Source organism: Nocardioides sp. Z43_10 (assembly GCF_059766615.1).
On the sequence record NZ_JCBAJY010000012.1, the window covers coordinates 1 to 55,868 of the forward strand.

Here is a 55,868-nt window from a genome sequence, read left to right on the forward strand (position 1 = left end):
TGTTTTTTGGTTTGTTTGGTTTTGTTTGTGTTTTTGTCTTGTTTTTTTTTTGTTTTTTCTTTCTCTTCTCTCCCCTTGATTCCCCGGCCGACCGGGGAAGCCTAATGTTGTCGGCCGAAACTTCGCCCGACAACATCAGTGGTTGACACCCGCGCACACCCCACCAGCACCAGAGGACAACTCCTGCCCCGGCCCCCAGGCCCGGGGCCTCACTCCTCCGGGTCGACCGGCGGCTCGGCTCCCTCGTGCTCGTCGCGCTCGGCCCACTCCAGCAGCGGGGCCAGGTCGAACACCTCGTCGTCGATGCCGGCGTGCAGGTCGCCGAGCTCGGCGTAGCGCTGCGGGACGGTGGCGATGGTGAAGTCGCGCGGGTCGGCGTCGTCGATCTCGTCCCAGCGGATCGGGGTGGAGACGCGGGCGTCGGGCAGCCCGCGCACGGAGTACGCCGCGGCGATGGTGTGGTCGCGGGCGTTCTGGTTGTAGTCCGGGAACACCGCGGCCGGGTCGCGGTCCTTGCGCCACCAGGTGGTGGTGACGTCGTCGGGGGCCCGGCGCTCCACCTCCCGGGCGAAGGCCAGCGCGGCGCGCCGTACGTCCTTGAAGCCGTGCGCGGGCGGGATCCGGACGTAGATGTGCAGGCCCTTGCTGCCGCTGGTCTTGGGGAAGCCGACCGCGCCCAGCTCGTCGAGCAGCTCATGGGCCACGTGCGCGACCCGGCGCACGGTGGCGTAGTCGCACGCCTCCCCCGGGTCGAGGTCGATGCGCCACTCGTCGGGCTTCTCGGTGTCGGCGCGCCTGCTGTTCCAGGGGTGGAACTCCACCGTCGACATCTGCACCGCCCAGATCACGTCCGCGAGCTCGGTGACACACAGCTCATCGGCGGTCCGGTTCCAGCGCGGGAAGTGCACCCGCACGGTCTTCACCCACGGCGGCGCCCCCTGCGGCAGCCGCTTCTGGTGCACCTTGTCGCCGGCCAGGCCCGTGGGGAAGCGGTGCAGCATGCACGGCCGCTCGCGCAGCGCGTTGACGATCCCGTCGCCCACCGCGAGGTAGTACTCGACCAGGTCCAGCTTGGTCGCCCCGGTCTCGGGGAAGTAGACGCGATCGGGGTTGCTGACGCGGACGACCTTGTCGTCCACCTCGATCTCGGTCGACGGCGACTTGGATGCGGCCATGGGCCCAACCTAGCCGCGCCGGCGCCCGGGCGCCGCCGATGAGGGCCTCGCCGCGCGTCGGTCTTCCTGCTCAGGAGCACCGAGCCGGTACGACGAGAGGAGCACGCGATGAGCCGGGTCCTGGCAGGCATCACCACCTCGGTCGACGGGTACGTCACCGGGCCGGACGACGGCCCCGAGCGCGGTCTGGGCCGCGGCGGGGAGCGGCTGCACTACTGGGTGATGGGCGGCCCGTGGACCTACGCCGGAGCGCACGACCCCACCGCGATGAGCGGGGCCGACAAGGAGTTCTTCGACGCGCTCACCGCCTCCTCCGGTGCGGCGCTCTGCGGACGCGGGATGTACGACGCGGCCGGCGCCTGGGGCGGCACCAACCCGTTCGGCGGCCCGCTGTTCGTGGTCACGCACCGCACCCGCGAGGCCCCACCGCCCGAGACCGGGTTCACCTTCGTGGACGGGCTGGACGCCGCACTCGAGCAGGCGACGCGGGCCGCGCACGGGCGCGACGTGTCCATCGGCGGGGGCGCGGACCTGATCCGCCAAGCGCTGGCGGCCGGGGTCCTCGACGAGCTGGCGATCTCGGTGGCCCCGGTGGTGCTCGGCGGCGGCAAGCGGCTCTTCGAGGGCTTCGCCCACGACCTCGACCTGGAGGTGCTCAGCGTGCACCACTCGCCGTACGCGGTGCACACGAGGTACGCCGTACGTCGGTGAGTGCCGCTACCTTCGGCGCATGGACTTCGACCAGCCTCCGGTCGTCCGGGTCTCGGCCCGCCCCGACCACCACCTGTCCGAGCGCGAGTGGCCGCTCACCGTGCCCGCCGTCGCCCAGGTGATGCGCGAGGGACTCGACCTGGCCAAGGGCGTGACGCTGCTCGTCGGGGAGAACGGCTCGGGCAAGTCCACGCTGGTCGAGGCCGTGGCGATGGCCTTCGGGCTGTCCCCCGAGGGCGGCTCCACCCAGGGCCGCCACGTCACCCGGCCGACCGAGTCGCCGCTGAGCCAGGCCCTGCAGCTCCAGCGCGGCATCGCCGCGAGCCGGTGGGGGTTCTTCCTGCGGGCGGAGACCATGCACGGCTGGTACACCTACATGGACGACCACTCCGGCCCCCGCGACCCGGTCTTCCACGAGCTCAGCCACGGCGAGTCGTTCCTCGCGGTGCTGCGCACCCGCTTCGACTCCTCGGGCTTCTACTGCCTCGACGAGCCGGAGGCGGCGCTGTCGTTCTCCTCGACGATGGGGCTGATCGCCGCGCTCAACGACGTGGTGGCGCGCCAGGGGCAGGTGCTCTGCGCCACCCACTCCCCCGTGCTGGCGGCGATGCCGGGCGCGCGCCTGCTCGAGGTCGGCGAGTGGGGCCTGCGCGAGACCACCTGGGAGGAGCTCGAGCTGGTCCAGCACTGGCGGCGCTACCTGGCCGAGCCGCAGCGCTACCTGCGCCACCTGCTCGCCGACTGAGCCGCCGGCCTCCCGCGGGCGGCGCTCAGCCTCGGCGCAGCAGCGCTCAGCGTCGGCGCAGCAGCGCTCAGCGTCGGCGCAGCAGCGCCAGGAACATCGCGTCGGTGCGGTGGCGGTGCGGCCACAGCTGCAGCGTGCCCCGCAGTGGGCCGGCGGCGTCGGCGACCCCGGCGAGCAGCCCGGAGGCGTCCTCCAGCACGACGTCGTCGCGGTCCGCCAGCACGCTCTGCACGACGCCCGCGGTCTCGGCGAGCACCGGCGAGCAGGTCGCGTAGAGCACGACGCCGCCGGGACGGACGCTGTCCAGGGCACCGCCCAGCAGCGCCCGCTGCAGCGGGACCAGCGCGTCGAGGTCTGCGGGCTTGCGCCGCCAGCGCGACTCCGGGCGCCGGCGCAAGGCGCCGAGTCCCGAGCACGGCGCGTCGACCAGCACCCGGTCGAAGGAGCCCGGCGCCCAGGCCGGGCGGGTGCCGTCGCCGGTCACCACGCCGACGACCCCGTCGGCGCCGGACAGCGAGCGGCGCACCAGCGCGGCCCGGTGCGGTGCCCGCTCGTTGGCCAACAGCGACGCGCCCGCGGCGGCCGCCAGCGCCGCCAGCAGCGCCGCCTTGCCGCCGGGGCCCGCGCACAGGTCGAGCCAGCGCTCGTCGCGCCCGGCGACGTCCGCCCGGGCCAGCGCGACCGCCACCAGTTGCGAGCCCTCGTCCTGCACACCGGCGCGCCCCTCGGCCACCGCCGGGACCGCCGACGGGTCACCGCCGGCGAGCTCCACGCCGTACGGCGAGAGCGGGGTGGGGGTGCCCGGCAGCTCGGCGACCTCCGCGCGACCGGGCCGCGCGACCAGCACCACCCGGGGCGCCTCGTTGTCGGCGGTCAGCAGCGCATCCAGCTCCTCGCCGCGCTCGCCGAGGGCGCGCTCGAGCTCCTCGACCACCCAGCGCGGGTGGCTGTGCGCGACCACGCCGAAGCCGACGGGGTCGGTGCCGGGGTCGGGGGCCAGCCGGCGCACCCAGCCGGCCAGGTCGTGCTCGGCGACCTTGCGGAGCACGGCGTTGCAGAACCCGGCCGGGCCCTGCCCGATCTTCGCCCGCACCAGGTCCACGGTGGTGCTGATCGCGGCGTGCGTGGGCACCCGCATCGACAGCAGCTGGTGCACGCCCAGGCGCAGCGCGTCGCGGACCTTGGCCTCGAGCTTGGGCCGGTCCAGGCAGGCGTCGATGATCGCGTCGTAGGTGCCCTGGCGGCGCAGGGTCCCGGAGACCAGCTCGGTGGCGAACGCGGCGTCGCGCCCGCTCAACCCGTGCCCGGCCAGGATCGGCGGCAGCGCCAGGTTCGCGTAGGCGTCCTCGAGGCGGACCGCCTTGAGCACGTCGTACGCCGCGGAGCGGGCCGGGTCGGCCGTGGGCTTGACGCGCGGGGGCTGTCCCCCGGCCGGGCGCCGCTGCGGCGGACGCCCGGCGCGTCGCCCGCGCGCACGAGGGTCGGCCATCAGGCGTCGGCCGCGGCGGCCTCGTCGCCGAAGCGCACGCCCGGCTCGAGCCGCACACCGCGCGCCCAGTCGGCGGCGTTCATCTGCTTCTTGCCGAACGCCTTGACCTCGCCGAGGCGGACCGGGACGGTGCCGGTGCCGACGAAGACGGCGTTCTTGGTGACGTCGAGGACCCCGGGCGCGAGCGGCTCGTGGTCGGCGGCCTCGGTGACCGGGCCGATCTTGATCCGCTCGCCCTCGTGCAGCGACCAGGCGCCGGGCCCAGGCGTGCAGGCGCGAATCCGGCGGTCGATCGCGGCGGCCGGCTCGGTCCAGTCCACGCGGGCGTCCTCGACCAGGATCTTGGGCGCGAAGCTCAGCCCGTCCTCGGGCTGCTCGCGCGCCATCAGCGAGCCGTCGGCGATGCCGTCCAGGGTGGCGACCAGCAGGCCGGCGCCGCCCTCGGCGAGCCGTCCGAGCAGGTCGCCGGCGGTGTCGGTGGGCCGGATCCGCTCGGTCATCACCCCGAAGGTGGGGCCGGCGTCGAGCGCCTTGACGATCCGGAAGGTGGTCGCGCCGGTCACCTCGTCGCCGGCCCAGATCGCGTGCTGGACCGGGGCGGCGCCGCGCCAGGCGGGCAGGCAGGAGAAGTGCAGGTTGATCCAGCCGTGGACCGGGATGTCGAGGGCCGACTGCGGCAGCAGCGCGCCGTAGGCGACGACCGGGCAGCAGTCGGGGCGCAGCTCGGTGAGCGCGGCCTGGAAGTCGGGGTCGCGGGGGTGTTCGGGCTTGAGCACCGGGACGCCGAGCTCCTCGCCGCGCACGGCGACCGGGCTGGGCACCAGCTTGCGGCCGCGCCCGGCGGGGGCGTCGGGGCGGGTGACGACGCCGACGAGCTCGTGCTCGGACGCGGCGATCGCGTCGAGGGCGGGAAGGGCGACCTCGGGGGTGCCTGCGAAGACGACGCGCATCAGAGTCCGAATCCGTTCGTGCGGTGGGGGGAGAGCTTGACGGTGGGCCGCTCGGCGCCGAACCAGTCCGACTCGCGGATCTGCTTCATGGCCTGCTTGCGGGACTGCTCGTCGAGGCGGTCGATGAAGAGCACGCCGTCGAGGTGGTCGGTCTCGTGCTGGATCGCGCGTGCCAACAGCTCGGAACCCTCGATGGTGACCGGCTCGCCGTGCATGTTGAACCCCTTGGCGACCACCGAGAGCGCCCGGCGGCAGTCGAAGGTCAGGTCGGGCAGCGACAGGCAGCCCTCGGGGCCGTCCTGGAGCTCCTCGGACAGGTCCAGGCTCGGGTTGACCAGGTGGCCGGCCTCGCCCTCGACGTACCAGGTGAAGACCCGCAGGCCGACGCCGATCTGGGGTGCGGCCAGTCCCGCGCCGGGGGCGTCGAGCATGGTGTCGTGCAGGTCGGCGACGAGCTTGCGCAGCTCGCGGTCGAAGTCGACGACCTCGACGGCGGGCTTGCGCAGGACCGGGTCGCCGAAGAGGCGGATGGGCTGGATGGCCACGGATCTCCTTGCGCGGGTGGACTGCCCCGACAGTCTAGTGAGCGGGCGGACGGGGCCGGACGCCCCGGGCGGTCACAGGGTGGGCGGGTCGACCTGGATGCGGACCGCGTCGAGCTTGCGACTGCTGCGCACCCGCTGCAGCTCGCCGAGGGCGCGGGACAGGGCACCGCCCTGCGCACGCGGGACCCGGATCACCGCGCGCACCTCCTCGTCGCCGCTGGGCACCGGGCCGAGGACCTCGGCGACCTCGGGCGCGGCGAGCAGGGTGAGCGCGTCGTCGACCGCCCCGGGGGTCCCGGTGATCGCGGCCAGCCGGCTGGCGGGAGGCAGGTGCGCCGAGACCCGCTCGCGGGTCTCCCGCTCGGCGAAGCCGCCCGGGTCCCAGCGCACCAGGGCCTGCAGCGCCGGGTGGGACGGGTCGCCCACCGCGACCACGTCGCCGCCCGGTGTGACCAGGGCGGCCGCGTTGCACCAGCGGCGCAGCGCCTCCTCGTCGGTGCGCAGGTCGGCGCGCGCCAGCACCAGCCAGGTGTCGAGCAGCACCACCGTCGCGTAGCCGCCCTCGGCGACCGGCTCGGCGCCGGGCGTGGCGACCACGATCGCGGGACGCTGCGGGACCTGGCTGAGCACGCTCTCGCCACCGGAGGTGCGCACCCGCACGGTGGGGAAGCTGCGCCCGAGCTCCTCGGCGGTGCGCGCCTCGCCGACGACCGGGGCGCGCAGCCCGTGGTGCCCGCAGTGCCCGCACGACCACCCCGGGTGCGCCGTACCGCACCAGCGGCAGGCCGGCGGCGCGGTCGCCGTGGTGAGCCACAGCGGACCCGAGCAGGCGCGGCAGCGAGCCGGGGTGCGGCAGCGCTCGCAGGCCAGGCTCGCGGCGTACCCGCTGCGCGGGGTCTGCACCAGCACCGGGCCACGCTCGAGCCCGGACCGGATCGCGTCGAAGGCGCGTCGCGGGAGCCGGGCGGCCCGGGCCAGGGGGTCGCGCTCCAGCTCGCGGTCGGTGGCCCCGGTGATCGCCACCGTCACCTGGCGCCGGACCGTGTCGCGGGCGGCGACGAGCTCGCGCGCCCACCCGGTGCGCAGCAGGTAGCCGGCCTCCACCGAGCGCGCGAACCCACCCACGACGGCGGCGGTGTGCTGGGACTCGGCGCGCATCAACAGCGTCTCGCGGGTGTGCGGGTACGGCGCACGGGGCTCGGCGTGCAGGTCGTCGCCGTCGTCCCAGACCACCACCAGGCCGAGGTCGTGGACCGGCGCGAGCGCGGCGGCGCGGGTGCCGACCACGATCCGTCGGGCGCCGCGGCTGACGGCGAGGAAGTCGCGGTAGCGCGCGGCGGGGCCGCTGTCGGCGCGCAGCGTGACGTGGTGTCCCTCCCCCAGCACCTGGCTCAGGGCGGCGTCGACCCGGTCGACGTCCTTGCCGTCGGGCACGCACACCAGCACGCCGCGCCCCGACGCGTACGTCGCGGCCGCCGCGTGCGCGAGCAGCAGCGGCCAGTCGGTGCCCGGCGGCGGGTTCCACACCGCGCGCGGGCTGGCGCCCTCGGCGAGATGGCCGAGGAACGCGCCCGCGTGCTCGTGGGTCGACCAGGCCTCCGCCGCGGCGGCGGCGTCGAAGTCGCCCGCGCCGGCGGCCGCGAGCGGCGGCTCCTTCTCCACCGTCGCGTGGCGCGGCGGGACCGCCAGGCGCAGCACGTCGGAGCGGGTCCCGGCGTAGCGCTCGGCCACCTGGGCGGTGAGCTCGGCGACCTCGGGCGCCAGGACCGGCTCGGGGCTGACCAGCCGGCGCAGCGGGAAGAGCCGGCCCGGGTGCTCGCTGGCGGCGGCGCGCGCCACGACGTACCCGTCGACGTCCTGGCCGGCGAAGCGGACCTTGACCCGCGCCCCCGGCACCGCGCCCTCGGCCATCGCGGCCGGCACGGTGTAGTCGAACGGCCGGTCCAGGTGGGCCAGCGGCACGTCGACCAGGACGCGGGCCACCGGATCGACCGCGGCCGGCTCGGCCTGCTTGGCCTTCGCCTTCTCGGTGACCGCCTTGCGCTGCCGCGAGCGGCGCACCGAGTCCCGGACCAGGCCCGGCAGCAGCTCGGGCTGGTCGAGGGTGGGGTCCTGGCCGGTGGAGTTCATCGCCGCATTCCTACCAGCCGGCGCGGACAGTGCCCGTCACCCGTCGTACTGAGCACACGAAACCCGCACTTCCCACGTGTTCCATCACGTGGGAAGTGCGGGTTTCACGAGTTAACTCGTGAATCCAGCAGGGGGGGCCGCTCAGACCCCGACCGCAGCCTTCAACGCCTCAGCCCGGTCGGTGCGCTCCCAGGTGAAGTCCGGCAGCTCGCGGCCGAAGTGGCCGTAGGCGGCGGTCTGGGCGTAGATCGGGCGCTTGAGGTCGAGGTCGCGGATGATCGCGGCCGGGCGCAGGTCGAAGACCTCGAGCACGGCGTCCTGGATCTTCTCGTCGGGGACCACGCCGGTGCCGAAGGTCTCCACGAAGACGCCGACCGGGCTGGCCTTGCCGATCGCATAGGCGACCTGGGCCTCGCAGCGGCGCGCCAGGCCGGCGGCGACGACGTTCTTGGCGACCCAGCGCATCGCGTACGCCGCGGAGCGGTCGACCTTCGACGGGTCCTTGCCGGAGAAGGCGCCGCCGCCGTGGCGGGCCATCCCGCCGTAGGTGTCGATGATGATCTTGCGCCCGGTCAGGCCGGCGTCGCCCATCGGGCCGCCGACCACGAAGCGCCCGGTCGGGTTGACCAGCAGCCGGTAGCCCTCGGAGGGGATGTCGAAGGTTGCCAGCACGGGGTCGATGACGTGCTTGCGGATGTCGGGCAGCAGCGTGGTCTCGAGGTCGATGTGCCCGGCGTGCTGGGTGGAGAGCACGACGGTGTCGACGCGCACCGGACGGTTCTCGGCGTCGTACTCGATGGTGACCTGGGTCTTGCCGTCGGGGCGCAGGTAGTCGAGCGTGCCGTCCTTGCGGACCGCGGTGAGCTTCTGCGAGAGCCGCTGGGCGATCATGATCGGCAGCGGCATCAGCTCGGGGGTGTCGTCGCAGGCGTAGCCGAACATCAGGCCCTGGTCGCCGGCGCCCTGCTGGTCGAGCTCGTCGATCGAGGACTCCACGCGGTGCTCGTGGCCGGCGTCGACGCCCTGGGCGATGTCGAGCGACTGCCCGCCGATCGCGACCTGGACTCCGCAGCTGTGGCCGTCGAAGCCCTTCTCGGAGCTGTCGTAGCCGATCTCCAGGATCCGCTTGCGCACCAGCTCGGCCACCGGCGCGTACGCCTTGGTGGTGACCTCGCCGGCGACGACGACGAGACCGGTCGTGAGCAGCGTCTCCACGGCGACCCGGCTGTCGGGGTCGTGCTCGAGGAGGAAGTCCAGAACCGTGTCGCTGATCTGGTCAGCGATCTTGTCGGGGTGACCCTCGGTCACTGACTCCGACGTGAAAAGGCGTCCAGCCACAGTCGTACTCACTCCCGTTCGATGGTGGTGTGCGACACCTTAGTCGTGCCGCGCCAGGATGGTTCTAAACGTCCAGGCGGGCCCGGACCTGGTCCCAGATCACCTGGGCCAGGGCGGACTTCGCGCCGTGCGCCACCTCCCGCGAGGTGCCGTCGGCGGAGAGGATGACCGCCTCGCTGTCGGGGCGGCCGAAGACGGCGCCGCCGCTGACGTCGTTGACCACGAGCAGGTCGCAGCCCTTGCGGGCGAGCTTGGCGTGGGCGTGCTCGAGCACCGTGCCACCGGCGTCCCCGGTCTCGGCGGCGAAGCCCACCACCACGCGGGCGCGGCGGGTCGGGTCCTCCTGGGCCAGCTCGCGCAGGATGTCGGGGTTCTGCGTCAGCGCGATCGGCTCGACGGTGCCGTCCTCGCGCTTCTTGATCTTGGACTCGCTGAGGTCGACCGGGCGGAAGTCCGCCGGCGCGGCCGCCATCACCACCGCGTCTGCCCCGGCGGCGGCGCCGACGACCGCCTCGCGCAGCTGGGCGGTGGTCTCCACCGCCACCACCTTCACGCCGGCCGGGTCGGCCAGGCTCACGTTGGCGGCGACGAGGGTGACCTCGGCGCCCCGGGACGCGGCGGCGCGGGCCAGCGCGTAGCCCATCAGCCCCGAGGAGCGGTTGCCCAGGAACCGGACCGGGTCCAGGTACTCGCGGGTGCCGCCGGCCGAGACGACGACGCGACGCCCCGCCAGGTCCGCTGCCTCGGCGCCCGCTCCCCCGGCGCCCCTGGCGAGCACGCCGGTGACGAGCTCGAAGATCTCGGCGGGCTCGGGCAGCCGGCCCTTGCCGGTGTCCTTGCCGGTCAGGCGGCCCTCGGCGGGCTCGACGACGATCGCCCCGCGCGCGCGCAGGGTCGCCACGTTGGCGGCGGTGGCCGGGTGCTCCCACATCTCGGTGTGCATGGCGGGCACGAACACGACCGGGCAGCGCGCGGTGAGCAGCGTGTTGGTGAGCAGGTCGTCGGCCAGCCCGTGCGCGGCCTTGGCCAGCAGGTCGGCGGTGGCCGGCGCGACCACGACCAGGTCGGCGTTCTGCCCGATCCGCACGTGCGGCACCTCGTGCACCGACGTCCACACGTCGGCGGCCACCGGCTTGCCCGACAGCGCCGACCAGGTGGGCGCGCCGACGAACTCCAGCGCGCTCGCCGTGGGCACCACCGTCACGTCGTGGCCGGACTCGCTCAGGCGGCGCAGCAGCTCGCAGGCCTTGTACGCCGCGATGCCGCCGGACACGCCGAGGACGACAGCGGGCCGTGCCCCGCTGGGGGGCACGGCCGCGTCGTCATGCAGGGAGGTCACCGGACCGATGAGATCACTCAGCCGGGGTGGCGAACGCGGCCTCGGCGGCGGCAGCCTTCGCGGCGGCCTCCTCGGCGGCGAGCTCGGCGGGGTCGACGTCCTCGCAGGTCAGCAGGTCCTCGTTGATCTCGCGCAGCGCGATCGAGAGGGGCTTCTCCTGGACGTGGGTGTCCACCAGCGGGCCGACGTACTCGAGCAGGCCCTCACCGAGCTGGGAGTAGTAGGCGTTGATCTGACGGGCGCGCTTGGCGCTGTAGAGCACCAGCTTGTACTTGCTGTCGGTCTTGGTCAGCAGGTCGTCGATCGGGGGGTTGGTCACGCCCTGGGCGTCGATGTTCGGGGCAGACACGCGTGAGCCTCACAGATTGTTTGGGGGGAGAGCATGGGTGGAGCGGCGACCGCGAAAGGTCACAGTGTCATCAAGGCTACCAACTCGTCGGCCGCAGCATGAACTTCCCGGTTCACGATGGTGACGTCGAACTCCTGCTCGGCCGCCAGTTCCAGGCGCGCGGTCTCCAGCCGGCGCACCCGTTCGGCCTCGCTCTCGGTGCCGCGCCCGACCAGGCGGCGCACCAGCTCGTCCCAGGACGGGGGCTTGAGGAAGACGAACAGCGCCTGCGGCATCGTCGTGCGCACCTGACGCGCGCCCTGCAGGTCGATCTCGAGCATCGCCGGGCGACCGGCCGCCAGCGCCTTCTCGACCGGGCCGCGCGGGGTGCCGTAGCGGGCCGACTTGTGGACCACGGCCCACTCCAGCAGGGCGTCCTCGGCGATCATCCGGTCGAACTCCTCGTCGGAGACGAACCAGTAGTGCACGCCGTCGACCTCGCCGGGGCGCGGCGCCCGGGTGGTGGCCGACACCGAGATCCAGACCTCGGGATGCTCCTCGCGGATCCGCGCGGCGACGGTGCCCTTGCCGACGGCCGTGGGGCCGGCCAGCACCACGAGCCGGGTGGGGCGGGCGGGCGCGTCAGTCACGCGCGGCGAACTCGCGCTCGAGGGCGGCGACCTGCTTGGCCCCCAGGCCGCGCACGCGCCGGCTCTCGGCGATGTTCAGGCGCTCCATCAGCTGCTTGGCGCGGACCTTGCCGACCCCGGGCATCGCCTGCAGCAGGTCGACCACGCGCATCTTGCCGATCACCTCGTTGTCCTGTCCCTGGTGCAGGACGTCGACGATCGAGGCACCGGCGTTCTTCAGCCGATTCTTCACCTCGGCACGCTCCCGGCGCGAGGCAGCCGCCTTCTGGAGCGCGGCCTGGCGCTGTTCGGGGGTGAGCGGGGGCAGAGCCACGTGTGTTCCTCGTCTTCGTGCGGGGCGGGTCGGTCGTCAATCTAGTCAGAAGCGAATTTGCTTGGCAACGCGGACCACGGTGGCGCCATGGTCCTGCGACCCGGGTCACAGGACCCCTCAGCCGTACAGCGACGCCGTGCACACGTCGAGGGCCTGCTGCTCGATCGAGCTCATCGCCTGGACCGTCTCGGGGTCCCCCAGCGCGGTCGCGGCGGCGGTGATGGCCTCCTGCTGCGCCTCGGTCACGCCCGGCGGCGGCTTCTTCGGGTCGAAGTCGTCCGGGTCCACCTCGGCGTCGTCGAGGGCCGCCTCCACGGCGGCGAGGCGCTTGACGACGAGGGTCCACTCGGCGCGGATGTCGCTGGGCGCCTTGCCGGCCAGGTCGCGGTAGGGCGGCAGCGCCTCGAGCAGGGCTCCACCGTCCTCGGACCCGGCGATCTCGGCCAGCTCCTTCTGGTGCTCGCGCACGGCGTCGCAGTAGCGCTCCTGCTCGTCGGCGCAACCGGTGGCGAGCAGACCGGTCGCGGCCAGCGCGAGCGCGGCCAGCCCCGGCGCCGCCGCGGCGCGCGGCCGCGGCCGGCGTGGTCCCCTCATCGGCCGAGCACGGCGCAGGCGTCGTTGACCCGCAGCGCCGCGTCGCGCAGCGCCGCCGGGTCCGGCCCGGCGCGCAGGATCTCGCGCGAGGAGCTGGGCAGCACGTGCCGCGAGGCGTCGCCGAAGACCCGCCGTACGTCGTCGAGGGTGGCGCCCTGGGCGCCCACCCCGGGTGCCAGCAGCGGGCCGTTGATCGCGAACGACTCCCCCGTCGCGTCGACGGTGGCGCCGACGACGGCGCCGAAGGAGCCCAGCGGGTCGGCGTCGGCGTTGAGCGCCGCCAGCTCGTCGAGGACCGTCGCGCCCACCCGGCGACCGGTGTCGGTCGTCGCGTGCTGGAACTGCGGGCCCTCGGGGTTGGAGGTGAGCGCGAGCACGAACAGCCCGGCGCCGTGCCGGGCGGCGGTCTCGATCATCGGCGTCAGCGAGCCGAAGCCGAGGTAGGGGCTGGCGGTGATCGCGTCCACCGCCAGCGGCGAGGCCGGGTCCAGGTAGGCGTCGGCGTAGGCCTGCGAGGTGGAGCCGATGTCGCCGCGCTTGACGTCGAGCAGCACCAGCGCACCGGCCTCGCGGGCGGTGGCGATGACGCGCTCGAGGACCGCGACGCCGCGGCTGCCGAAGCGCTCGAAGAAGGCCGACTGCGGCTTGAGCACCGAGACCACGGGGGCGATCGCCTCGGTCGCGGTGAGCGCGAAGCGCTCCAGCCCGGAGACGTCGTCGCCCAGCCCCCACGCGTCGAGCAGCGCGGCGTGCGGGTCGACGCCGGCGCACAGCGGGCCGCGGCGCGCCACGGCGGCGTGCAGCCGCGCACCGAAGGGGGTGGTGGAGGCGGTCATCGGGTCTCTCCTCGCAGTTCGGCCACGATCCTCGTGACGGCGGTGGGGTCGTGGAGCAGGGCGGTGCCGACCTGGACGGCGCCGGCGCCGGCGGCGAGGTAGCGACGCACGTCGGCGGCCGTGCTGGCCCCGCCGGCGGCGATCAGCGGTACGGCGGGCAGCGCGGCGCGGGCCTGCCCCAGGCAGCGCAGGACCACCGGGGCGATCGCGGGTCCGCTCAGCCCGCCGGGGCGCCCGTCCGGGAACGCCGCGGGCAGCGCGTGGCCGATCACCACGGCGTCGGCCCCCGCCTCGCTGACCCGGCGGGCCGCCTCCGTCACACCGGCGACGTCGGGCGAGAGCTTGGCCCACACCTGCAGGCCTCGGGGCAGGACGCCGCACACCGCCGCGACGACCTCGGCGGCCCGGGCCGGGTCGCGCACGTCGAGGACCCCGGCGCCGACCGGGTCCGGCTCGCCGAGGTTCACCTCGATGCCGGTCAGGCCCGGGGCCCGGCCCAGCCGGCGGGCCAGGTCGGCGTACTCCCCCACGCTGGCGCCGGCGATGGACACCACCACCCGCACGCCCTGCTGCACCAACCAGGGCAGCTCGCTGGCCAGGAACGGCTCCAGGCCGGGGTTCTGCAGCCCGACCTGGTGCACCAGCCCGGACGGGCTCTCCACGATCCGCGGCTGCGGCGCCCCGGCGCGCGGGTCGAGGGTGAGGGTGCGCGTGACGAAGGCGCCCACCGCGTCCAGGGCGTCGTACGCCGCGAGCTCGCGGCCGCTGCCCGCGCACCCGGCCGCGGTCAGCACCGGGCTGGTCAGCCGCAGCTCCCCGAGCATCGTCTCGCCCAGCATCTCGCCGGCGAGCGTCTCACCGGGCGTCGTCTGGCTCATCGCGGCTCCTCCAGCAGCTCGGCCCAGCGGACCCGGTCGCCGCGCAGCACCGGGCCCTCGACGCAGGCGCGCACCAGCCGGGCGACGCCGTCCTCGCCGACCACCGGCACCGTGCAGCCCTGGCACAGGCCGGTGGCGCAGCTCAGGGGGCGCTCCAGCGCGGTCTGGCTCCAGGCGCCGAACCGCTCGGCGGCCAGCGCACTGGCGTGCAGGGTGGCGCCGGTCCCGGCGGCGTAGACCACGTCGGCCTGGGCGCGGGCGATGACGTCGCCCACGGCGTCGGCCAGCGCACCGCGCTGCCCGACCGAGCCGTCGCCGGTGACCACGGTGACCGAGCGGGCGGTACGGCGCACCTCGAGGGCGGAGAGCAGGTGCGCCTCGTCCGTCGCCCCCAGCAGCAGGGTGACCGTGCACCCGCGGCCATGCAGCCGCTCGGCCAGGGAGAACAGCGGGGCCGCGCTGGCGCCCTCGCCCACCAGCACGCACGAGACCGGGTCCTTGGGCAGCGCGAACGGTCGCCCCAGCGGGCCGGTGACCGCCACCCGCGCGCCCACCGCGAGCCCGGCCAGCTGCGTCGAGCCTGGGCCGCGCGGCTCCACGACCAGGTCGACGGTGGCGCCGTACCCGCCGGTCGGCTTGACCCGGTGGATCCACATCGCGCGCCGCCCCAGCCGGACCGCGTCGGCCGCCGAGCCGTCCGCGGGCCCCAGCGACAGCGCCACGAAGGTGCCGGGGCGGAACCGCTCGGGGATGCCGGGCGCGGTCAGCGTCAGGTGCCGGTAGGCGCCGGCCTGCCTGGTCGCGACCACCTCGCCGACCACGTGCAGCGGGCCGGCGCCGGGGCGGGGGGTCTGGGTCATGCCGGGGCGGTGCCCAGTCCGCGCACGATCGTGGTGGGCCAGCGCGGGCCCTCGTAGACGAAGGCGCTGTAGGCCTGCAGCAGATCGGCGCCGGCCGCGAGCCGGGTCCGGGCGTCGTCGACGGTGCTGATGCCGCCGACCGAGACCAGCGTCATCGCCTCCCCCACCCGGCCACGCAGCAGCCGCAGCACCTCCAGCGAGCGCTCCGCGACCGGCCGCCCGGAGACGCCGCCGGCCCCGATCGCCTCCACCTGCGCGGCCGGGGAGACCAGCTGGTCGCGGCGGACGGTGGTGTTGGTCGCGATGATCCCGTGCAGCCCGACCGCCGTCGCCAGGTCGGCCACGGCCAGCACGTCCTCGTCGCTGAGATCAGGGGCGATCTTGACCAGCAGCGGCACCGGCGCGGCGCGGTCCGCGGTGACCCGGTCGGCCTGGCGGCGTACCGCGGTGAGCAGCGGCTCGAGCTTCTCCACGGCCTGCAGGTCGCGCAGCCCGGGGGTGTTCGGCGAGCTCACGTTGACCACCAGGTAGTCGGCGAACGGCGCCAGCAGCCGGGCGCTCTTCTCGTAGTCGCCGACCGCGTCCTGCTCGGCGACCAGCTTGGTCTTGCCGATGTTCACGCCGAGCACCGGCCCCGGGGCCTCGCGCCGGCGCGCGGCCCGCTCGGCGAGCCGGCGGGCGACCGCCTCGGCGCCGTCGTTGTTGAAGCCCATCCGGTTCACGATCGCCCGGTCCTCGGACAGCCGGAACAGCCGCGGGCGGGGGTTGCCCGGCTGCGCCTCCCCGGTGACCGTGCCGATCTCGACGTGGCCGAAGCCCAGCGCCGCCAGCGCGTCGATGCCGACGGCGTTCTTGTCGAAGCCGGCGGCCAGCCCGAGCACGTGCGGGAAGCGCAGCCCCATCGCCTCCACCGGCCGCGCCTGCGCGGTACGCCGGGCCAGGACCCGCGCGGTCGCCGGCCGGGCCGCGCGGATCGCCGTGAACGCCGCCTGGTGGGCGCGCTCGGGGTCGGTGCGGGTCAGCAGCCGGTCGAAGAGCAGCCGATAGGTCACCGGGCCGCCCCGGGCACCTCGGGCAGGCGCGCCCAGTCCTGCAGGCTGCGCACCTCGATGGTGCCGCGGCGCATCGCCTCGATGCCCTGCACGGCCGCGCCGAGCCCGGAGACGGTGGTGATGCACGGGATGTTGGCCATCACCGCCGCGGTGCGGATCTCGTAGCCGTCGACGCGGGCGTGTCCGCCGCCGGTGCCGTAGGGCGTGTTCACGATCAGGTCGATCCGACCGTCCAGGATCAGCTGCACCGTGGTGGGCTCGCCGTTCGGGCCGGGGCCCTCCCAGTGCTTGCGCACCACGGTGGTGACGATGCCGTTGCGGCGCAGCACGTCGGCGGTGCCCTGGGTGGCCAGGATCTCGAAGCCCTGCTCGGCGAGCACCTTGATCGGGAAGATCATCGAGCGCTTGTCGCGGTTGGCCATCGAGACGAAGATCCGCCCGCTGGTCGGCAGCGGACCGAACGCCGCGGTCTGGGCCTTGGCGAAGGCGGTGCCGAAGTCGGCGTCGAAGCCCATCACCTCCCCGGTGGACTTCATCTCCGGGCCGAGCACGGTGTCGACGTTCTGCCCGTCGGGGGTCTTGAAGCGGTTGAAGGGCATCACCGCCTCCTTGACCGCGATCGGGGCGGACGCCGGCAGGTCGCCGCCGTCCCCGGTGGCCGGCAGCACGCCGGCCTCGCGCAGCGCGGCGATGCTCTCCCCGAGCATCACCCGCGAGGCCGCCTTGGCCAGCGGCGTCGCGGTCGCCTTGGAGACGAACGGCACGGTGCGGCTGGCGCGCGGGTTGGCCTCGAGCACGTAGAGGATGTCGGAGCTGAGCGCGAACTGGATGTTCAGCAGGCCGCGCACCCCCACCCCGCGGGCGATCCCGAGGGTGGCCTCGCGGATCCGGCCGATCTCGCGGGCGCCCAGGGTGATCGGGGGCAGCGCGCACGAGGAGTCGCCGGAGTGGATCCCGGCCTCCTCGATGTGCTCCATCACGCCGCCGAGGTAGAGGCCCTCGCCGTCGAAGATCGCGTCCACGTCGATCTCGATCGCGTCGTCGAGGAAGCGGTCCACCAGCACCGGCTGCTCGGCGCTGATCAGCCCGTTGGCGACGTACTTCTCCAGGTAGCTCTCCAGCGACGCGTCGTCGTAGACGATCTCCATGCCGCGTCCGCCGAGCACGTAGGAGGGCCGGACCAGGACCGGGTAGCCGATCTCGGCGGCGATCTCCTGCGCCTCGGGGTACGACGTGGCGGTGCCGTGCTTGGGCGCGGTCAGCCCGGCCTGGTGCAGCACCCGGCCGAACGAGCCGCGGTCCTCGGCCAGGTGGATCGCGGCCGGCGAGGTGCCGACGATCGGCACCCCGGCGTCCTCCAGGCCCTGGGCCAGGCCGAGCGGGGTCTGCCCGCCGAGCTGGCAGATGACGCCGGCCAGCGGTCCGGCCTGCCGCTCGGCGTGCACGATCTCGAGCACGTCCTCCAGGGTCAGCGGCTCGAAGTAGAGCCGGTCGGAGGTGTCGTAGTCGGTGGAGACGGTCTCGGGGTTGCAGTTGACCATGATCGTCTCGTAGCCGGCCTCGGCGAGGGCCAGCGACGCGTGCACGCAGCTGTAGTCGAACTCGATGCCCTGCCCGATCCGGTTCGGCCCGGAGCCGAGGATGATCACCGCCTGCTTCTCGCGGGGGCGCACCTCGCTCTCCTCCTCGTAGGAGGAGTAGTGGTACGGCGTGGCGGCGGCGAACTCGGCGGCGCAGGTGTCGACGGTCTTGTAGACCGGGCGCACCCCCAGGGCCTGGCGCACCCCGCGGACCACGTCCTCGCGCAGCCCGCGGATCCGGCCGATCTGCGCGTCGGAGAAGCCGTGCCGCTTGGCCAGGCGCAGGGTGGGCTCATCGAGCCGCTCGGCGACGCCGACCTCGCCGGCGACCTCGTGGATCAGGAACAGCTGGTCGACGAACCACGGGTCGATCTTGGTGGCGTCGAAGACCTCTTCGGGGGTGGCGCCGGCGCGGATCGCGTCCATCACCTCGCGCAGCCGGCCGTCGTGCGGGACCTTCGCGGAGTCCAGCAGCGCCTCGCGGTCCAGCGCATCGTGGCCGACCGGGGCGAAGTCGAAGACCGCGCCCTTGCTCTCCAGGCTGCGCAGCGCCTTCTGCAGCGCCTCGGTGAAGTTGCGCCCGATCGCCATCGCCTCGCCCACCGACTTCATGTGCGTGGTCAGCGTCGGGTCGGCGCCGGGGAACTTCTCAAAGGCGAAGCGCGGCACCTTGACGACCACGTAGTCCAGGGTCGGCTCGAACGCGGCCGGGGTGCTGGAGCCGTCGGCGCGCACGGTGATGTCGTTGGGGATCTCGTCGAGGGTGTAGCCGATCGCGACCTTGGCGGCGATCTTGGCGATCGGGAAGCCGGTCGCCTTCGAGGCCAGCGCGCTGGAGCGCGAGACCCGGGGGTTCATCTCGATCACGATCAGCCGGCCGTCGACGGGGTTCACCGCGTACTGGATGTTGCAGCCGCCGGTGTCCACGCCGACCGAGCGGATGATGCCGATCGAGAGGTCGCGCATCTTCTGGTACTCGCGGTCGGTGAGCGTCATCGCCGGCGCCACCGTGATCGAGTCGCCGGTGTGCACGCCCATCGGGTCGAGGTTCTCGATCGAGCAGATGATCACCACGTTGTCCGCGGTGTCGCGCATCACCTCCAGCTCGTACTCCTTCCAGCCGATGATCGACTCCTCCAGGAGGACCTCGGTGGTCGGGCTGGCGGCCAGGCCGGACCCGGCGATGCGGCGCAGGTCGGCCTCGTCGTAGGCCATCCCCGAGCCGGTGCCGCCCATCGTGAACGACGGGCGCACCACCATCGGGTAGCCGAGCTCGTCGGCGGCGGCGAGGCAGTCGTCCATCGAGTGGCAGATCACGGACTTGGCGCACTCGCCGCCGAGCTCCTCGACGATGCCCTTGAACACCTGCCGGTTCTCGCCGCGGTCGATCGCCTCGATGGAGGCGCCGATCAGCTCCACGCCGTACTTCTCCAGCACGCCGGCGGCGTCCAGGGCGACCGCGCAGTTCAGCGCGGTCTGCCCGCCGAGGGTGGCCAGCAGCGCGTCGGGGCGCTCCTTGGCGATCACCTTCTCGACGTACTCCGCGGTGATCGGCTCGACGTAGGTGGCGTCGGCGAACTCGGGGTCGGTCATGATCGTGGCCGGGTTGGAGTTGACCAGGATCACCCGCAGGCCCTCGTCGCGCAGCACCCGGCAGGCCTGGGTGCCGGAGTAGTCGAACTCGCAGGCCTGGCCGATGATGATCGGCCCGGAGCCGATGACCAGGACCGACTTGATGTCGTCACGCTTCGGCATGGGTCAGGCTTCCTCTCGGCTCACGGTGGTGCGCTCGGACATGAGTTGGACGAACCGGTCGAACAGGTACGCCGCGTCGTGGGGGCCGGCGGCGGCCTCGGGGTGGTACTGCACCGAGAACGAGGTGAGCCGGCCCTCGGCGTCACGCAGCTCGAGGCCCTCGACCACGTCGTCGTTGAGGCAGACGTGGCTGACGCTCGCCTCGCCGTACGGCGTGGGGGTGCTGCCCTCCAGCGGCGCGTCGACGGCGAACCCGTGGTTGTGGGCGGTCACCTCGACCTTGCCGGTGGTGCGGTCCAGCACCGGCTGGTTGATGCCGCGGTGGCCGTACTTCAGCTTGAAGGTGTCGAAGCCCAGCGCGCGGCCGAAGAGCTGGTTGCCGAAGCAGATCCCGAAGTAGGGGATCTCCTGGGCCAGCGCCCCCTGCAGCAGCTCGATCTGGTGGGTGGTCGCCGCCGGGTCGCCGGGGCCGTTGGAGAAGAACAGCCCGTCCGGGCGCAGCGCCTGCACCTCGTCGAGGGAGACGGTCGCGGGCAGCACGTGCACCTCGATGCCGCGCTCGGCCATCATCCGCGGGGTGTTGGTCTTGATGCCGAGGTCCACCGCGGCGACCACAAGCGGCTTGGCGCCCTCGGCGACGTTGCGCGCGGGCACCACGTAGGCCTCGGTGGTGGTGACCTCGTCGGCCAGCTCGGTGCCGGCCATCTCGGCCGCTGCGCGCACCCGGGCGAGCAGTGCCTCGGGGTCGGTCTCGGTGGTGGAGATGCCGACCCGCATCGCGCCCCGCTCGCGCAGGTGACGGGTCAGCGCGCGGGTGTCGACGCCGCTGATGCCGACCACGCCCTGCTCGCGCAGCTCGTCGTCGAGGGTGCGTCGCGCGCGCCAGTTGGAGGAGACCCGGGCGGGGTCGCGCACCACGTAGCCGGCGACCCAGATCCGGCGCGACTCCGGGTCCTCGTCGTTGACGCCGGTGTTGCCGACGTGCGGGGCGGTCATCACCACCACCTGGCGGTGGTAGGACGGGTCGGTGAGCGTCTCCTGGTAGCCGGTCATTCCGGTGGAGAAGACGGCCTCGCCGAAGGTCTCCCCCTCGGCTCCGAAGGCCTCACCGCGGAACGCGCGGCCGTCCTCCAGGACCAGCAGTGCGGGCCGGCGGGTGCCGAGCTTGTGGCCACTCACGCGAGGGCTCCTTCCAGGACGGTGGGTACGCCGCGCAGCAGCGTGGCGTGCACGGCACCGGTCAGCGACCGGCCGTGCCAGGGATTGTTGCGAGACAGGGACAGAGAGGCGTCGCGGTCGACGGTGACCTGGGCACTCGGGTCGACCAGGGTCAGGTTGGCGGGCTCGCCCACCTCCAGTGGACGGCCCTGGTGCTCCAGGCCGGCGATCCGGGCGGGGGTGGTGGACATCGCCCGGGCCACGTCGGCCCAGCTCATCGCGCCGGTCTCGACCATCAGCGTGGTGACCACCGACAGTGCGGTCTCCAGGCCGAGCATGCCGAACGCCGCGTCGACGAAGGCGTGCTCCTTGTCGTGGCGCGCGTGCGGGGCGTGGTCGGTGGCCACGGCGTCGATGGTGCCGTCGGCCAGCGCCTCGCGCAGGACGGCGACCTCGTCGTCGGGGCGCAGCGGCGGGTTCACCTTGAACGTCGGGTCGTAGCCGGAGAGCAGGTCGCTGGTCAGCATCAGGTGGTGCGGGGTGACCTCCGCGGTGACCGCGATCCCCTGGGCCTTGGCCCAGCGCAGCACCTCGACGCTGCCGGCGGTGGAGACGTGGGCGACGTGCACCCGGCTGCCGGTGTGGCGTGCCAGCATCACGTCGCGCGCCACGATCACCTCCTCGGCGACGCCGGGCCAGCCGGGCAGGCCGAGGCGCCCGGAGAGCTCGCCCTCGTGGCAGCAGGAGGTGGGCCCGGCCAGGGTGGGGTCCTGGGAGTGCTGGCTGATCACGCCGCCGAAGGCCTTGACGTACTCCAGCGCGCGGCGCATCACCCGGGCGTCGGCGACGCACCTGCCGTCGTCGGAGAAGACCCGCACCCTCGCCCGGGAGCGGGCCATCAGCCCGAGCTCGGCGAGCTCCTCGCCGGCCAGCGCCTTGGTGACCGCGCCGACCGGGACGACGTCGACCAGGCCGGCGGCCCGGCCGAGGTCGAGGACCCGCTCGGCGTTCTCGGCCGTGTCGGTGACGGGGTTGGTGTTGGCCATCGCGAGGACGGCGGTGAAGCCGCCGGCGGCCGCGGCCCGGGAGCCGGTGAGCACCGTCTCGGCGTCCTCGCGGCCGGGCTCGCGCAGGTGGGTGTGCAGATCGACCAGGCCGGGCAGCGCCACCAGCCCGTCGGCGTCGACGACGCGGGCGCCGGCGGCGGAGACCGACCCGATCTCACGGATCACCCCGCCCTCGAGGAGCAGGTCGGCGGTGCGCTCCCCGAGCAGGGAGGCCCCCTTGATGACGATCGGACCAGTCACGACTGGGCCCCCTCTCCGGCGAGCAGGTGGTAGAGCACGGACATCCGGATCGCGACTCCGGCGGAGACCTGGTCGAGGACCGCCGACTGGGCCGCGTCGGCGGCGTCGGCGGCGATCTCCAGGCCGCGGTTCATCGGACCGGGGTGGCAGATGGGCACGTCGGGTGCGAGCAGCGAGAGCCGGTCGCGGGTCAGCCCGTAGCCGACCGTGTACTCGCGGGCGCTGGGGAAGAACCCGCCCGACATCCGTTCGCGCTGGACGCGCAGCATCATCACCGCGTCGGCCTTGGGCAGCACCGCGTCGAGGTCGTACGACGTGGCGAAGCCGGCCGCGGCCGACCAGGCGTCGATGCCGCTGGGCATCAGCGTCGGCGGGGCGACCACGGTCACCTCGGCGCCGAGCTTGGTCAGGCTGAGCACGTTGCTGCGGAAGACCCGGCTGTGGGTGAGGTCGCCGACCAGCACCACGTGGCGTCCCTCCAGCGTGCCGAGCCGGCGCTGCAGGGTGTAGGCGTCCAGCAAAGCCTGGGTGGGGTGCTCGTGGGTGCCGTCGCCGGCGTTGATCACCACCGCGTCCACCCACTCACTGACCTGGCGGGCCGCCCCGCTGGCGCCGTGGCGCATCACCAGGGCGTCCACGCCCATCGCGCACACGGTCTGCACGGTGTCGCGCAGGCTCTCGCCCTTGGAGGTCGAGGAGCCCTTGCCGGTGATGTTGATGGTGTCCGCGGAGAGCCACTTCCCGGCGATCTCGAAGCTCGAGCGGGTCCGGGTGGAGTCCTCGAAGAACAGGTTGATCACCGTGCGCCCACGCAGGGCCGGCAGCTTCTTGACCTCGCGGCGCTGCACGTCGTGCATCTCCGCGGCGGTGTCGAAGAGGGTGGCGATGTCGTCGAGATCGAGGTCGTCGATCGAGAGCAGGTGCTTGTTCACGCGATCCGCACCTCGTCGATCCCGTCGATCTCCTCGACCAGCACGCCGACGCGCTCCGAGCGGGCGCTGGGCAGGTTCTTGCCGACGTGGTCGGCGCGGATCGGCAGCTCGCGGTGGCCGCGGTCGACGAGCACCGCGAGGCGCACCACGGCCGGGCGTCCCAGGTCGTTGAGGGCGTCCAGCGCGGCGCGCACGGTGCGCCCGGAGTAGAGGACGTCGTCGACGAGCACCACGGTCTTGCCGTCGATGCCGCCGGGCGGCATCGACGTCTTGTGCGGGGTGCGGGTCGGGTGCGAGCGCAGGTCGTCGCGGTACATCGTCACGTCCAGCGACCCGACCGCGACCGGGGCGCCCTCGACCGCGTGGATGCGCTCGGCGATCCGCTTGGCCAGCGGCACCCCGCGGGTGTGCAGCCCCAGCAGGACGAGGTCGCCGGCGCCCTTGTTGCGCTCGAGAATCTCGTGGGCGATCCGGGTCAGCGCCCGGGTGATGTCACGGGCGTCGAGGACGGTGCGGCCCTCGGGGAGGGTCCCGACCGAGTCGGGACTGTCGGGCGTCAGGGCAGGCATCAGCGTGCCGGACCTCCTTCTCCGCCTCACTGGACGGCTCGTTAAAGGATGTCGATCGGCGTCGACCTTATCAGTCCACCGGGGGCCCGGCGCCGCCCGTCCAGGAGGGCCGGACCCCGCCCGCCTCACGCCACTCGCGGGGCACCCGATCGGCCCGGCGCCCCCGGCGTACTCCCCACACGAAACCCGCACTTCCCACGTGTTCCTTCACGTGGGAAGTGCGGGTTTCACGAGTTAACTCGTGGTTCCCGGGGCGCCTGGGGCTCACCGACCCAGGTCGGCCAGCGCCGCCTCCACCGCCCGGTGGAACGTCGGGTAGGCGAAGTGCATGGTGCGCAGCGTGTCCAGGCCCACCTCGGCGTGCACCGCGGTGGCGAGCATGCCGAGCACCTCTCCCCCGGCCGGTCCCATCGCGGTACCGCCCACCAGCACCTGGCGGTCGGCGTCGGCGATCAGCTTGATCAGACCCTCGTTGCCGGCCTGGTGGATCCAGCCCCGGCTCGACTTCGGCATGTCCGCGCTGCCGGTGATCACCCGGATCCCGGCCGCGCGCGCCTGCTCCTCGTTGAGGCCCAGCGAGCCGATCTCGGGGTCGGTGAAGGTCACCCGCCCCACCGAGCGGTAGTCGGCCCAGGGCCCGTCCTGACCCAGAACGTCGCGGACCACGACGTCGCCCTGGTAGAGCGAGACGTGGGTGTAGTCGCCCTTGCCGGTGACGTCGCCGACCACCCACAGCCGCTCGCCGGCGCGCATCCGCTCGTCGGTCTCGATCACGTCCGCGTCCGGGTCCAGGCCGACGCTCTCCAGGCCGAGCCCGGACAGGTTCGCGCGCCGGCCCCCGGCCAGCAGCAGTTGGTCGGCCTCCACCGTCCGGTCGTCGACGCACAGCCGGAACCGCCCGTCGTAGGCCACCGCGGACACCTCGACCCCGGTCTGGATGTCCACACCCTCGCCGCTGAGCACCTCGGCGAGCAGCTCGCAGACCTCCGGTTCCTCGGTGGGCACCAGGCGTGGGCCGGTCTCGAGCAGCGTCACCTTCACCCCGAACCGGGCGAACGCCTGGGCGAACTCGCAGCCCATCGCGCCGGCGCCGAGGATCACCATCGACTCGGGCAGCTCCTGGGCCTGCGCCACGTCGCGGTTCGTCCAGTACGGCGTGTCCGCGAGGCCGTCGATGTCCGGGACCCCGGGGTCGCGACCAGGGTTGAGCACGACGCCGCGCGCCGCGACGTACTCCTGGGGGCCGTCGGCGGTCTCGACCACCACCCGGCCCGGCCCGTCGAGGCGGCCCTGGCCGCGCACGATGCTCACCCCGGCCCGCTCCAGGCGCTCCACGTGGCTCTCGTCGCTCCACCCGGCGGTGGCCTGCTTCTCGATCCGGGCCGCGACCCGGCCCCACTCCGGCTCGACCTCGACGTCGCCGGCCAGGCCGTCGGCGCGACGCGCCTCGGCCAGCGAGTCGGCCGCCCGGATGATCATCTCCGAGGGCACGCACCCGAAGAAGGGGCACTCGCCGCCCACCAGCCGACGCTCCACCCCCACCACCGAGAGCCCCGCACTTGCCAGCTTGTTGGCGGCCAGCTCACCACCCGGTCCGAGACCGATCACCACCACGTCGACGTCCATGGCGCACAGGTGCCCAAAGCGACCTGTTCGACACGGGTCGCTCAGCGTGACAGGTGTCGCGCCCTCGCGAAGCAGAACAGCCCGTAGCAGCCGATGCCCAGGGCGATCGCGCCCAGCAGGACCGGGCCGAACGGCTGCTGCAGCACCTTGTGCAGGGCGGCGTCGAGCCCGCCGGACTTCTTCGGGTCGTGGGTGGCCGCGGCGTAGACGAACAGCGCGCCGACCACGCCGATCGCGACGCCCTTCGCGGCGTAGCCGACCTTGCCGAGCAGCAGGTAGGCGCGTCCGGCCTCGCCGGTCTTGCCCTCACCGGCCAGCTGCTTGGCGTGCTTCTCGCTGAGGCCCTTCCAGATCAGCGCCGCGCCGTACCCGATCACCGCCACTCCGGCCGCGCCGACGAGGAACTGCCCGCCGGGCCAGCCCATCACCTGGGCGGTGTAGCCGTCGGAGCCGCCGCCCTGCTTGGACCCGGATCCGCCCGAGGAGCCGCCACCGTGGGCGATCTTGACCGCGGAGAACGCCAGCGCGCCGTAGACGACCGCCTTGAACGCGTCCCCGGCGCGGTGGCGCCACAGGTCGGCGCCCTCGTCCTCGCGGTGGCCGACGAACAGCTCGAGCAGCCGGGACAGCACCAGCAGCGTCATCCCGAAGGCGACCAGCCAGATCAGGATCCGGCCGAAGTCCTGCTCGGCCAGCTGCTGCAGGGCACCGGTGCTGCTGGCCGAGCCCTCCTGGTCGCCCAGCGCGAGCTGCAGGGCGAGCCAGGCGATCACCAGGTGGACCACGCCGTAGACCACCAGGCCGAAGCGCACGGCCCGGTCGATCCAGTCACTGTCCTCGGCGCGACGTCCCAGGTCGTCGGCGTGTGTCTTCAGCTGAGCCATGGAGACGACTGTGCCCCCGGGAGGAACCACACAAACGAGGCGTGGGCCACCCGGGGGCACAGCGGACAGCTCAGGTCAGAGTGGACTTGTCCCGCACGATGTTGCCGAGCACGCCGTTGACGAAGGACGGCGACTCGTCGGTGGACAGGTCGCGCACCAGGCCCATCGCCTCGCTGACCGCGACCGCGTCCGGCACGTCGTCGACGTAGAGCACCTCGAAGACGCCCAGACGCAGCACGTTGCGGTCCACCGCGGGCATCCGCTCCAGCGTCCAACCGTGGGCGTAGGAGCGCAGCAGCTCGTCGATGCGCTCCTGGTGCTCGACGACCCCGCGCACCAGGGTGGCGGTGTAGTCGTTGGTCGGCCCCTCGCCGTCGGCGATCGCCCGGTCGAGCGCCTCGACGGGGCTCTCCGCGCGCAGGTCGGAGGCGTAGAGGACGTCGAGGGCGCGCTTGCGGGACTTGGAACGAGCGCCCATCAGGAAGAGACGCGACCCAGGTAGGAGGAGTCGCGGGTGTCGACCTTGATCTTCTCGCCGGTGGTGATGAACAGCGGCACCTGGATGTTGTGGCCGGTCTCCAGCTCGGCGGGCTTCGTGCCACCGGAGGAGCGGTCACCCTGCAGCCCGGGCTCGGTGTACTTCACGACCAGCTCGACCGACGCCGGCAGCTCGATGTAGAGCACGCGGCCCTCGTTGGTGGCGACGATCGCCTCCTGGTTCTCCAGGAGGAAGTTCGTGGCGTCCCCGACGGTCTCCGGCGGGACCTCGAGCTGCTCGTAGGAGCTGGTGTCCATGAACACGTACGCGGAGCCGTCGTTGTACAGGTACTGCATGGTGCGCTTGTCGACCGTCGCGGTCTCGACCTTGGTGCCGGCGTTGAACGTCTTGTCGACGGTCTTGTTGGTCAGCACGTTCTTCAGCTTGGTCCGCACGAAGGCCGGTCCCTTGCCGGGCTTGACGTGCTGGAACTCGATCACCGTCCAGAGCTGGCCGTCGATGTTGAGAACCATGCCGTTCTTCAGGTCGTTGGTCGATGCCATGCGCGAGGAACCTTGCCTTCGTCGAAGAGTGGGATGTCAGCCGAGCTGCCACGCCAGGCGGCGGCGGGCGACAGCGGACGAGTCTAGCGGCGTCCGCGCGGCAGCGACGAACCAGAGCCCACTGCGATGATCCACGCGAGATCCCCGGACCACCGCGACTTCCTGGCGCCACAGGAGCACCGCCCCACTGGGGGGCGGTGCTCCTCCCCGTTCGCCGGGCGACGGGACGTGGGTGGGCGGGTCAGCCCTTGAAGGCGTCCTTCACCTTGTCGCCGGCCTGCTTGAGGTTCGCCTTCGACTGGTCGGCCTTGCCCTCGGTCTTCATCTTGTCGTCGCCGGTGGCGTCGCCGACCTTCTCCTTGGCCTTGCCGGAGACCTCGTCGATCTTGTGCTTGGCGTCGTCGCTCATCGTTCCTCCTCGGGAGTGCGTGTGAACGTCGGGAGCCGACGTCCCGCCCGAAGCGGTACCCCGCTCGAGGCGAAGCGACACTTCGGAAGGAAAACTCGGCGCGGATCGGCCCCAGAGCCGCGTTCTGCGCTGCGTTTTCCTTCTGAACGGTCGCCCGGGCGACCGGCCCGGCTACCGGGCCAGGTGCTGGAGGGCCTGGCGGTAGCCGTCGATGCCCTCACCCGCGACGACCGCGACGGCGTGCGGGGTGACCACCGAGGTGTGCCGGAACTCCTCGGGGCGCTGGGCCGGGTCGGAGATGTGCACCTCGACCAGCGGGGCCTCCAGCTGGGCGCAGGCGTCGAAGAGCGCGTAGGAGTAGTGCGTCCAGGCGGCGGCGTTGAGGACCACCGGGGTCGCGTCGTCGGCGGCCTGGTTGAGCCAGTCCACCAGCTCCCCCTCGTGGTTGGTCTGGCGCACCTCCACCTCGAGGCCCAGCTCGCGGCCCCACCCCTGGCACAGCTCGACGAGCTCGTCGTAGGTGGTGGTGCCGTAGATCTCGGGCTGGCGACGCCCCAGGCGCCGCAGGTTGGGGCCGTTGAGGACCAGCACCCGGCTCACGCGGGCGCGCCGATCGCGGCGAACGCCTCGCGCAGCAGCGCCTCGTCGGGGCCCGCCAGCACGCTCGGCCGGGCCAGGTCGTCGAGCACCACGAACCGCAGCTGGGAGCCGCGGGACTTCTTGTCGACCCGCATCGACGCCAGCAGGTCCTCGAAGCCGGCCCCCTGGTAGCTGGTCGGCAGCCCGACGCGCGCGAACGCGGCGCGGTGCCGCTCGGCGAGCTCGGGCGTGATCCGCCCGACCAGCCGGGCCAGCTCGGCGACGTAGACGCAGCCGATGGCGACGGCCTCGCCGTGGCGGATGCCGTAGTCCTCGGCGCGCTCGATGGCGTGCGCGAGCGTGTGGCCGTAGTTGAGCGCCTCGCGCCCGGGGTGCCCGCCGACGCCGCCGGTCTCCTTGAGGTCGGCGATCACGACGTCGATCTTCACCGCGATCGCCCGCTCGACGAGCTCACGCAGCACCGCGGACTCCGCGGTGATCAGGGCCGGGTCGGTGGCCTCGACGAGCTCGAGGATGGTGGGGTCGGCGATGAAGCCGCACTTGATCACCTCGCCCAGTCCGGCGACCAGCTCGGCGCGCGGCAGCGTGGCCAGCGTCGCGAGGTCGCACAGCACGCCGGCCGGCTCGTGGAAGGCGCCGACCAGGTTCTTCCCGGCGGCGGTGTTGATGCCGGTCTTGCCGCCCACCGCGGCGTCGACCATGGCCAGCAGGGTGGTCGGCACGTGCACGACGCGCACCCCGCGCAGCCAGGTGGCCGCGACGAAGCCGCCCAGGTCGGTGGTCGCGCCGCCGCCGAAGGTGACCACGGCGTCGGAGCGGGTGAAGCCGCGCTCCCCCAGCGCCTCCCAGCAGTCGGCGGCGACGGCCGCGGTCTTGGCCTGCTCGCCGTCGGGCAGCCCGAGCGCGAGCACGTCGTAGTGCTCGACGAGCCGCTCCACGATCGGCTGCGCGAGCTCGCCCAGCTCCGCGGCGTAGAGGAAGGCGACCCGCTGGACGGAGTCGCCGAGCATCGCCGGCAGCCGGTCGGCCAGCCCGTGGCCGACCACCACGTCGTACGGCGAGGCGCCGCCGACGTGCAGCACGGTCGCGTCCGCGCCGGATCCGGGCGTGGCCGAGTCGCTCATCGCGGGTCCTCCCCGACCCGGTCGGCCACCTCGGCGGCGACCTCCTCGGGGCTGCGCTGGTCGGTGTCCACACTGTGGGTGGCGACCGCCTCGTAGATGGGCGCGCGCTCCTCCAGGAGCGCCTTGACCCGGGCGCGCACGTTGCCCATCAGCATCGGTCGGGCGATCCCCAGCCCGACCCGCTTGACGGCGTCGGCGAGCCCGACGCGCAGGTAGACGACCGTGTGGCCGGCCAGCAGCTCGCGGGTGTCGGGGTCGAGCACGGCTCCGCCGCCCAGGGCCAGGACGCCCTCGTGCTCGGCGAGCGCGCGGGCGACCGCCTGCCGCTCGACGGCGCGGAAGTAGTCCTCGCCCTCGTCGACGAAGATGTCGGAGATGCTGCGCCCCTCGACGCGCTCGACGTCGTGGTCGGTGTCGCGCACCTCGGCGTCCCAGCGCTGGGCGAGGAGCTCGGCGACGGTGGTCTTGCCGGCGCCCATCGGGCCGACCAGGACGACGCGGGGGCGCGTCACCGGAACCTCAGCGTGTCCAGGTAGCTCTCGGCGTTGCGGCGGGTCTCGGCCACCGAGTCGCCGCCGAACTTCTCCACGACCGCCTCGGCGAGCACCAGGGCCACCATCGCCTCGGCGACGATGCCGGCGGCCGGGACCGCGCAGACGTCCGAGCGCTGGTGGTGGGCGACGGCCTCCTCGCCGGTGGCCACGTCGATCGTGCGCAGCGCCCGCGGGACGGTCGCGATCGGCTTCATCGCCGCGCGCACCCGGAGCACCTCGCCGGTGGACATGCCGCCCTCGGTGCCACCCGAGCGTCCGCTGGTACGGCGGATCCCGTCGGGGGTGGAGACGATCTCGTCGTGGGCCAGCGAGCCGGGGGTGGCGGCCAGGTCGAAGCCGTCGCCGACCTCGACGCCCTTGATCGCCTGGATCCCCATCAGCGCACCGGCCAGCCGGGCGTCGAGGCGCCGGTCCCAGTGCACGTGCGAGCCCAGCCCCGGCGGGAGCCCGTGCACGACGACCTCGACGACGCCGCCCAGGGTGTCGCCGTCCTTGTGCGCCTGGTCGATGACCTCGACCATCGCCCGGCTGGCCTCGGGGTCCAGGCAGCGCACCGGGTCCTCGTCGAGGCGGGCCACGTCGTCGGGCTGCGGGATCAGGCCGGCCGGTGCGGGCACGCCGCCGAGCTCGACCACGTGCGAGACGATCCGCGCACCCACGCTCTGCTCGAGGAAGTTGCTCGCGACGCGACCGAGGGCGACGCGGGCGGCGGTCTCGCGGGCCGAGGCGCGCTCCAGGATCGGGCGGGCCTCGTCGAAGTCGTACTTCTGCATGCCGACCAGGTCGGCGTGGCCCGGGCGCGGCCGGGTCAGCGGGGCGTTGCGCGCCAGCGCCTCCAGCTCCACGGGGTCGACCGGGTCGGCCGACATCACCTTCTCCCACTTGGGCCACTCGGTGTTGCCGACGATGATCGCGACCGGGCCGCCCTGGGTCTCCCCGTGCCGGACGCCGCCGGTGAAGGTGACCTGGTCCTGCTCGAACTTCATCCGGGCGCCGCGGCCGTAGCCGAGACGGCGCCGGGCCAGGGAGTCGGCGATGTCGTCGGAGGTGATCCGGACATGGGCCGGCAGACCCTCGAGGATTGCGACCAGGGACGGGCCGTGGGACTCGCCCGCGGTGAGCCAACGAAGCATGCGCGCAGTGTGTCACGCCCGGCCGGGCGCGCGATCAGCCCGCCCCCGCGACGAGACCGTCCCACAGCGGCTCGCCGACCAGCACCCCCAGCAGCGCCCCGGCCAGCATGTACGGCCCGAAGGGGATGTGGCGCCCCCGCGCCGCCCGGCCCGACAGCGCCAGCAGTCCCCCGCCGACGCCGCCCAGCAGGAACCCGGCGTAGATGCCGACCACCAGCGGACCCCAGCCGAGCTGGCCCAGCGCGATGCCCAGCACCCCGGAGAGCCGGACGTCGCCGTAGCCCATCCCGCGCGGGTAGAGGAACCAGAGCAGGAAGAACGTGCCCCCGGCGCCGAGCCAGCCCCAGGCGGCCCGGGCCACGGCGTCGTGCTCGCCGGTCACCGCCCAGCCCAGCAGCACCAGCCCGGCCACCACGGCGTACGACGGGGCGATCACCCGGGTGGGCAGCAGCCGGGTGCGCCAGTCGACGACCGCGAGGGCGACCCCGACCGGCACCAGGGCCAGCAGCGGCACCAGCGTCCACGCCCAGCCCACGGCACCGCCGACCAGCGCCCCGGCGACGGCCGACGCCAGCGCCGACTTCCAGCCCAGCCCCGGCAGTCCCCCGATCGCGGCATAGGTCTCCTTGCCACCCGTCACTGCCTCGACCTTCTCGTCGGCGTGTCCCGGCGCCAGTGACGAGTCGACCTCGGCCGCGACCCCCACCGCACCAGCCGGTACGTCGCGCGCCGGGGCGGGCTCGGGGATCGCGGCGATCAGCCGGGGCACCGCCCACCCGCCGGCGCCGGCGACGACGGCCGCTGCCAGCGCGGCGGACAGGGCAGGGTCCATCAGCGTGCGGCCAATCCGGCGAGACCCGCCGCGCGCATCTGCTCCAACGGCGCCGGGCGGCCGGTGAACAGCTCGAACTGCCCGGCCGCCTGATGGACGAGCAGGTCGAGCCCGCCCACCAGGGTGCGCCCATGCGCGGAGGCGGCCAGCGGTGTCGGCCAGGGGTGGTAGAGGACCTCGAAGACCACCGGCACCTCGGCGCAGCGGGCGAGGAGGTCCGCGCCCTGCGCCTCGGCGGGGATGGTCGAGACCACCACCTCGCCGAGCACCGGGTCGCCGGCCAGGTCGCCGACCTCCACGACGGGCGCCGACGGGTGCGCGGAGACCGCCGCCACCGTCTCGGCGGCCCGTTCGGGAGAGCGCACCAGCAGCCGGATCCGCCGCGCACCCAGGTCGCACATCGCCAGCGCCGTCGAGGTCGCGGTCGCGCCACCGCCGAGGACCGTCGCGGTGTGCACCTCGCCGGCCCAGCGCTCACGCACCGCCGCCGCGGCACCCGGGATGTCGGTGTTGTCCCCGACCACGCGCTCGCCGAGCACCAGCGTGTTGGCCGCGCCCGCCAGCTGCGCCCGCGCGGTGAGCTCGTCGGCCAGGCCGAGCGCCTCCCGTTTGAGCGGCATCGTCAGCGACAGCCCCCGCCAGCCGGCGTCGAGCCCGGCCACGAACGCGCGCAGCCCGCCGCCGGGGACCCGGCAGGCGTCGTACTCCCAGTCGAGGCCGAGCGCGGCGTAGCCGGCCCGGTGCAGCGCGGGTGAGAGCGAGTGGGCGATCGGGTCGCCCAGCACGGCGCAGCGCGTGACCATCAGCAGGCGTCGGAGGTTTCGCAGTACTTCTTGAACTCCGCCTTGTAGGTCAGGAACTCGTCGTAGTCCTCGGCGAACTTCGTCTCGCCCGTCTTCAGGTCGACCGTCACGTAGTAGAACCAGTCCCCCGACACCGGGTTCGCGGCCGCGTCGATGGCCGCGTCACCGGGAGCCTCGATCGGCGTCGGCGGCAGCCCGCGGTTCAGGTAGGTGTTGTACGGCGTGGGCGTCTCCAGGTCGTCGGAGCTCAGCCCGACCCCGAGATCGCGCTGGAGGCCGTAGTTGACCGAGGCGTCGATCTGCAGCAGCCCGTTGGTCTCCTCGCCCTCGAGGCGGTTGTAGATGACCCGGGCGATCTTGGGCATGTCGTCCCCGCGGCCCTCGGCCTCCACCAGGCTGGCCACGATCATCAGCTCCGCCGGGGTGTAGCCCAGACGCTGGGCCGCGGCCTCGAGGCCGGCCTCGTCGGCCGCCTGGCGCCACCGGTCGACCATCGCGGTCAGGATCGAGCGCGGGGTGGCCTTCGGCCCGAAGTCGTACGTCGCGGGGAACAGGTAGCCCTCGGCTTCCCCGCCGGCGTAGTCCGGCAGCCCGATCGAACCGGGCTTGGCCAGCACCTTCTCGTAGGCGCCGCGCTTGAACTCGGTCTTCTCGGCCAGCAGGTCGAGGATGTCGTCGAGGCGCAGCCCCTCGGGGACCGTGACGAAGTTGCGCACCATGTTCTTGGGGTTCAGCAGCCCGGCGAGCGCCTCGCTGGCCGCCATCTTCTCGCGCAGCTCGTAGTAGCCCACCTGGATGGTGCTGCACTCGGGATCCGCGGAGCAGGCGTCGGTGAACGCCTCGGCCGAGGCCACCACTCCGGCGTCCTCCAGGCTGCGACCGATGTCGCCGCCGGTGTCGCCCTCCTGGACCTCGACGGTGACCGCGCCCTCCCCGGGGCCGGCATAGTCCTCGGGGTCGCCGAACTTGCCCTCGAGGGCGTCGATGCCCTTGCTCACCCCGACGAAGAGGCCGGCGACCAGGAGCGCCACGATCGCCAGGAACACCAGGCAGCCGACGGCGCCGCCGCGCTTCTTCTTGCGCCGCTGTCCACCGCGGGGGTGCTGCTCGGGCTCGTGCTCGCCGACCGGCAGCACGCTGACCGCCCCGTGGTCGGAGTAGTGGCCGGGCTCGGGCTCGGGGTCGGACTGCCCGAAGGGGATGGGCCCTGCGTCACTCATGGGTCTCCTCGACGATCTCGCCCGGCGCGCTCCCCGTAGCGCGCTCCGTGTCCAGCGCGTGCTGAAGGATCAGCACCGCTGCTGCCTGGTCCACCACCGCCCGGCGCTTGGCGCCCGAGCGCCCCTGCCCGCGGAGCATGGACTCAGCCGAGACAGTAGTCAAGCGTTCATCACACAACCTCACCGGCACCGGTGCAACCCGACGCGCCAGGCGAGCCGCGAACTCGCGGACCTTCGCGGCGGCCGGCCCCTCGCCGCCGGACAGCGAGCGGGGCAGCCCCATCACGATCTCCACGGCGCCCTCCTCGGCGAGGATGGCCGCGATCCGCTGCAGGTCTCCCCTGCCCCGGCGCACGGTCTCCACCGGCGTGGCCAGGAAGCCGGTCGGGTCGCTGCGCGCGACCCCGATCCGAGCGTCGCCGGGGTCGATGCCGAGTCGGACGCCGTGGCGCACCTCAGCCCTGCCCGCGCGAGGTGCCGAGCGTGCGGGCGACCTCGGCGCCGACGGCGGCCAGCGCCTGGTCGAGCTGGGTGGTGTCGGCGCCGCCGCCCTGGGCGACGTCGTCCTTGCCGCCGCCCTTGCCGCCGACGAAGGGGCCCACGGCCCGCACCAGCGCGTTGGCGCTGAGCCCGGCCCGGCGGCCCTCCTCGTTGACCGCGGCCACCACGGCGACCTTGCCGTCGTTGACCCCGAGCACCACCACGACGCCGGGACGTGCCGGAGCCAGCCGCCCGCGTACGTCGAGGGCCAGGGTGCGTACGTCGCCGCCGCCGGCGCCGTCGACGCGCTGCGCCACCACGGCTGCGCCCCCGACGTCGACGGCCGCGTCGGCGAGCGCGCCGGCCCCGGCCAGGACCTGGGCGACGCGGGCCTTCTCGAGCTCCTTCTCCGCCGTGCGCAGCCGCTCGACCATGTCGGCGACCCGGGCCACGACGTCGTCGGGCTGCGTCTTGAGCAGGCCGGTGAGCTGGCCGACCACGTCCCGCTCCTTGGCCAGGTAGGCGAAGCCCTCCAGCCCGGTCAGCGCCTCGACGCGCCGGTTGCCCGACCCGACGGACGACTCGGAGGTCACCACGATGGTGCCGACCTGCGAGGAGTGCTCGACGTGGGTGCCGCCGCACAGCTCGCGCGACCAGGGGCCGCCGATCTCCACGACGCGGACCTTCTGGTCGTCGTAGGTCTCCCCGAACAGGGCGAGCGCGCCCCACTCGCGGGCCTCGGCCAGCGTCATGTACTGGGCGGCCACCGGCAGGTCCGAGCGCAGCGCGGCGTTGGAGACGTGCTCCACGTCCGCGATCTGCTGGGCGCTGAGCCCGGAGGTCCAGCCGAAGTCGAGGCGCAGGTAGCCGGGACGGTTGTAGGAGCCGGACTGCAGGGCGGTCGGGCCGAGCACCTCGCGCAGGGCGGCGTGCACCACGTGCGTGCCGGAGTGCGCCTGCCGGGCGCCGGTGCGCCACTCGCGGTCGACCTGGGCGTGGACCTGGCCGGCGCCGGCCGAGCCGAGCGCGAGCTCGCCGTCGACGACGCGGACCTGGTGCACGACCAGCCCGCGCACGGGGCGCTGCACGTCGAGCACCTCGAGCCGGCCGCCGTCGAACTCGATGATGCCCGCGTCGGCGGCCTGGCCGCCGGACTCGGCGTAGAACGGCGTCCGGTCCAGGACCAGCTCACCGACCTCGCCGTTCGCCAGGCTGCTCACCGGCCGTCCCCCGCTGAGCAGCGCCAGCGGGGTGGACTCGGTCTCCAGGGTCTCGTAGGCCAGCCAGTCGGTGGGGCCGCTGGCGTCGAGGATGCCGCGGTAGACCGAGGTGTCGGCGTGCTGGCCCTTCTTCGACTTCGCGTCGGCCTTGGCCCGCTCGCGCTGCTCGCTCATCAGGCTGCGGAAGCCCGCCTCGTCCACGCTCAGCCCGGCCTCGGAGGCCATCTCCAGGGTGAGGTCGATCGGGAAGCCGTAGGTGTCGTGCAGCGCGAACGCCTTGGCGCCGGACAGGCTGGTCCCGCCGCCCTGCCGGACCTCGGCGGCCGCCTGGTCGAAGATCTGGGTGCCCGCCTGCAGCGTCTTGCGGAAGGCGTCCTCCTCGGCGTACGCGACCTGCGCGATGCGGTCCCAGCCGGTCTCCAGCTCGGGGTAGCCGAGCTTCATCCTCTCCATGCTGACCGGCATCAGCTCGGGCAGCGCGCGGTCCTCGTAGCCCAGCAGCCGCATCGAGCGTACGGCGCGGCGCAGCAGCCGGCGCAGCACGTAGCCGCGGGCCTCGTTGCCGGGGGTGACGCCGTCGCTGATCAGCATCATCGCGGAGCGGACGTGGTCGGCGACCACCCGGAAGCGGACGTCGTCGACCGGGTCGGCGCCGTAGCGGCGTCCCGACAGCTCCGCGGCCCGCTCGATCACCGGGAACATCTCGTCGATCTCGTACATGTTGTCCTTGCCCTGGAGCAGGTACGCGACCCGCTCCAGGCCGAGGCCGGTGTCGATGTTCTTCGCCGGCAGCGGGCCCTCGACGTCGAAGTCGTCCTTGGCGCGCACGGTGTGCAGGGACTCCTGCATGAAGACCAGGTTCCAGATCTCCAGGTAGCGGTCCTCGTCGACGATCGGCCCGCCCTCGCGGCCGTGCTCGGGACCGCGGTCGTAGTAGATCTCGCTGCAGGGCCCGCCCGGTCCCGGGACGCCCATGTTCCAGTAGTTGTCGAGCAGCCCGCGGCGCTGGATCCGCTCCAGTGGCAGCCCGGCGACGTTGCGCCAGATGTCGATGCTCTCGTCGTCGTTCTCCAGCACCGTGACCCAGATCCGCTCGGGGTCGAAGCCGTAGCCGCCCTCGCTCTGCGCACCGGTGATGAGCTGCCAGGCCAGCTCGATGGCGCCCTGCTTGAAGTAGTCGCCGAACGAGAAGTTGCCGCACATCTGGAAGAACGTGCCGTGCCGGGTGGTCTTGCCGACCTCCTCGATGTCGAGGGTCCGCACGCACTTCTGCACGCTCGTCGCGCGCTGGTAGGGAGCCGTCTCCTGGCCCAGGAAGTAGGGCTTGAACGGCACCATGCCGGCGTTGACGAACAGCAGCGTGGGGTCGTCGAGCAGCAGGGAGGCCGAGGGCACCACCTGGTGTCCGTTGCGCTCGAAGTGGGCAACGAACCGACGGCGGATCTCCGCGGTGTCCATCAGTGGATTTCCTTCTTGTGGCGGGGTGGGTTCAGGGAGGTGGGCGAGGGCTGCTCGGGGGCAGCCGGGGTGGTCGAGGAGGGGCCGAGGATCGCAGGGCCGCCGGTGACGAGTCCGAACCGATCGCGCAGCTCGTCCTCCTTCTCCACCTGGGCGGTGTGGACCTCCTCGCGGAACATCCGGGCGCCGACGGCGAGGGCACCGAGCCGGTCGCGCAGCCCGTCCACGCTCAGCGCCTCGGCGGCCCGACGGGCCCGGGTCAGGGCGTAGGCGCCGGCGCCGGCCCCGGCGGCGAACCACAGGGCGCGACTCATGCGATCCTCCGCTGCTCGGCGTGCAGGTCGCGGCGGGCCTGCTTGATCTCGGCGCGGCGCTGGCGGCGGGCGCGCTTGACCTCGCGGCCCATCTCGAAGCGGATCCGGTTGCGGGTCTCCGGCGCCAACGCCCGGCGCACGCCGTACAGCAGGCCGGCGGCCTTGACCGCCGACTCGCGCGCCACCAGGTCGGCGAACAGCCGACCGTCGATGCGCCCGCCGACGCTGACGCCGGCCGGCAGCGCGTCCTCGGGCCGCTGCTCGCCGAGGCGGGTGATCACGTACTCGCGGTCGTCGCTGGCCACCGGCTCGGGCGGGCCGGCCAGGCGCCGCTCGATGGCGGCGAGGGACTCACGCAGTGCCGCGGTCTCGGCGCGCGCGGCCTCGAGGTCGCGGCGGGTCCGGTTGCGCAGGCGCAGCAGGAGCCAGCCCAGCACCAGCGCGAGGACCGCTGGCACCGCCACCGCGAGCACGGCCAATAGCTCCATCACAGTGCCAGACCCTATCGCCCGCCGCTAGCGCCGGGACTTCACGCCCCGGACCAGACGTCGAACCCGCTCCCAGCGCTCCTTGATCCCCGCCTCTGCCCCCAGCGAGGTGGGCCGGTAGTACTGCGCGTCGAGGATCACGTCGGGGGCGTACTGCTGCTCGGCGATGCCGAACGGCTCGTCGTGGCTGTAGCGGTAGGTGGCCCCGTGGCCGAGCTTCTTGGCCCCCGAGTAGTGGGCGTCGCGCAGGTGGCTGGGCACCGGACCGATCTTCCCCGCCCGTACGTCGGCGCTCGCGGCGTCGATCGCGGTGATCACCGCGTTGGACTTGGGCGCCACGGCGAGGGCGATGGTGGCCTGGGCCAGGTTGAGCCGGGCCTCGGGCATCCCGATCAGCTGCACGGCCTGAGCGGCGGCCACGGCGGTGGTGAGCGCGGTGGGGTCGGCCAGGCCGATGTCCTCGCTGGCGAGGATGATCAGCCGCCGGGCGATGAATCGGGGGTCCTCGCCGGCCTCCATCATCCGGGCCAGGTAGTGCAGCGCGGCGTCGGCGTCGGAGCCGCGCACCGACTTGATGAAGGCGCTGGTCACGTCGTAGTGCTGGTCGCCCTGGCGGTCGTAGCGCACCGCGGCCTGGTCCACGGCCGTCTCGGCGGTGGCCAGGTCGACGACCGACGAGCCCTTCGAGCGGGCGGCGCCGGCGGCGGCCTCCAGATAGGTGAGCGAGCGGCGCGCGTCCCCGCCGGCCAGCCGGACGAGGTGCTCGCGGGCGTCCTCGTCGAGCTCCACCGCGCCGGCCAGCCCGCGCTCGTCGGCGAGCGCCTGGGCGATCACCGCCCGGATGTCGTCGTCGGTCAGCGACTGCAGACGCAGCAGCAGGCTGCGCGAGAGCAGCGGCGAGATCACCGAGAAGAACGGGTTCTCGGTGGTGGCCGCCACCAGCGTCACCCAGCGGTTCTCCACCCCGGGCAGCAGCGCGTCCTGCTGGGCCTTGCTGAAGCGGTGCACCTCGTCGACGAAGAGCACGGTCTCGCGTCCGCCGCGCACCAGCTCGGAGCGCGCCGCGTCGATGGCGGCGCGGACCTCCTTGACGCCGGCCGCGACCGCGGAGACCTCGACGAAGCGACGGTCGGTCTGCTGGCTGACGATCGAGGCGATCGTGGTCTTGCCGGTCCCCGGAGGGCCCCACAGCAGCAACGACATCGACTGGTCGCCTTCGATCAGCCGGCGCAGCGGGGAGCCGTCCGCGCGCAGCTGCGCCTGCCCGACGAGCTCGTCGAGGGTGCGCGGACGCATCCGCACCGCCAGCGGCGCCGAGGCGTGGGTGTTGCCGGCAAGGGCACCGCCCCCGCCCGCTGCCGGGGTGCGGGCACCGCCCTGCGACACCTCGAACAGACCCTCCACGCCGTCAGCCTAGGCGACCCGCCGGCCGGCACCGTGCGCCGGGCTCAGCGCGACTCGAGCCCGGCCCGGCGTTGCCGCCGGACCGGGCTCGAGCTGGGGCGTGGCTCAGCGTCGCGACGCGGAGGCGACCATCGCCTCTTCGGCGAAGTGGCACGCGGACGGGTGCGACCCGCCCAGGTCGGGGCGCGCGATGAGCTGCGGCTCCTCCTGGGAGCAGATCTCCTTGGCCATCCAGCAGCGGGTGTGGAACCGGCAGCCCGTGGGCGGGTTCGCCGGCGAGGGCACGTCGCCGGAGAGCCGGATCTGCTGGCGCGTCCCGCGCAGGGCCGGGTCGGGCACCGGCACGGCCGAGAGCAGGGCCTGGGTGTAGGGGTGCGTGGGCCGCTCGTAGATCTCGTCCTCGGTGCCCAGCTCGGCGATCTTGCCCAGGTACATCACCGCGACCCGGTCGGAGATGTGGCGCACCACCGACAGGTCGTGGGCGATGAACACGTAGGCGAGCCCCAGCTCGCGCTTGAGGTTCTCCATCACGTTGATGACCTGCGCCTGCACCGAGACGTCGAGCGCGGAGACCGGCTCGTCGCAGATCAGCACCTTGGGGTTCAGGGCGATGCCGCGGGCGATGCCGATGCGCTGACGCTGGCCGCCGGAGAACTGGTGCGGGTAGCGGGTGATGTGCTCGGGGCTGAGCCCGACCATCTCCATCAGCTCCTGCACCCGGGCCTTGCGCCCGGCCTTCGGGGTCACGTCCGGGTGGATGTCCAGCGGCTCCCCGATGATGTCGCCGACGGTCATCCGCGGGTTCAGCGAGGTGTAGGGGTCCTGGAACACGATCTGGATGTCGCGGCGCAACCGGCGCATCTCGCGCCGGCTCTGGGAGTACATGTCGACGCCGTTGAACTCCAAGGTGCCCTCGGTGGGCTCCTCCAGGCGCATCAGCAGCCGCCCCAGCGTGGACTTGCCACAGCCGGACTCGCCGACGACCCCGAGGGTCTCCCCCGCGCGCAGCTCGAAGTCGACGCCGTCGACGGCCTTGACGTGGCCGACGGTACGGCGCAGCAGGCCGTCCTTGAGCGGGTAGTGCTTCTTGAGCCCGACGGCTCTGAGGATCACCTCAGACATCGAGAACCTCCTCGGCGAAGTGGCAGCGGCTGCGCCTGCCGGGCACCACCTCGCGCAGCGCGGGGTGCTCGACGCGGCAGACGTCCTGGGCGCGGTGGCAGCGGGGGTGGAAGGGGCAGCCGCTCGGCATCGCGAGCAGGTTCGGCGGGAGGCCCTTGATCGCGAAGAGCTCCTTGCCCTTCTGGTCCAGGCGCGGGATGGAGGCGATCAGCCCCTCGGTGTAGGGGTGACCGGGGTTCGCGTAGAGCGGCCCGACGTCGGCGCGCTCCATGATCTGCCCGGCGTACATCACCGAGATGCGGTCGGCCACGTCGGCCACGACGCCCAGGTCGTGGGTGATCAGCATGAGCCCCATCCGGCGCTCCTCGCGCAGCTCCTGCAGCAGCGCCATGATCTGCGCCTGGACGGTGACGTCCAGGGCGGTGGTCGGCTCGTCGGCGATCAGCACCGCCGGGTCGAGCGCGATCGCCATCGCGATCATGATCCGCTGGCGCATGCCGCCGGAGAACTGGTGCGGGTAGGCCTTCACCCGCTCCTTGGCGGCCGGGATCTGCACCCGCTCCATCAGCCGGACGGCCCGCTCCAGGGAGTCGGACTTGTTCATGCCCTCGTGGACGCGGAACATCTCCGCGATCTGCCAGCCCACCGGGAAGACGGGGTTCAGCGCGGAGAGCGCGTCCTGGAAGATCATCGAGATCTCCGGGCCGCGCACCCGGCGCCGGTCCTTGTCGCTCATCTTCAGCAGGTCCTGGCCGCGGTAGCGGATCTTGCCGCGGGGGATGTGGGCCGGGGGCATGTCGAGGATGCCCATGATGGCCTGCGCCGTCACGGACTTGCCCGAGCCCGACTCACCGAGCACGGCGAGGGTCTCGCCCTCCTGGAGGTACAGGTCCACGCCGTTGATCGCGCGGGCCACCCCCTCGCGGGTGTGGAACTCCACGTGGAGGTCCTCGACCTCCAGCAGCGAGCCCTCGTAGGACCCGTTGGACTTGGAGGGACGTCCCATGGTTTCGGCTGTCATCGAATCACTTTCCGGTTCACCGCGACTTGGGGTCGAACGCGTCTCGCACCGCGTCGCCGAGCATGATGAACCCGAGGACGGCGAGGCTGAGGAACATGGCGGGGAACAGCAGGACGTGCGGCGCGGAGCGCATCGCGTTGGTCGCCTCGGAGATCATCACGCCCCAGGAGACGGTGGGCGGCTCCAGGCCGATGCCCAGGAAGGACAGCGCGGCCTCGGCCGAGATGAAGACCCCGAGGTTGATCGTCGAGACCACGATGACCGGCCCCAGCGCGTTGGGCAGGATGTGCGAGGTGATGATCCGCAGCGGCGAGGCACCCAGGGCGCGGGCGGCCTGGACGTAGTCGTTGGGCTTGACCTGCAGCACCGACGAGCGCATCAGCCGGAAGAGGCTCGGCCAGCCGAGGACCACCAGCACCAGCACCACCTGGAAGACGATGGTGAAGTAGCCGGCGTCGTCGGTGCGCAGCGTCGAGAGCAGGATGATCGCGCCGAGCAGCAGCGGGATCGCGAAGAAGATCTCGGCGAACCGGCTGATCAGCGCGTCGATCCAGCCGCCGTTGTAGCCGCCGACGAGGCCGAAGAACGAGCCCAGCACCGCGGTGCCGATGGTCGCGAACAGGCCGACCAGGATCGAGGCGCGGGCGCCGTAGATGCAGCGGGCGTAGATGTCGTAGCCCTGGGTGTCGCGCCCGAACCAGGCGTCACCGCTCGGGGTGGCGCGGGCCTCGGACAGGATGAACTCGCGGGGACCGGTGTTGGTGAACAGCGAGGGCCAGATGGCCATCACCACGAACACGGCGATGATGCTCGCCGAGATCCAGAACATCGGCTTGCGACGCAGCTCGCCCCAGGCCTGTCCCCGCAGGGACTGGCCGCCGGCGGTGCTGCGGGCCGCGGGGGCCTCGTCGGGGCCCCCCACGAGCGGGCCGGCGTGGCCGCCCGTCGCGAGAGTCTCGTTGATGTCAGTCATGGCTGATCCTCGGGTCGAGTACGCCGTACAGCAGGTCCACGATGAGGTTGGCGAGCAGGTAGATCAGCACCAGCGCCGTGACCGCACCGACGACGGCGATCCCGTCGCGCTGGTGGATGCCCTGGAAGATGTAGTTGCCGACACCGGGGATGTTGAAGATGCCCTCGGTGATGATCGCGCCACCGAGCAGGGCGCCGAAGTCGTAGCCCAGGAAGGTGACGACCGGGATCATCGAGTTGCGCAGCGCGTGGACGCCGACCACCCGGCCCCGGCTCAGGCCCTTGGCGGTGGCGGTACGGATGTAGTCGGACTTCATGTTGTCCGCGAGGTTCGTGCGCATCAACCGGGCCAGGTAGGCCAGCGACGTCGAGGCCAGCACGAAGGCCGGGAGGAACAGGTCGTAGAACGTGGCGTCCATGGAGACGGTGACCGGGAACCAGCCCGCGCGCACGCCGAGGTAGAGCTGGGCGACGCGGCCGATCACGAACACCGGGATCGAGATCACGAACAGCGTGCTGACCAGCACCAGCCCGTCCACGAACCCGCCTTTTCGCAACCCTGCGAGGACGCCGGCCAGGACTCCGATCACGGCCTCGATCACGAGGGCCATGGCGCCGAGCTTGGCGGTGACCGCGAAGCGCTCGGAGAGCTCCTCGCTGACCGGGTTGCCGTAGCGGTTCTCGCCGAAGTCGCCCTGGACGACGTTGCCGAGGTACTTCACGTACTGGACGACCAGCGGGTCGTCGAGGTTGTACTTCTCACGGAACTGCGCGACGTAGGCATCCGAACAGGGTCGTTCGCCGCACTTGCCGGCCGTGGGGTCGCCCGGCATGGCGAACACCATCGCGTAGATGAGGAACGTCGCACCGAGAACGACCGGGATCATCTGCAAGAGCCGGCGGGCGATGTAGTTGCCCATCTTGCCTCCGTCGTTTCGATCTCGTCACAAAGCGCGCGGCCAAGCCGCGCGCGGTCGGGGGGAATTGTTGCATCAGCGGAACAATGTCCCACTGACCGGGGGTGTGCTGGCCGCTTACCGCGACCAGCACACCCCCGTATCAATGCTGGGTCAACCCAGTGTCATTGCTGGATCGACCCAGTGTCATTGCTGGATCGACCCAGTGTCACTTGAGGGTGACGTTGGCGTAGTCCGGGACACCGAACGAGTTGACGGCAACCTCGTTCACGCTGTCCGACCAGCCCACGTTGGCCGTGGAGTACCACAGCGGGATGACGCGCATGTCCTCGGCCAGGCGAAGCTCGGCCTCCTGGTACTTGGCGTTGGCCTCGTCCAGGGACTCGGCGGCAGCGCCCTCCTTGGTCAGGCGGTTGAAGTCGGCGTCGTCGAAGTCGTAGTAGTTCGACGCCGCGCCCTTGGCGTACAGCGGCACGAGGAAGTTCTCGATGGACGGGTAGTCCATCTGCCAGCCCGAGCGGAACATGCCCTTGGTCTTGCGCTCGTCCAGGTCGGTGAGGAAGGTCGCGAAGTCGACCGTCTTCTTGACCGTGCACTCGACGCCCAGCGCCCCCTTGATGGAGTTGCAGGCAGCCTCGGCCCAGGGGCCGTGGTCCGCGTCGCCGTTGACCGTGATGGTCAGCGCGTCGCCCTTGTAGCCACCGGCGGCCTCGAGGGTCTCCTTGGCCTTCTCCGGGTCGTAGACACAGGCGTCGCCGCACTGGTCGGCCTTGTAGCCGTCGACGACGGGCGAGACCCAGCCGGTGGCGGGCTCACGCGAGCCGGCGAAGATCTGGTCGATGATCTCCTGGCGGTTGATCGCCATCGAGATGGCCTTGCGGACCTCGGGGTTCGCCAGGTTCTTGTCCACGTCGGGGTTGATGCCGAGCAGCTGGATCACGCCGACCTCACGGGTGGTGCCGCGGTCGGAGAGGTCCTGCAGCCACTGGTCGCCGGTGAGGACGTCGGTGGGGATCTCGTTGGTGATGTCCAGCTCGCCGCTGACGACCTCGTTGTAGGCCGCGTTGGAGTCGGTGTAGATCCGGAACGTGATCTGGTCGACCTTGCCGGCGAAGTCACCGGAGTACTCCGGGTTCTTGCTCACCACGATCTGCTGGTTCTTGTCCCAGGTGTCGACCTTGTAGGGGCCGGCGCCGACGGGAGCCTCACCGAAGGCCTCGGGGTCCTCGAAGAAGGACTCCGGAAGCGGGGCGAAGGCGGTGTAGCCCAGACGCACGGGGAGGTTCGAGACCTTCTCGGTGGTCTTGATCGTGAAGGTCTTGTCGTCGACGACCTTGAGGCCCGAGAGCTCCTTGGCGGCCGGCTCCTTCTTGCACTCCTCGTCGGCGCACTGCATGTCCGCGTAGCCCTCGAAGGGCTCGAAGAAGTAGTTGGCCTGGTAGCCGTTGGGGCCGTACGCGGCGTAGTTCCACGCGTCGACGAAGCTGGCCGCCGTGACGGGGGTCCCGTCGGAGAAGTTGTAGTCGTCCTTGATGGTGACCGTGAACGTCTGGTTGTCGTCGGTCTCGATGGACTCGGCGATGTCCATCTCCGGCTCGGCGTTCTCCACGTTGTAGTGGACGAGCTTGGAGGTGGTCACGTCGAGGACGTCACCACCGCAGGTCTCGGCCGTGTTCTGCGGGACGAGCGGGTTCTCCGGGTTGCATCCGCGAACGACGATCTCACCGCCCGAGCCCCCGTTGCTGCCCTCGGCATTGTTCTTGTCGTCGTCGTCGCCCGATCCACAAGCCGACGCAACGAGCGTCAAGGCAGAGACGGCGACGACAGCCATGGAGCGGGAAACGCGTCGCATGTATGTCCTCCTTCTGATGGCAAATCACGTGCTCGATGTCCGAGCGCTGGACCGGACTCTATGTGCCCGGGCGTGCCGGATCGATCACTCGCGCGTAACGATCCGGACACGGGTGCGGGTATCGGGGTTTGGCCGATCAGCCCTCGGACGGGTTTTCCTGCGCCGGCTTGGCATCCACACCGGCTTCTTTGCGCTGTGCGGGCGTGATCGGCGCAGGAGCCGACGTCAGGGGATCGTAGCCTCCTCCGGACTTGGGGAAGGCGATCACGTCGCGGATCGAGTCCGCCCCCGCGAGGATCGCGGCGATGCGGTCCATCCCGATCGCGATGCCGCCGTGCGGCGGGGCGCCGTACTTGAGCGCGTCGAGCAGGAACCCGAACTTCTCGTCCGCCTCCTCGTCGGTGATCCCCATCACCGCGAAGACCCGCTTCTGCACGTCCTCGCGGTGGATCCGGATCGAGCCGCCCCCGAGCTCGCTGCCGTTGCAGACGATGTCGTAGGCGTAGGCCAGCGCGGAGCCGGGGTCGCGGTCGAAGGTGTCGAGGAACTCCGGCTTGGGGCTGGTGAACGCGTGGTGGACGGCCGTCCACGACCCTGCGCCGACGGCCACGTCGCCGCTGGCCACGGCCTCCGAGCTCGGCTCGAACAGCGGCGCGTCCACGACCCAGGTGAAGGCGAACGCGCTCTCGTCGATCAGCCCGCCGCGGCGGCCGATCTCCAGGCGCGCGGCGCCGAGCAGGGCACGGCTGGACTTGGTGGCGCCGGCGGCGAAGAAGATGCAGTCGCCGGGCGCGGCGCCGACGTGCGCGGCCAGGCCAGCCTTCTCCTCGTCGGTGATGTTCTTGGCCACCGGGCCGGTCAGCGAGCCGTCCTCCTGGACCAGCACGTAGGCCAGGCCCTTGGCGCCGCGCTGCTTGGCCCACTCCTGCCAGGCGTCGAGCTTCTTGCGCGGCTGGCTGGCGCCGCCGGGCATCACCACCGCGCCGACGTACTCGGCGTTGGCCGGGGAGAACACCCGGAACGGGGTGTCCTTGAAGTACTCGGTGCACTCGACGAGCTCCAGGCCCATCCGCAGGTCGGGCTTGTCGGAGCCGAAGCGCGCCATCGCGTCGGCGTAGGTCATCCGCGGGATCGGCCGCGGGATCTCGACGTCGATGAGCCGCCACATCGAGGCCAGGATCTCCTCCATCAGCTCGATGACGTCGTCCTGCTCGATGAAGCTCATCTCGATGTCGAGCTGGGTGAACTCGGGCTGCCGGTCGGCGCGGAAGTCCTCGTCGCGGTAGCAGCGCGCGATCTGGTAGTAGCGCTCCATGCCGGCCACCATCAGCAGCTGCTTGAACAGCTGCGGGCTCTGCGGCAGCGCGTACCAGCTGCCCGGGTGCAGTCGGGCCGGCACCAGGAAGTCGCGGGCGCCCTCGGGGGTGGAGCGGGTCAGCGTGGGCGTCTCGATCTCGACGAACTCGTGACCCTCGAGGACGTCGCGCGCGGCCTTGTTGATCTTGCTGCGCAGGCGCAGGGCGTGGTTGGGCCCGCTGCGGCGCAGGTCGAGGTAGCGGTGCTTGAGGCGCACCTCCTCCCCCACGTCGACGTGGTCGTCGATCGGGAACGGCAGCGGGGCGGAGGTGCTGAGCACCTCGACTCCCCCGTCCGCGTCCGCGATGACCTCGATCTCGCCGCTGGGCAGGTTGGGGTTGGCGTTGCCCTCGGGGCGCAGCGAGACCGTGCCGGTGATCTTCAGGCAGTACTCGTTGCGCAGGCTGTGCGCGACGGCCTCGTCACGCACCACCACCTGGACCACGCCGCTGGCCTCGCGCAGGTCGAGGAACGCGACGCCACCGTGATCGCGCCTGCGGCCCACCCACCCGGCGAGGGTGACGGTCTGGCCGACGTGCTCGGCGCGCAGGGCGCCGGCGTCATGGGTGCGGATCACGAGAATTGCTCCTTGGTGGGGGTCGGTACTGCGGCGTCAGGGGTGTCCGGGGTGTCTGCGCTCGGCGCGGGGGCCGAGCCGGGGGCCACCAGGTCGCGCAGGGTCGCGACGAGGTCGTCGAGGGCGACGCTGCGCTGCTCGCCGGTGTCCATCTCCTTGAGCTGGGCGGTGCCCTGCTCGAGGTCGCGCTCGCCGAGTACGACGACGTAGGCCGCCCCCGACTTGTCCGCGGCCTTCATCGCGCCCTTGAGCCCGCGCCCGCCGAACGCCTGGTCGGTGCGGACGCCGGCGCGGCGCAGCTCGGTGGCGAGCAGAGCGGCCCGGCCGCGGGCGGCGCCCAGCGGTACGACGTACGCGTCGAGGGCGCGAGCCGGGCCGACCGCGAGTCCCTCGGCCTGGCAGGCGAGGAAGGTGCGGTCGAGGCCCAGCCCGAAGCCGATCCCGGACAGCTCCTGGCCACCGAGCTCGGCCATCAGGCCGTCGTAGCGACCGCCGCCGCCGATCCCGGACTGGGCGCCGAGGCCGTCGTGGACGAACTCGAAGGTGGTGCGGGTGTAGTAGTCGAGGCCGCGGACCAGCCGCGGGCTCAGCGTGTACGGCGTGCCGGCGGCGTCGAGCAGCGCGCGCACCTCGCCGAAGTGCTCGGCGCAGTCCGCGCACAGGTGGTCGAGCATCAGCGGCGCCTCGCCGAGCTGGGCCTGCACCTCGGGGCGCTTGTCGTCGAGGACGCGCAGCGGGTTCAGCACCGAGCGCTCCCGGGTCGCCTCGTCGAGGTCGAGCCCAGCGAGGAAGGCGGTGAGCCGCTCGCGGTAGCCGGGCCGGCACTCGCGGCAGCCCAGCGAGGTCAGCTCGGTGCGGTAGCCGGTCAGCCCCAGGGATCGGTAGCCGTCGTCGGCGATCGCGATGACCTCGGCGTCCAGGGCCGGGTCGTCGGAGCCGATCGCCTCGATGCCGAGCTGCTGGAGCTGGCGGTAGCGGCCGTGCTGGGGGCGCTCGGCGCGGAAGAACTGCCCGGCGTACCAGAGCTTCACCGGCAACTGGCCGCGGTCCAGGCTGTGCTCGATGACGCTGCGCATCACCCCGGCGGTGCCCTCGGGGCGCAGGGTCAGCGAGCGGCCGCCGCGGTCGGTGAAGGTGTACATCTCCTTGGAGACCACGTCGGTGGACTCCCCCACCCCGCGCACGTAGAGCGCGGTGTCCTCGAAGACCGGCAGCTCGATGTAGCCGTAGCCGGCGTTGATGGCCGGCGCGGACAGCGCCGCCTGGATCGCCAGCCAGGCCGCCGAGGCGGGGGGAAGGTATTCGGGCACGCCCTTGGGTGCCGCGAGCTTGGGCAACATGTGATTCACAGACCTCGGGTGACTCGGCCTGCGGACCCGGTCTCGCCGGGGGACTCGATGAGCTCACGCAGGAAGGGGTTGGTGGCGCGCTCGCGACCGATCGACGTCTGCTCGCCGTGCCCGGGCAGCACCACGATGTCGTCGGACAACGGCAGCACCTTGTCGGTCAGGCTGCGCAGCATCGTGGGATGGTCCCCGCCGGGCAGGTCGGTGCGCCCGATCGAGCCGGCGAAGAGCAGGTCGCCGGAGAACATCAGCTCGGAGATCTCCGGCTGGCCCGCCGCCGCGCCGTACGGCGTGCGGAAGGTGACCGACCCCTCGGTGTGGCCGGGGGTGTGGTCCACGACGAAGGTCAGCCCGGCGATCTCCAGGCTCTGGGCGTCGCCGAGCTCGCGGACGTCGTCGGGCTCGGCCCAGGTGTAGTCGCCGCCCAGGAGCATCTGGGTGCTCTCGCGCGACATGCCGGCCATCGGGTCGGTGAGCAGGTGCCGGTCGCGGGGGTGGATCCACGCGGTGGCGTCGTAGGTGCCGGCCACCGGGGCCACCGACCACATGTGGTCGATGTGTCCGTGGGTGACCAGGACGGAGACCGGCTTGAGCCGGTGCTCGCGCACCACCTCCGCGACGCCGGCGGCGGAGTCCTTGCCGGGGTCGATGACGACGCACTCGTTGCCCGCCCCGGTCGCGACGACGTAGCAGTTCGTCCCCCAGGGACCGGCAGGAAACCCAGCGATCAGCACCCAGGCAGACTACCGAGCGCGACAACGTTCCGTCGCATCGGTTCTGGGCACCGGACAGGGCGAGGGCGGGCACGTTGCGCGGTCGATCGCTAGCATGGGCGCCTGCCACCGTTCGGCCGAGTGAAGAGGATTACCAGTGACGGGTCAAGAGTGGGGTCGAGTCGCCGAGGATGGCACGGTCTACGTGCGCACCTCCGATGGCGAGCGCTCCGTGGGGCAGTACCCCGAAGGCACCCCTGAGGAAGCACTGAAGTTCTTCACCGAGCGGTACGCCGCGCTCGCCTTCGAGGTGGAGCTGCTGGAGAAGCGGATCGTCTCGGGGGTGATGACGCCGGAGGAGGCCACCGAGTCGGTGACGAAGGTGCGCGCCCAGGTCACCGGGGCCAACGCCGTCGGCGACCTCGAGGGGCTCGCCACCCGCCTGGACGCGCTCGGGGAGGTGATCGAGGCCCAGCGCGAGGCGCGGAAGGCGGAGAAGGCCGAGAAGCTCGCCGCGTCGCGGGTCGAGAAGGAGCGCATCGTCGCGCAGGCCGAGAAGCTGGCCGCCGGCAACGACTGGCGCAACGGCGCCAACCGGCTGCGCGAGCTGCTCGAGGAGTGGAAGGCGCTGCCCCGCCTCGACCGCCCCTCCGACGACACCCTGTGGCGGCGCTTCTCCACCGCCCGCACCGCCTACACCCGCCGGCGCAAGTCGCACTTCGCCGAGCAGCACGAGAAGCGCGACGCGGCCAAGGCGATCAAGGAGCGGCTCGCGACCGAGGCGGAGGCCCTGGCCACGTCCACCGAGTGGGGTCCGACCGCCGGCCGGTTCCGTGACCTGATGCGCGACTGGAAGGCCGCCGGGCCGGCCCAGCGCGAGATCGACGACGCCCTGTGGAAGCGGTTCCGCGGCGCCCAGGACGCCTTCTTCGGTGCCCGCGACGCCTCCAACGCCGAGCTGGACCGCGAGTTCGCGGCCAACGCCGAGGTCAAGGAGAAGCTCCTGATCGAGGCCGAGGCGCTGCTCCCGGTGGGCGACGTCGAGGCCGCCAAGCGCTCCTTCCGCGACCTGGCGGACCGCTGGGACGCCGCCGGCAAGGTCCCCCGCGACCGGATCAAGGACCTCGAGGCCCGGATGCGCAAGGTCGAGCAGGCGATCCGCACCGTCGAGGACGAGCAGTGGAAGCGCTCGAACCCGGAGAAGTCCGCCCGCGCCGACGACATGGTCACCAAGCTGGAGAAGGCGATCGCCGACGTCGAGACCCAGCTCGACTCCGCCCGCGCCGGCGGCGACGCGAAGAAGATCAAGGACCTCGAGGAGAACCTCGCCTCGCGCCAGGCCTTCCTGGACATGGCCCGCAAGGCCGCCGAGGAGTTCAGCGGCTGAGTTTGTGGGCGGGCGCGGCGCGGCGCGCGGCGCCCGGCGGGTGGCGCGCGGCGCTCGGCGCTCGGCGGATGGCGCGGCGCCCGGCGCTCGGCGGATGGCGCGGCGCCCGGCGCTCGCCGTACTGGGCACGTGAAACCCGCACTTCCCACGTGTTGCAACGTGTGGGAAGTGCGGGTTTCACGAGTTAACTCGTGAACGCCACACCCGGCGCTACCACTCAAGCCACTTGCGCCCCACACAAAGCGCCCGACTCACCCCGGCCGAACTGACCACACGAAACCCCCACTTCCCACGTGTTGCAACGTGTGGGAAGTGCGGGTTTCACGAGTTAACTCGTGAATCCCGCGGCGAGCGCCACACTTACTGCGTCACCCGGTACGCGTCGAACACCCCCGGCACCGTGCGCACGGCGCGCAGCACCGAGTCGAGGTGCTTGGCGTCGGCCATCTCAAAGGTGAAGCGGCTCTTGGCGACGCGGTCGCGGGTGGTGCTCAGCTGGGCACTGAGGATGTTCACGTGGACGTCCGAGAGCGCCATCGTGATGTCGGAGAGCAGCCGGGCCCGGTCGAGCGCCTCGACCTGGATGTTGACCAGGAACGTCGAGAGCGCGGTGGGTGCCCACTCCACGTCGAGGAGTCGCTCGGGCTGGTTGGTGAGCGCGGTGGCGTTGGTGCAGTCGCGACGGTGCACCGAGACTCCCCCGCCCTTGGTGACGAAGCCCAGGATCGGGTCCGGCGGCACCGGGGTGCAGCACTTAGCCAGCTTGACCCACACGTCGGCGACGCCCTTGACGATGACGCCGGTGTCGCCGGGCGTGGTCGCCTTGGACCGCGACCGGCGGTGGGTGATGTTGATGCCCTCGGCCAGGTCCTCCGCGGCACCGGCGGGCCCGCCGTGCACCTCGAGCACGTGGCGTACGACGGCCTGGGCGCTGAGGTTGCCCTCCCCCACCGCGGCGTAGAGCGCGGTCACGTCGGCGAGCTTGTAGTGGGCCGCCGCCGCCGAGAGCGTCTCGTGCGAGAGCAGCCGCTTGAGGGGCAGCCCCTCCTTGCGCATCAGCCGGGCGATCTGGTCCTTGCCGCGCTCGATGGCCTCGTCGCGGCGCTCCTTGGTGAACCACTGCCGGATCTTGGAGCGGGCCCGCGGCGACTTCACGAACGTCAGCCAGTCGCGCGAGGGCGCGGCGCTGTCGGACTTGGAGGTGAAGACCTCGACCACGTCGCCGTTCTCGAGCGTGGACTCCAGCGGGACCAGGCGGCCGTTGACCCGGGCGCCGATGGTGCGGTGCCCGACCTCGGTGTGTACGGCGTAGGCGAAGTCGACCGGTGTGGCGCCGACGGGCAGCGCGATCACGTCGCCGCGCGGGGTGAAGACGTAGACCTCGGCGCGGTTGATCTCGAAGCGCAGCGACTCCAGGAACTCGCCCGGATCCTCGACCTCGCTCTGCCAGTCCAGGAGCTGGCGCACCCAGGTCATGTCGTCGACGTCGCCGCGGCGCTCGGTGTCGACGCCGGCGCGCCCGTTCTCCTTGTACTTCCAGTGCGCAGCGACGCCGTACTCGGCGCGGCGGTGCATCGCGAAGGTACGGATCTGCAGCTCGACGGGCTTGCCCTGCGGACCGATCACGGTCGTGTGCAGCGACTGGTACATGTTGAACTTGGGCAGCGCGATGTAGTCCTTGAACCGGCCGAGGACCGGGTTCCACCGGGCGTGCAGGACGCCGAGCGCGGAGTAGCAGTCGCGGTCCTCCTCGACCAGGATCCGGATCCCGACCAGGTCGTAGATGTCGGTGAACTCGCGTCCGCCGACGATCATCTTCTGGTAGATCGAGTAGTAGTGCTTGGGCCGCCCGGTGACACGGGCCTTGACCCGGGCCTCCTTGAGATCGGCCTCCACCTGGGCGATCACCTCGGCCAGGAACTGATCACGCGAGGGCGCCCGCTCGGCGACCATCCGGACGATCTCGTCGTAGATCTTCGGGTGCAGGGTCGCGAACGCGAGGTCCTCGAGCTCCCACTTGAGGGTGTTCATGCCGAGGCGGTGGGCCAGCGGCGCATAGATGTCGAGCGTCTCGCGGGCCTTGCGCTCCTGCGTCTCCTGCTTGACGTAGCGCAGCGTGCGCATGTTGTGCAGGCGGTCGGCGAGCTTGATCACCAGCACCCGGATGTCGCGCGACATCGCGACGATCATCTTGCGGATCGTCTCGGCCTGGGCGGAGTCGCCGTACTTGACCTTGTCGAGCTTGGTCACGCCGTCGACCAGGCGGGCGACCTCGTCGCCGAACTCCTCGCGCAGCTGGTCGAGCGTGTACGGCGTGTCCTCGACCGTGTCGTGCAGAAGCGCGGCCACCAGCGTCGGCTCGGTCATCCCGATGTCGGCGAGGATGGTGGTCACCGCGAGCGGGTGGGTGATGTAGGGGTCGCCGCTCTTGCGCGTCTGCGTCCCGTGCATCTTCTCCGCGACCAGGTAGGCGCGCTCGAGCAGCGCCAGGTCGGCCTTGGGGTGGTTCGCGCGCACGGAGCGGAAGAGCGGCTCCAGGACCGGGTTGCCGCTCTGGGCCCGCGTGCCGATGCGGGCCAGCCGGGCTCGCATGCTGCGCGTCGACGTGCCGGCCGGCTGGGGCGCACGTTCGCGCAACGGCGGAACGTCGCGATCCTCGGTCATTGGCACAGTCTAGGGCTCGGCCGCAGCGGGAGTCGAAAGTGTGGTGCGCGCTCGCTCAGACGGCCGTCACGACCCTCAGGTCGGTGTCGCCCAGGGCGTCACGACCGGAGAGGAACGTGAGCTCCAGCAGCACCGCGATGGCGTGGACCTCGCCGCCGCAGGCCCGCACGAGGTCCTGAGTGGCGGCGAGGGTGCCGCCGGTGGCGAGCACGTCGTCGACGAGCAGCACGCGCTCGCCGGGGGCGATCGCGTCACGGTGCAGCTCCAGGGTGGCCTGGCCGTACTCGAGGTCGTAGGAGACCGCGTGCGTCTCGCGCGGCAGCTTGCCGACCTTGCGCACCGGCACGAACCCGACGCCGAGGGCGAGCGCGACCGGGGCGCCGAGGATGAAGCCGCGCGCCTCCATGCCGAGCACCTTGTCGACGACCGGGCGGCCCTGCTCGTCGCGCCCGGCCTCGGCCAGCGCCTCGATCACGGTGGCGAACGCCGTGTGGTCGGCGAGCAGCGGAGTGATGTCCTTGAACATGACGCCCGGCTTGGGGAAGTCGGGGACGTCGGGCACGAAGCGCGACATGGCGTCGCCGGCGCGCAGCAGCACGTCGCTGGGGCTCACGGAGAGCTCACGACTCCTTGCGGAGGTTGGGTCCCTCGTCGGGGCGCTCGGCGGAGGCGTCCGGGTGCTCCACCTCGGCCGGGGCCTCGAACGCGTCGTCGGCGACGGGCTCGCTCAGCACGTTGGCGATGGCCCCGCGGGCCACCTCGAGCACGGTGCCCGGAGCGACCTCGATGTGCAGCCGGTCGGCGGCCTCGGTGCTCTGCACGGTCCCGAAGATGCCGGAGGAGAGCATCACGCGGTCGCCGGCGGCGAGCCCGCTCTGCATCTGGCTGAGCTGCTTCTGACGACGCGAGGCGGGACGGATCATCAGCAGCCAGAAGATCACCGCGATGGCGATGATGGGCAGGAACTCCACGACAGGGGGCCTTTCGGATGTACAACGGGTGAGCACGGAGGGCGGCGACGCCACGCTCCGATGAGCCAGTCTAGTCCGGCAGCCCGGCCACGGCCGCACCCCCGCGATGTCCGCGCCGCCGCTCCCGGCGGCGGCCGCGGCCGACTCACTCGTCGAAGAGGGGCTCGTCTCCGGCCGGGTACGCCGACGGCGGCGCGGTCAGCCCGAGGTGCTGCCAGGCGGCCGGGGTGGCCACCCGCCCGCGCGGGGTGCGGGCCAGGAAGCCCATCCGGACCAGGAACGGCTCGGCGACCTCCTCGACGGTCTCGCGCTCCTCGCCGACGGCCACGGCCAGCGTGGAGACGCCGACCGGTCCACCGCCGAAGCGGCGGCACAGCACGTCGATCACCCCCCGGTCGAGCCGGTCCAGGCCGCACTGGTCCACCTCGTAGAGATCCAGCGCGGCGTGGGCGATCGGCAGGCTGACCACCCCGTCGGCGCGGACCTGCGCGTAGTCGCGCACCCGGCGCAGCAGCCGGTTGGCGATCCGCGGGGTGCCCCGGGAACGCGACGCGATCTCGGCGGAGCCCTCGTCGGTCAGCTCCACCCCGAGCAGGCCGGCGGAGCGGCGCACGATCAGGTCGAGCTCGGCGGGCTCGTAGAACTCCAGGTGGGCGGTGAAGCCGAACCGGTCGCGCAGGGGGCCGGGCAGCAGGCCGGCGCGGGTGGTGGCGCCGACCAGCGTGAACGGCGGGATCTCGATCGGGATGGCGGTGGCGCCGGGGCCCTTGCCGATGACGACGTCGACGCGGAAGTCCTCCATCGCCATGTAGAGCATCTCCTCGGCCGGGCGCGACATCCGGTGGATCTCGTCGACGAAGAGGACGTCGCCCTCGTTCATGCCCGACAGGATCGCGGCGAGGTCGCCGGCGTGGGTGATCGCCGGGCCGCTGGTCAGGCGCAGCGGCGTGCTCATCTCGGCGGCGATGATCATCGCCAGCGTGGTCTTGCCCAGTCCCGGCGGCCCGGAGAGCAGCACGTGGTCGGGCGCGCGCCCACGCTGGCGGGCCGCCTCCAGGACCAGCCCGAGCTGCTCGCGCACGCGGGTCTGGCCGACCACCTCGTCGAGGCTGCGTGGGCGCAGCGCGGCCTCGACGGCGCGCTCGTCGCCCTCTGCCTCGGCGGCCGTCAGCGAGCGCAGGTGCGCCTGCTCGGCGGCGGCCAGCTCGTCGACGTCCTCGTCGGAGTAGTCCATCTCAGGCCTTGCTCAGCGTGCGCAGCGCGGCGCGCAGCAGGGCGCCGACGTCCGGGGCGTCGCCGGCGTCAGGGGCGACCGACTCGACGGCCTTGTCGGCCTCCTTGGCCGACCAGCCCAGTCCGACCAGGCCCTGGTGGACCTGCTCGCGCCAGGCGGCGGCCGGGGCCGCGGCGCCGGGGCGGGCTCCGGAGCCGGTGGGCGGGCCGATGCGGTCCTTGAGCTCGAGGATGATCCGCTGGGCGCCCTTCTGGCCCACCCCGGGGACCCGGGTGAGCGTCTTGACGTCCTCGGCGGCCACCGCGCGGCGCAGATCGTCGGGGCTGAGCACGGCGATCATCGCCTGGGCGAGCTTGGGACCGACGCCGGAGGCGGTCTGCACCAGCTCGAAGACGGCCTTCTCGTCGGAGTCGAGGAAACCGAACAGCGTCAGGGAGTCCTCGCGCACCACCATGCTGGTGGGCAGCGTCGCCTGCTGGCCGGGGCGCAGGGTGGCCAGCGTGCCGGGCGTGCACATCAGCTCGAGGCCGACGCCGCCGACCTCCACCACGGCGCTGCTCAGCGTGACGGCGGCGACCTCGCCGCGCACGAACGCGATCATCTCTTCCTCCCTGCCGCAGCCACGGCTGCGTCGATGCGGGCCTGGGCGCCTCCGCGCCAGATGTGGGTGATCGCCAGCGCCAGCGCGTCGGCGGCGTCGGCGGGCTTGGGTGGCGCGGAGAGCCGCAGGATCCGGGTCACCATCGCACCGACCTGCGCCTTGTCGGCGCGTCCACTGCCGGACACCGCCGCCTTGACCTCGCTGGGGGTGTGCAACGCGACCGGCAGGCCCCTGCGGGCCGCGCAGACCATCGCGATGCCGCTGGCCTGGGCAGTGCCCATCACGGTGCTGACGTCGGAGCGGGCGAAGAC

Annotated in this window: 54 protein-coding genes (1 of these 54 running past the window's edge); 3 read left to right on the forward strand and 51 right to left on the reverse strand. The window is 72.6% G+C overall.

The window, feature by feature from the left end:
- Positions 1-209: 209 nt before the first annotated feature.
- Positions 210-1,175 carry a non-homologous end-joining DNA ligase gene (ligD, locus tag AC6EI4_RS17950; protein ID WP_498452295.1) on the reverse strand — a complete coding sequence of 322 codons (966 nt, stop codon included), beginning with the start codon at positions 1,173-1,175 and terminating at the stop codon, positions 210-212.
- Between the two features lie 108 nt (positions 1,176-1,283).
- On the opposite strand from ligD, the gene AC6EI4_RS17955 reads away from it, so the two are divergent.
- Both AC6EI4_RS17955 and AC6EI4_RS17960 read left to right on the forward strand, forming a co-directional pair.
- A complete protein-coding gene (locus tag AC6EI4_RS17955) occupies positions 1,284-1,886 on the forward strand; it encodes a dihydrofolate reductase family protein (RefSeq protein WP_498452296.1) in 603 nt (200 codons plus the stop codon).
- Between the two features lie 19 nt (positions 1,887-1,905).
- A complete protein-coding gene (locus AC6EI4_RS17960) occupies positions 1,906-2,631 on the forward strand; it encodes an AAA family ATPase (protein WP_498425301.1) in 726 nt (241 codons plus the stop codon).
- A gap of 67 nt (positions 2,632-2,698) precedes the next feature.
- Here AC6EI4_RS17960 and AC6EI4_RS17965 read toward each other — a convergent pair whose 3' ends face one another.
- The 44 genes from AC6EI4_RS17965 to AC6EI4_RS18180 all read right to left on the reverse strand — a co-directional run bounded on the left by AC6EI4_RS17965 (position 2,699) and on the right by AC6EI4_RS18180 (position 48,721).
- Positions 2,699-4,120, reverse strand: coding sequence for an RsmB/NOP family class I SAM-dependent RNA methyltransferase (locus AC6EI4_RS17965; protein WP_498452297.1), 1,422 nt, complete (start codon positions 4,118-4,120; stop codon positions 2,699-2,701).
- Positions 4,120-5,070, reverse strand: a complete 951-nt coding sequence (fmt, locus tag AC6EI4_RS17970) for a methionyl-tRNA formyltransferase (protein ID WP_498452298.1) — start codon at positions 5,068-5,070, stop codon at positions 4,120-4,122. The genes AC6EI4_RS17965 and fmt overlap by 1 nt, the downstream gene beginning before the upstream one ends.
- The gene (gene def / locus AC6EI4_RS17975; protein ID WP_498452299.1) at positions 5,070-5,615 is read right to left on the reverse strand and encodes a peptide deformylase; all 546 of its coding nucleotides are present in this window, start codon (positions 5,613-5,615) and stop codon (positions 5,070-5,072) included. The genes fmt and def overlap by 1 nt, the downstream gene beginning before the upstream one ends.
- Positions 5,616-5,687: 72 nt before the next feature.
- Positions 5,688-7,745: a primosomal protein N' gene (locus tag AC6EI4_RS17980; RefSeq protein WP_498425297.1), complete on the reverse strand. Its 2,058-nt coding sequence runs from the start codon at positions 7,743-7,745 to the stop codon at positions 5,688-5,690.
- A gap of 141 nt (positions 7,746-7,886) precedes the next feature.
- Entirely contained in the window at positions 7,887-9,083 is a 1,197-nt protein-coding gene (gene metK, locus AC6EI4_RS17985) for a methionine adenosyltransferase (RefSeq protein WP_498425185.1), read from the reverse strand.
- Between the two features lie 64 nt (positions 9,084-9,147).
- Entirely contained in the window at positions 9,148-10,413 is a 1,266-nt protein-coding gene (gene coaBC / locus AC6EI4_RS17990; protein ID WP_498452347.1) for a bifunctional phosphopantothenoylcysteine decarboxylase/phosphopantothenate--cysteine ligase CoaBC, read from the reverse strand.
- A 22-nt stretch (positions 10,414-10,435) separates the two neighbouring features.
- Positions 10,436-10,771, reverse strand: a complete 336-nt coding sequence (rpoZ, locus tag AC6EI4_RS17995; RefSeq protein WP_498425184.1) for a DNA-directed RNA polymerase subunit omega — start codon at positions 10,769-10,771, stop codon at positions 10,436-10,438.
- Positions 10,772-10,830: 59 nt separating this feature from the next.
- Entirely contained in the window at positions 10,831-11,400 is a 570-nt protein-coding gene (gene gmk, locus AC6EI4_RS18000) for a guanylate kinase (protein WP_498425183.1), read from the reverse strand.
- Entirely contained in the window at positions 11,393-11,713 is a 321-nt protein-coding gene (gene mihF, locus AC6EI4_RS18005; RefSeq protein ID WP_498425182.1) for an integration host factor, actinobacterial type, read from the reverse strand. Before mihF ends, gmk begins: the two co-directional genes overlap by 8 nt.
- Before the next feature lie 117 nt (positions 11,714-11,830).
- Positions 11,831-12,307 (reverse strand): hypothetical protein, encoded by a 477-nt coding sequence (locus tag AC6EI4_RS18010; protein WP_498452300.1) that lies wholly within the window; start codon positions 12,305-12,307, stop codon positions 11,831-11,833.
- Positions 12,304-13,143, reverse strand: a complete 840-nt coding sequence (gene pyrF, locus AC6EI4_RS18015) for an orotidine-5'-phosphate decarboxylase (protein WP_498452301.1) — start codon at positions 13,141-13,143, stop codon at positions 12,304-12,306. The genes AC6EI4_RS18010 and pyrF overlap by 4 nt, the downstream gene beginning before the upstream one ends.
- Entirely contained in the window at positions 13,140-14,021 is an 882-nt protein-coding gene (locus AC6EI4_RS18020; protein WP_498452302.1) for a nitronate monooxygenase, read from the reverse strand. The genes pyrF and AC6EI4_RS18020 overlap by 4 nt, the downstream gene beginning before the upstream one ends.
- Complete coding sequence (locus tag AC6EI4_RS18025; protein WP_498452303.1) at positions 14,018-14,881, reverse strand: iron-sulfur cluster-binding protein; 864 nt, start codon at positions 14,879-14,881, stop codon at positions 14,018-14,020. Before AC6EI4_RS18025 ends, AC6EI4_RS18020 begins: the two co-directional genes overlap by 4 nt.
- On the reverse strand, positions 14,878-15,933 hold the full coding sequence (locus tag AC6EI4_RS18030; RefSeq protein WP_498452304.1) for a quinone-dependent dihydroorotate dehydrogenase: 1,056 nt from the start codon (positions 15,931-15,933) through the stop codon (positions 14,878-14,880). Before AC6EI4_RS18030 ends, AC6EI4_RS18025 begins: the two co-directional genes overlap by 4 nt.
- Positions 15,930-19,268 (reverse strand): carbamoyl-phosphate synthase large subunit, encoded by a 3,339-nt coding sequence (carB, locus tag AC6EI4_RS18035; protein WP_498452305.1) that lies wholly within the window; start codon positions 19,266-19,268, stop codon positions 15,930-15,932. Before carB ends, AC6EI4_RS18030 begins: the two co-directional genes overlap by 4 nt.
- A 3-nt stretch (positions 19,269-19,271) precedes the next feature.
- Positions 19,272-20,447 (reverse strand): glutamine-hydrolyzing carbamoyl-phosphate synthase small subunit, encoded by a 1,176-nt coding sequence (gene carA, locus AC6EI4_RS18040; RefSeq protein WP_498452306.1) that lies wholly within the window; start codon positions 20,445-20,447, stop codon positions 19,272-19,274.
- A complete protein-coding gene (locus AC6EI4_RS18045) occupies positions 20,444-21,733 on the reverse strand; it encodes a dihydroorotase (protein ID WP_498425174.1) in 1,290 nt (429 codons plus the stop codon). The genes carA and AC6EI4_RS18045 overlap by 4 nt, the downstream gene beginning before the upstream one ends.
- Positions 21,730-22,665, reverse strand: a complete 936-nt coding sequence (locus tag AC6EI4_RS18050; RefSeq protein WP_498425173.1) for an aspartate carbamoyltransferase catalytic subunit — start codon at positions 22,663-22,665, stop codon at positions 21,730-21,732. Before AC6EI4_RS18050 ends, AC6EI4_RS18045 begins: the two co-directional genes overlap by 4 nt.
- On the reverse strand, positions 22,662-23,234 hold the full coding sequence (gene pyrR, locus AC6EI4_RS18055; protein ID WP_498425172.1) for a bifunctional pyr operon transcriptional regulator/uracil phosphoribosyltransferase PyrR: 573 nt from the start codon (positions 23,232-23,234) through the stop codon (positions 22,662-22,664). Before pyrR ends, AC6EI4_RS18050 begins: the two co-directional genes overlap by 4 nt.
- A 264-nt stretch (positions 23,235-23,498) precedes the next feature.
- Positions 23,499-24,860 (reverse strand): dihydrolipoyl dehydrogenase family protein, encoded by a 1,362-nt coding sequence (locus AC6EI4_RS18060; protein WP_498452307.1) that lies wholly within the window; start codon positions 24,858-24,860, stop codon positions 23,499-23,501.
- A 41-nt stretch (positions 24,861-24,901) separates the two neighbouring features.
- On the reverse strand, positions 24,902-25,744 hold the full coding sequence (locus AC6EI4_RS18065) for a DUF1206 domain-containing protein (protein ID WP_498452308.1): 843 nt from the start codon (positions 25,742-25,744) through the stop codon (positions 24,902-24,904).
- 70 nt (positions 25,745-25,814) lie between these two features.
- The gene (nusB, locus tag AC6EI4_RS18070) at positions 25,815-26,222 is read right to left on the reverse strand and encodes a transcription antitermination factor NusB (RefSeq protein ID WP_498425169.1); all 408 of its coding nucleotides are present in this window, start codon (positions 26,220-26,222) and stop codon (positions 25,815-25,817) included.
- Positions 26,222-26,785, reverse strand: coding sequence for an elongation factor P (efp, locus tag AC6EI4_RS18075; protein WP_498425168.1), 564 nt, complete (start codon positions 26,783-26,785; stop codon positions 26,222-26,224). Before efp ends, nusB begins: the two co-directional genes overlap by 1 nt.
- A 241-nt stretch (positions 26,786-27,026) precedes the next feature.
- On the reverse strand, positions 27,027-27,194 hold the full coding sequence (locus tag AC6EI4_RS18080) for a CsbD family protein (RefSeq protein ID WP_498425167.1): 168 nt from the start codon (positions 27,192-27,194) through the stop codon (positions 27,027-27,029).
- 171 nt (positions 27,195-27,365) lie between these two features.
- Positions 27,366-27,794, reverse strand: a complete 429-nt coding sequence (locus tag AC6EI4_RS18085; RefSeq protein ID WP_498425166.1) for a type II 3-dehydroquinate dehydratase — start codon at positions 27,792-27,794, stop codon at positions 27,366-27,368.
- Positions 27,791-28,918 (reverse strand): 3-dehydroquinate synthase, encoded by a 1,128-nt coding sequence (gene aroB, locus AC6EI4_RS18090; protein WP_498452309.1) that lies wholly within the window; start codon positions 28,916-28,918, stop codon positions 27,791-27,793. Before aroB ends, AC6EI4_RS18085 begins: the two co-directional genes overlap by 4 nt.
- Positions 28,915-29,430, reverse strand: coding sequence for a shikimate kinase (locus tag AC6EI4_RS18095; protein ID WP_498452310.1), 516 nt, complete (start codon positions 29,428-29,430; stop codon positions 28,915-28,917). Before AC6EI4_RS18095 ends, aroB begins: the two co-directional genes overlap by 4 nt.
- Entirely contained in the window at positions 29,427-30,605 is a 1,179-nt protein-coding gene (gene aroC / locus AC6EI4_RS18100) for a chorismate synthase (RefSeq protein WP_498452311.1), read from the reverse strand. The genes AC6EI4_RS18095 and aroC overlap by 4 nt, the downstream gene beginning before the upstream one ends.
- A gap of 34 nt (positions 30,606-30,639) precedes the next feature.
- Positions 30,640-31,437, reverse strand: a complete 798-nt coding sequence (locus AC6EI4_RS18105) for a prepilin peptidase (RefSeq protein ID WP_498452312.1) — start codon at positions 31,435-31,437, stop codon at positions 30,640-30,642.
- Positions 31,437-32,240 carry a shikimate dehydrogenase gene (locus AC6EI4_RS18110; protein WP_498452313.1) on the reverse strand — a complete coding sequence of 268 codons (804 nt, stop codon included), beginning with the start codon at positions 32,238-32,240 and terminating at the stop codon, positions 31,437-31,439. The genes AC6EI4_RS18105 and AC6EI4_RS18110 overlap by 1 nt, the downstream gene beginning before the upstream one ends.
- Entirely contained in the window at positions 32,240-33,460 is a 1,221-nt protein-coding gene (gene mltG / locus AC6EI4_RS18115) for an endolytic transglycosylase MltG (RefSeq protein WP_498425160.1), read from the reverse strand. The genes AC6EI4_RS18110 and mltG overlap by 1 nt, the downstream gene beginning before the upstream one ends.
- The gene (gene ruvX, locus AC6EI4_RS18120; protein ID WP_498425159.1) at positions 33,453-33,914 is read right to left on the reverse strand and encodes a Holliday junction resolvase RuvX; all 462 of its coding nucleotides are present in this window, start codon (positions 33,912-33,914) and stop codon (positions 33,453-33,455) included. The genes mltG and ruvX overlap by 8 nt, the downstream gene beginning before the upstream one ends.
- 1 nt (position 33,915) lies before the next feature.
- Positions 33,916-36,618 carry an alanine--tRNA ligase gene (gene alaS / locus AC6EI4_RS18125; RefSeq protein ID WP_498452314.1) on the reverse strand — a complete coding sequence of 901 codons (2,703 nt, stop codon included), beginning with the start codon at positions 36,616-36,618 and terminating at the stop codon, positions 33,916-33,918.
- Positions 36,618-36,932 (reverse strand): DUF6167 family protein, encoded by a 315-nt coding sequence (locus AC6EI4_RS18130; RefSeq protein ID WP_498425157.1) that lies wholly within the window; start codon positions 36,930-36,932, stop codon positions 36,618-36,620. Before AC6EI4_RS18130 ends, alaS begins: the two co-directional genes overlap by 1 nt.
- The gene (locus tag AC6EI4_RS18135) at positions 36,929-37,420 is read right to left on the reverse strand and encodes a hypothetical protein (RefSeq protein WP_498452315.1); all 492 of its coding nucleotides are present in this window, start codon (positions 37,418-37,420) and stop codon (positions 36,929-36,931) included. The genes AC6EI4_RS18130 and AC6EI4_RS18135 overlap by 4 nt, the downstream gene beginning before the upstream one ends.
- Before the next feature lie 27 nt (positions 37,421-37,447).
- Positions 37,448-38,824, reverse strand: coding sequence for a replication-associated recombination protein A (locus AC6EI4_RS18140; protein ID WP_498425155.1), 1,377 nt, complete (start codon positions 38,822-38,824; stop codon positions 37,448-37,450).
- 105 nt (positions 38,825-38,929) lie between these two features.
- Positions 38,930-39,946, reverse strand: coding sequence for an ABC transporter ATP-binding protein (locus AC6EI4_RS18145; RefSeq protein WP_498425154.1), 1,017 nt, complete (start codon positions 39,944-39,946; stop codon positions 38,930-38,932).
- Positions 39,939-40,967: an ABC transporter ATP-binding protein gene (locus tag AC6EI4_RS18150; RefSeq protein ID WP_498425153.1), complete on the reverse strand. Its 1,029-nt coding sequence runs from the start codon at positions 40,965-40,967 to the stop codon at positions 39,939-39,941. Before AC6EI4_RS18150 ends, AC6EI4_RS18145 begins: the two co-directional genes overlap by 8 nt.
- Before the next feature lie 16 nt (positions 40,968-40,983).
- Positions 40,984-41,940: an ABC transporter permease gene (locus AC6EI4_RS18155; RefSeq protein ID WP_498425152.1), complete on the reverse strand. Its 957-nt coding sequence runs from the start codon at positions 41,938-41,940 to the stop codon at positions 40,984-40,986.
- Entirely contained in the window at positions 41,933-42,859 is a 927-nt protein-coding gene (locus AC6EI4_RS18160) for an ABC transporter permease (protein ID WP_498425151.1), read from the reverse strand. Before AC6EI4_RS18160 ends, AC6EI4_RS18155 begins: the two co-directional genes overlap by 8 nt.
- Positions 42,860-43,064: 205 nt before the next feature.
- Positions 43,065-44,708, reverse strand: coding sequence for a peptide ABC transporter substrate-binding protein (locus tag AC6EI4_RS18165; RefSeq protein WP_498452316.1), 1,644 nt, complete (start codon positions 44,706-44,708; stop codon positions 43,065-43,067).
- A gap of 136 nt (positions 44,709-44,844) precedes the next feature.
- The gene (gene aspS, locus AC6EI4_RS18170; RefSeq protein WP_498452317.1) at positions 44,845-46,641 is read right to left on the reverse strand and encodes an aspartate--tRNA ligase; all 1,797 of its coding nucleotides are present in this window, start codon (positions 46,639-46,641) and stop codon (positions 44,845-44,847) included.
- The gene (gene hisS, locus AC6EI4_RS18175; protein WP_498452318.1) at positions 46,638-47,981 is read right to left on the reverse strand and encodes a histidine--tRNA ligase; all 1,344 of its coding nucleotides are present in this window, start codon (positions 47,979-47,981) and stop codon (positions 46,638-46,640) included. The genes aspS and hisS overlap by 4 nt, the downstream gene beginning before the upstream one ends.
- Before the next feature lie 5 nt (positions 47,982-47,986).
- Complete coding sequence (locus tag AC6EI4_RS18180) at positions 47,987-48,721, reverse strand: MBL fold metallo-hydrolase (protein ID WP_498425147.1); 735 nt, start codon at positions 48,719-48,721, stop codon at positions 47,987-47,989.
- Between the two features lie 184 nt (positions 48,722-48,905).
- On the opposite strand from AC6EI4_RS18180, the gene AC6EI4_RS18185 reads away from it, so the two are divergent.
- Positions 48,906-50,087 (forward strand): DUF349 domain-containing protein, encoded by a 1,182-nt coding sequence (locus AC6EI4_RS18185; RefSeq protein WP_498452319.1) that lies wholly within the window; start codon positions 48,906-48,908, stop codon positions 50,085-50,087.
- Between the two features lie 360 nt (positions 50,088-50,447).
- Here the strand turns inward: AC6EI4_RS18185 and AC6EI4_RS18190 are convergent, their stop codons facing one another.
- The 6 genes from AC6EI4_RS18190 to ruvC all read right to left on the reverse strand — a co-directional run.
- Positions 50,448-52,679: a RelA/SpoT family protein gene (locus AC6EI4_RS18190; RefSeq protein WP_498452348.1), complete on the reverse strand. Its 2,232-nt coding sequence runs from the start codon at positions 52,677-52,679 to the stop codon at positions 50,448-50,450.
- A gap of 127 nt (positions 52,680-52,806) precedes the next feature.
- Positions 52,807-53,325, reverse strand: a complete 519-nt coding sequence (locus AC6EI4_RS18195) for an adenine phosphoribosyltransferase (protein ID WP_498452349.1) — start codon at positions 53,323-53,325, stop codon at positions 52,807-52,809.
- 46 nt (positions 53,326-53,371) lie between these two features.
- Positions 53,372-53,722: a preprotein translocase subunit YajC gene (gene yajC / locus AC6EI4_RS18200; protein WP_498452320.1), complete on the reverse strand. Its 351-nt coding sequence runs from the start codon at positions 53,720-53,722 to the stop codon at positions 53,372-53,374.
- A gap of 145 nt (positions 53,723-53,867) precedes the next feature.
- The gene (ruvB, locus tag AC6EI4_RS18205; protein ID WP_498425144.1) at positions 53,868-54,956 is read right to left on the reverse strand and encodes a Holliday junction branch migration DNA helicase RuvB; all 1,089 of its coding nucleotides are present in this window, start codon (positions 54,954-54,956) and stop codon (positions 53,868-53,870) included.
- 1 nt (position 54,957) lies between these two features.
- A complete protein-coding gene (gene ruvA, locus AC6EI4_RS18210; RefSeq protein WP_498425143.1) occupies positions 54,958-55,557 on the reverse strand; it encodes a Holliday junction branch migration protein RuvA in 600 nt (199 codons plus the stop codon).
- Positions 55,554-55,868 carry the 3' portion of a crossover junction endodeoxyribonuclease RuvC gene (ruvC, locus tag AC6EI4_RS18215; protein WP_498425142.1) on the reverse strand. 207 nt of this gene lie beyond the right edge of the window, so the window shows 315 of its 522 coding nt (coding positions 208-522); its start codon lies beyond the right edge, outside the window — the gene reads right to left on this strand; its stop codon occupies positions 55,554-55,556. Before ruvC ends, ruvA begins: the two co-directional genes overlap by 4 nt.

Excerpts from the sequence above, each read along its gene's own strand:
- ligD (WP_498452295.1), bottom strand. The coding sequence starts at position 1,175 with ATGGCCGCATCCAAGTCGCCGTCGACCGAGATCGAGGTGGACGACAAG.
- AC6EI4_RS17955 (WP_498452296.1), top strand. The coding sequence starts at position 1,284 with ATGAGCCGGGTCCTGGCAGGCATCACCACCTCGGTCGACGGGTACGTC.
- AC6EI4_RS17960 (WP_498425301.1), top strand. The coding sequence starts at position 1,906 with ATGGACTTCGACCAGCCTCCGGTCGTCCGGGTCTCGGCCCGCCCCGAC.
- AC6EI4_RS17965 (WP_498452297.1), bottom strand. The coding sequence starts at position 4,120 with ATGGCCGACCCTCGTGCGCGCGGGCGACGCGCCGGGCGTCCGCCGCAG.
- fmt (WP_498452298.1), bottom strand. The coding sequence starts at position 5,070 with ATGCGCGTCGTCTTCGCAGGCACCCCCGAGGTCGCCCTTCCCGCCCTC.
- AC6EI4_RS17980 (WP_498425297.1), bottom strand. The coding sequence starts at position 7,745 with ATGAACTCCACCGGCCAGGACCCCACCCTCGACCAGCCCGAGCTGCTG.
- AC6EI4_RS18010 (WP_498452300.1), bottom strand. The coding sequence starts at position 12,307 with ATGAGGGGACCACGCCGGCCGCGGCCGCGCGCCGCGGCGGCGCCGGGG.
- pyrF (WP_498452301.1), bottom strand. The coding sequence starts at position 13,143 with ATGACCGCCTCCACCACCCCCTTCGGTGCGCGGCTGCACGCCGCCGTG.
- AC6EI4_RS18020 (WP_498452302.1), bottom strand. The coding sequence starts at position 14,021 with ATGAGCCAGACGACGCCCGGTGAGACGCTCGCCGGCGAGATGCTGGGC.
- AC6EI4_RS18025 (WP_498452303.1), bottom strand. The coding sequence starts at position 14,881 with ATGACCCAGACCCCCCGCCCCGGCGCCGGCCCGCTGCACGTGGTCGGC.
- carB (WP_498452305.1), bottom strand. The coding sequence starts at position 19,268 with ATGCCGAAGCGTGACGACATCAAGTCGGTCCTGGTCATCGGCTCCGGG.
- pyrR (WP_498425172.1), bottom strand. The coding sequence starts at position 23,234 with ATGCCTGCCCTGACGCCCGACAGTCCCGACTCGGTCGGGACCCTCCCC.
- AC6EI4_RS18060 (WP_498452307.1), bottom strand. The coding sequence starts at position 24,860 with ATGGACGTCGACGTGGTGGTGATCGGTCTCGGACCGGGTGGTGAGCTG.
- AC6EI4_RS18065 (WP_498452308.1), bottom strand. The coding sequence starts at position 25,744 with ATGGCTCAGCTGAAGACACACGCCGACGACCTGGGACGTCGCGCCGAG.
- nusB (WP_498425169.1), bottom strand. The coding sequence starts at position 26,222 with ATGGGCGCTCGTTCCAAGTCCCGCAAGCGCGCCCTCGACGTCCTCTAC.
- efp (WP_498425168.1), bottom strand. The coding sequence starts at position 26,785 with ATGGCATCGACCAACGACCTGAAGAACGGCATGGTTCTCAACATCGAC.
- AC6EI4_RS18080 (WP_498425167.1), bottom strand. The coding sequence starts at position 27,194 with ATGAGCGACGACGCCAAGCACAAGATCGACGAGGTCTCCGGCAAGGCC.
- aroB (WP_498452309.1), bottom strand. The coding sequence starts at position 28,918 with ATGAGCGACTCGGCCACGCCCGGATCCGGCGCGGACGCGACCGTGCTG.
- aroC (WP_498452311.1), bottom strand. The coding sequence starts at position 30,605 with ATGCTTCGTTGGCTCACCGCGGGCGAGTCCCACGGCCCGTCCCTGGTC.
- AC6EI4_RS18105 (WP_498452312.1), bottom strand. The coding sequence starts at position 31,437 with ATGGACCCTGCCCTGTCCGCCGCGCTGGCAGCGGCCGTCGTCGCCGGC.
- AC6EI4_RS18110 (WP_498452313.1), bottom strand. The coding sequence starts at position 32,240 with ATGGTCACGCGCTGCGCCGTGCTGGGCGACCCGATCGCCCACTCGCTC.
- mltG (WP_498425160.1), bottom strand. The coding sequence starts at position 33,460 with ATGAGTGACGCAGGGCCCATCCCCTTCGGGCAGTCCGACCCCGAGCCC.
- alaS (WP_498452314.1), bottom strand. The coding sequence starts at position 36,618 with ATGGACACCGCGGAGATCCGCCGTCGGTTCGTTGCCCACTTCGAGCGC.
- AC6EI4_RS18130 (WP_498425157.1), bottom strand. The coding sequence starts at position 36,932 with ATGAGTCGCGCCCTGTGGTTCGCCGCCGGGGCCGGCGCCGGCGCCTAC.
- AC6EI4_RS18135 (WP_498452315.1), bottom strand. The coding sequence starts at position 37,420 with ATGGAGCTATTGGCCGTGCTCGCGGTGGCGGTGCCAGCGGTCCTCGCG.
- AC6EI4_RS18145 (WP_498425154.1), bottom strand. The coding sequence starts at position 39,946 with ATGTCTGAGGTGATCCTCAGAGCCGTCGGGCTCAAGAAGCACTACCCG.
- AC6EI4_RS18150 (WP_498425153.1), bottom strand. The coding sequence starts at position 40,967 with ATGACAGCCGAAACCATGGGACGTCCCTCCAAGTCCAACGGGTCCTAC.
- AC6EI4_RS18155 (WP_498425152.1), bottom strand. The coding sequence starts at position 41,940 with ATGACTGACATCAACGAGACTCTCGCGACGGGCGGCCACGCCGGCCCG.
- AC6EI4_RS18160 (WP_498425151.1), bottom strand. The coding sequence starts at position 42,859 with ATGGGCAACTACATCGCCCGCCGGCTCTTGCAGATGATCCCGGTCGTT.
- AC6EI4_RS18165 (WP_498452316.1), bottom strand. The coding sequence starts at position 44,708 with ATGCGACGCGTTTCCCGCTCCATGGCTGTCGTCGCCGTCTCTGCCTTG.
- hisS (WP_498452318.1), bottom strand. The coding sequence starts at position 47,981 with ATGTTGCCCAAGCTCGCGGCACCCAAGGGCGTGCCCGAATACCTTCCC.
- AC6EI4_RS18190 (WP_498452348.1), bottom strand. The coding sequence starts at position 52,679 with ATGCGAGCCCGGCTGGCCCGCATCGGCACGCGGGCCCAGAGCGGCAAC.
- AC6EI4_RS18195 (WP_498452349.1), bottom strand. The coding sequence starts at position 53,325 with ATGTCGCGCTTCGTGCCCGACGTCCCCGACTTCCCCAAGCCGGGCGTC.
- ruvB (WP_498425144.1), bottom strand. The coding sequence starts at position 54,956 with ATGGACTACTCCGACGAGGACGTCGACGAGCTGGCCGCCGCCGAGCAG.
- ruvA (WP_498425143.1), bottom strand. The coding sequence starts at position 55,557 with ATGATCGCGTTCGTGCGCGGCGAGGTCGCCGCCGTCACGCTGAGCAGC.